The 57,671-nt window shown below is 47.9% G+C and carries 56 protein-coding genes, 1 pseudogene and 2 riboswitches (2 of these 59 running past the window's edge); of the genes and pseudogenes, 35 read left to right on the top strand and 22 right to left on the bottom strand.

Annotated elements, in window-relative coordinates:
• Positions 1 to 655, top strand: partial view of a GTP 3',8-cyclase MoaA gene (gene moaA, locus MUG84_RS19860; RefSeq protein WP_244728060.1) — the 3' portion only. The gene continues 359 nt to the left of window position 1, outside the view; only the last 655 of its 1,014 coding nucleotides appear in the window; the start codon falls outside the window, past its left edge; the stop codon is at positions 653 to 655.
• 301 nt (positions 656 to 956) lie between these two features.
• Entirely contained in the window at positions 957 to 1,772 is an 816-nt protein-coding gene (locus MUG84_RS19855) for a formate/nitrite transporter family protein (RefSeq protein WP_244728058.1), read from the top strand.
• A gap of 2 nt (positions 1,773 to 1,774) precedes the next feature.
• On the opposite strand, the gene MUG84_RS19850 is transcribed toward MUG84_RS19855, so the two are convergent.
• Both MUG84_RS19850 and MUG84_RS19845 read right to left on the bottom strand, forming a co-directional pair.
• Positions 1,775 to 2,659: a LysR family transcriptional regulator gene (locus MUG84_RS19850; RefSeq protein ID WP_244728056.1), complete on the bottom strand. Its 885-nt coding sequence runs from the start codon at positions 2,657 to 2,659 to the stop codon at positions 1,775 to 1,777.
• A gap of 38 nt (positions 2,660 to 2,697) precedes the next feature.
• Positions 2,698 to 2,889, bottom strand: a complete 192-nt coding sequence (locus MUG84_RS19845) for a helix-turn-helix transcriptional regulator (RefSeq protein WP_244728054.1) — start codon at positions 2,887 to 2,889, stop codon at positions 2,698 to 2,700.
• Between the two features lie 226 nt (positions 2,890 to 3,115).
• On the opposite strand from MUG84_RS19845, the gene MUG84_RS19840 reads away from it, so the two are divergent.
• On the top strand, positions 3,116 to 4,147 hold the full coding sequence (locus MUG84_RS19840) for a YeiH family protein (RefSeq protein ID WP_244728051.1): 1,032 nt from the start codon (positions 3,116 to 3,118) through the stop codon (positions 4,145 to 4,147).
• Between the two features lie 90 nt (positions 4,148 to 4,237).
• On the opposite strand, the gene MUG84_RS19835 is transcribed toward MUG84_RS19840, so the two are convergent.
• From MUG84_RS19835 to MUG84_RS19815, 5 genes are all read right to left on the bottom strand, one after another.
• Entirely contained in the window at positions 4,238 to 6,109 is a 1,872-nt protein-coding gene (locus MUG84_RS19835; protein ID WP_244728049.1) for an ABC transporter ATP-binding protein, read from the bottom strand.
• Positions 6,106 to 8,328, bottom strand: coding sequence for an ABC transporter ATP-binding protein (locus MUG84_RS19830; protein ID WP_244728047.1), 2,223 nt, complete (start codon positions 8,326 to 8,328; stop codon positions 6,106 to 6,108). The genes MUG84_RS19835 and MUG84_RS19830 overlap by 4 nt, the downstream gene beginning before the upstream one ends.
• A 53-nt stretch (positions 8,329 to 8,381) precedes the next feature.
• Complete coding sequence (locus MUG84_RS19825) at positions 8,382 to 8,873, bottom strand: MarR family winged helix-turn-helix transcriptional regulator (protein WP_244728045.1); 492 nt, start codon at positions 8,871 to 8,873, stop codon at positions 8,382 to 8,384.
• Between the two features lie 275 nt (positions 8,874 to 9,148).
• Positions 9,149 to 9,451, bottom strand: a complete 303-nt coding sequence (locus tag MUG84_RS19820) for a hypothetical protein (RefSeq protein ID WP_244728043.1) — start codon at positions 9,449 to 9,451, stop codon at positions 9,149 to 9,151.
• 634 nt (positions 9,452 to 10,085) lie between these two features.
• On the bottom strand, positions 10,086 to 11,228 hold the full coding sequence (locus MUG84_RS19815) for a GNAT family N-acetyltransferase (RefSeq protein WP_244728041.1): 1,143 nt from the start codon (positions 11,226 to 11,228) through the stop codon (positions 10,086 to 10,088).
• Between the two features lie 186 nt (positions 11,229 to 11,414).
• Here MUG84_RS19815 and MUG84_RS19810 point away from each other — a divergent pair, with 186 nt between their 5' ends.
• A complete protein-coding gene (locus tag MUG84_RS19810; RefSeq protein WP_244728039.1) occupies positions 11,415 to 12,926 on the top strand; it encodes a potassium/proton antiporter in 1,512 nt (503 codons plus the stop codon).
• On the opposite strand, the gene MUG84_RS19805 is transcribed toward MUG84_RS19810, so the two are convergent.
• Both MUG84_RS19805 and MUG84_RS19800 read right to left on the bottom strand, forming a co-directional pair.
• Positions 12,927 to 13,286: a DUF1634 domain-containing protein gene (locus MUG84_RS19805; RefSeq protein ID WP_244728037.1), complete on the bottom strand. Its 360-nt coding sequence runs from the start codon at positions 13,284 to 13,286 to the stop codon at positions 12,927 to 12,929.
• Complete coding sequence (locus MUG84_RS19800) at positions 13,283 to 14,116, bottom strand: sulfite exporter TauE/SafE family protein (RefSeq protein WP_425313245.1); 834 nt, start codon at positions 14,114 to 14,116, stop codon at positions 13,283 to 13,285. The genes MUG84_RS19805 and MUG84_RS19800 overlap by 4 nt, the downstream gene beginning before the upstream one ends.
• A gap of 202 nt (positions 14,117 to 14,318) precedes the next feature.
• Between MUG84_RS19800 and MUG84_RS19795 the strand changes: the two genes are divergently transcribed.
• Positions 14,319 to 14,774 carry an Lrp/AsnC family transcriptional regulator gene (locus MUG84_RS19795; protein WP_244728032.1) on the top strand — a complete coding sequence of 152 codons (456 nt, stop codon included), beginning with the start codon at positions 14,319 to 14,321 and terminating at the stop codon, positions 14,772 to 14,774.
• A gap of 64 nt (positions 14,775 to 14,838) precedes the next feature.
• A pseudogene (locus tag MUG84_RS19790) lies at positions 14,839 to 15,009 on the top strand (hypothetical protein); the annotation flags it as partial.
• 204 nt (positions 15,010 to 15,213) lie between these two features.
• Here the strand turns inward: MUG84_RS19790 and MUG84_RS19785 are convergent.
• The 3 genes from MUG84_RS19785 to MUG84_RS19775 form a co-directional block, all read right to left on the bottom strand.
• Complete coding sequence (locus tag MUG84_RS19785) at positions 15,214 to 16,479, bottom strand: MFS transporter (RefSeq protein ID WP_244728030.1); 1,266 nt, start codon at positions 16,477 to 16,479, stop codon at positions 15,214 to 15,216.
• 71 nt (positions 16,480 to 16,550) lie between these two features.
• The gene (locus tag MUG84_RS19780) at positions 16,551 to 17,252 is read right to left on the bottom strand and encodes an AIM24 family protein (protein WP_244728028.1); all 702 of its coding nucleotides are present in this window, start codon (positions 17,250 to 17,252) and stop codon (positions 16,551 to 16,553) included.
• A 32-nt stretch (positions 17,253 to 17,284) separates the two neighbouring features.
• The gene (locus MUG84_RS19775; protein ID WP_244728026.1) at positions 17,285 to 17,731 is read right to left on the bottom strand and encodes a hypothetical protein; all 447 of its coding nucleotides are present in this window, start codon (positions 17,729 to 17,731) and stop codon (positions 17,285 to 17,287) included.
• A 421-nt stretch (positions 17,732 to 18,152) separates the two neighbouring features.
• Between MUG84_RS19775 and MUG84_RS19770 the strand changes: the two genes are divergently transcribed.
• From MUG84_RS19770 to MUG84_RS19740, 7 genes are all read left to right on the top strand, one after another.
• Positions 18,153 to 18,851, top strand: a complete 699-nt coding sequence (locus tag MUG84_RS19770; RefSeq protein WP_244728024.1) for a hypothetical protein — start codon at positions 18,153 to 18,155, stop codon at positions 18,849 to 18,851.
• Between the two features lie 169 nt (positions 18,852 to 19,020).
• Complete coding sequence (locus MUG84_RS19765) at positions 19,021 to 19,986, top strand: helix-turn-helix transcriptional regulator (protein ID WP_244728022.1); 966 nt, start codon at positions 19,021 to 19,023, stop codon at positions 19,984 to 19,986.
• A 132-nt stretch (positions 19,987 to 20,118) separates the two neighbouring features.
• On the top strand, positions 20,119 to 22,200 hold the full coding sequence (locus MUG84_RS19760) for a peptidoglycan D,D-transpeptidase FtsI family protein (protein WP_244728020.1): 2,082 nt from the start codon (positions 20,119 to 20,121) through the stop codon (positions 22,198 to 22,200).
• 155 nt (positions 22,201 to 22,355) lie between these two features.
• Complete coding sequence (locus MUG84_RS19755) at positions 22,356 to 24,449, top strand: peptidoglycan D,D-transpeptidase FtsI family protein (protein WP_425313240.1); 2,094 nt, start codon at positions 22,356 to 22,358, stop codon at positions 24,447 to 24,449.
• Positions 24,450 to 24,610: 161 nt separating this feature from the next.
• Entirely contained in the window at positions 24,611 to 25,351 is a 741-nt protein-coding gene (locus tag MUG84_RS19750) for a Cof-type HAD-IIB family hydrolase (RefSeq protein ID WP_244728017.1), read from the top strand.
• Between the two features lie 60 nt (positions 25,352 to 25,411).
• Positions 25,412 to 25,897, top strand: coding sequence for a DUF456 domain-containing protein (locus MUG84_RS19745; protein WP_244728015.1), 486 nt, complete (start codon positions 25,412 to 25,414; stop codon positions 25,895 to 25,897).
• 75 nt (positions 25,898 to 25,972) lie between these two features.
• Complete coding sequence (locus MUG84_RS19740; RefSeq protein WP_244728013.1) at positions 25,973 to 27,613, top strand: putative polysaccharide biosynthesis protein; 1,641 nt, start codon at positions 25,973 to 25,975, stop codon at positions 27,611 to 27,613.
• 11 nt (positions 27,614 to 27,624) lie between these two features.
• Here MUG84_RS19740 and MUG84_RS19735 read toward each other — a convergent pair whose 3' ends face one another.
• Entirely contained in the window at positions 27,625 to 29,013 is a 1,389-nt protein-coding gene (locus MUG84_RS19735) for a DUF2515 family protein (RefSeq protein WP_244728010.1), read from the bottom strand.
• 129 nt (positions 29,014 to 29,142) lie between these two features.
• Between MUG84_RS19735 and MUG84_RS19730 the strand changes: the two genes are divergently transcribed.
• The 7 genes from MUG84_RS19730 to MUG84_RS19700 all read left to right on the top strand — a co-directional run bounded on the left by MUG84_RS19730 (position 29,143) and on the right by MUG84_RS19700 (position 35,473).
• A complete protein-coding gene (locus MUG84_RS19730; RefSeq protein WP_244728008.1) occupies positions 29,143 to 29,487 on the top strand; it encodes a thioredoxin family protein in 345 nt (114 codons plus the stop codon).
• 200 nt (positions 29,488 to 29,687) lie between these two features.
• Entirely contained in the window at positions 29,688 to 30,650 is a 963-nt protein-coding gene (locus MUG84_RS19725; RefSeq protein ID WP_244728006.1) for a COX15/CtaA family protein, read from the top strand.
• Positions 30,651 to 30,743: 93 nt separating this feature from the next.
• Positions 30,744 to 31,454 (top strand): Cthe_2314 family HEPN domain-containing protein, encoded by a 711-nt coding sequence (locus tag MUG84_RS19720; RefSeq protein WP_244728003.1) that lies wholly within the window; start codon positions 30,744 to 30,746, stop codon positions 31,452 to 31,454.
• A gap of 97 nt (positions 31,455 to 31,551) precedes the next feature.
• Positions 31,552 to 31,687: riboswitch (SAM riboswitch) on the top strand.
• A gap of 144 nt (positions 31,688 to 31,831) precedes the next feature.
• Positions 31,832 to 32,842, top strand: coding sequence for a methionine ABC transporter ATP-binding protein (locus tag MUG84_RS19715; RefSeq protein ID WP_244728001.1), 1,011 nt, complete (start codon positions 31,832 to 31,834; stop codon positions 32,840 to 32,842).
• Positions 32,842 to 33,510, top strand: a complete 669-nt coding sequence (locus MUG84_RS19710) for a methionine ABC transporter permease (protein WP_244727999.1) — start codon at positions 32,842 to 32,844, stop codon at positions 33,508 to 33,510. The genes MUG84_RS19715 and MUG84_RS19710 overlap by 1 nt, the downstream gene beginning before the upstream one ends.
• 144 nt (positions 33,511 to 33,654) lie before the next feature.
• A complete protein-coding gene (locus MUG84_RS19705) occupies positions 33,655 to 34,479 on the top strand; it encodes a MetQ/NlpA family ABC transporter substrate-binding protein (RefSeq protein WP_244727997.1) in 825 nt (274 codons plus the stop codon).
• 208 nt (positions 34,480 to 34,687) lie between these two features.
• Positions 34,688 to 35,473: an SDR family oxidoreductase gene (locus MUG84_RS19700; protein ID WP_244727994.1), complete on the top strand. Its 786-nt coding sequence runs from the start codon at positions 34,688 to 34,690 to the stop codon at positions 35,471 to 35,473.
• A 79-nt stretch (positions 35,474 to 35,552) separates the two neighbouring features.
• Here the strand turns inward: MUG84_RS19700 and MUG84_RS19695 are convergent, their stop codons facing one another.
• On the bottom strand, positions 35,553 to 35,798 hold the full coding sequence (locus MUG84_RS19695) for a NifU family protein (protein ID WP_244727992.1): 246 nt from the start codon (positions 35,796 to 35,798) through the stop codon (positions 35,553 to 35,555).
• A 171-nt stretch (positions 35,799 to 35,969) separates the two neighbouring features.
• On the opposite strand from MUG84_RS19695, the gene MUG84_RS19690 reads away from it, so the two are divergent.
• On the top strand, positions 35,970 to 36,224 hold the full coding sequence (locus MUG84_RS19690) for a YuzB family protein (RefSeq protein ID WP_328275916.1): 255 nt from the start codon (positions 35,970 to 35,972) through the stop codon (positions 36,222 to 36,224).
• Here MUG84_RS19690 and MUG84_RS19685 read toward each other — a convergent pair.
• The gene (locus tag MUG84_RS19685) at positions 36,221 to 37,285 is read right to left on the bottom strand and encodes an NAD(P)/FAD-dependent oxidoreductase (protein ID WP_244727990.1); all 1,065 of its coding nucleotides are present in this window, start codon (positions 37,283 to 37,285) and stop codon (positions 36,221 to 36,223) included. The genes MUG84_RS19690 and MUG84_RS19685 overlap by 4 nt on opposite strands.
• 120 nt (positions 37,286 to 37,405) lie before the next feature.
• Positions 37,406 to 38,512, bottom strand: coding sequence for an aminofutalosine synthase MqnE (mqnE, locus tag MUG84_RS19680; RefSeq protein ID WP_244727988.1), 1,107 nt, complete (start codon positions 38,510 to 38,512; stop codon positions 37,406 to 37,408).
• A 373-nt stretch (positions 38,513 to 38,885) separates the two neighbouring features.
• Here mqnE and MUG84_RS19675 point away from each other — a divergent pair, with 373 nt between their 5' ends.
• A complete protein-coding gene (locus MUG84_RS19675; RefSeq protein ID WP_244727985.1) occupies positions 38,886 to 39,245 on the top strand; it encodes a HesB/IscA family protein in 360 nt (119 codons plus the stop codon).
• Between the two features lie 94 nt (positions 39,246 to 39,339).
• Here MUG84_RS19675 and MUG84_RS19670 read toward each other — a convergent pair whose 3' ends face one another.
• Positions 39,340 to 39,555: a hypothetical protein gene (locus tag MUG84_RS19670; RefSeq protein ID WP_244727983.1), complete on the bottom strand. Its 216-nt coding sequence runs from the start codon at positions 39,553 to 39,555 to the stop codon at positions 39,340 to 39,342.
• A 214-nt stretch (positions 39,556 to 39,769) separates the two neighbouring features.
• On the opposite strand from MUG84_RS19670, the gene MUG84_RS19665 reads away from it, so the two are divergent.
• Together MUG84_RS19665 and sda are read left to right on the top strand one after the other, a co-directional pair.
• Positions 39,770 to 40,432: a YheC/YheD family protein gene (locus MUG84_RS19665; protein WP_244727981.1), complete on the top strand. Its 663-nt coding sequence runs from the start codon at positions 39,770 to 39,772 to the stop codon at positions 40,430 to 40,432.
• A gap of 236 nt (positions 40,433 to 40,668) precedes the next feature.
• Positions 40,669 to 40,812: a sporulation histidine kinase inhibitor Sda gene (gene sda / locus MUG84_RS19660; protein ID WP_136608445.1), complete on the top strand. Its 144-nt coding sequence runs from the start codon at positions 40,669 to 40,671 to the stop codon at positions 40,810 to 40,812.
• A 215-nt stretch (positions 40,813 to 41,027) separates the two neighbouring features.
• On the opposite strand, the gene MUG84_RS19655 is transcribed toward sda, so the two are convergent.
• Together MUG84_RS19655 and MUG84_RS19650 are read right to left on the bottom strand one after the other, a co-directional pair.
• A complete protein-coding gene (locus MUG84_RS19655) occupies positions 41,028 to 42,029 on the bottom strand; it encodes an NAD(P)/FAD-dependent oxidoreductase (protein WP_244727979.1) in 1,002 nt (333 codons plus the stop codon).
• 79 nt (positions 42,030 to 42,108) lie between these two features.
• A complete protein-coding gene (locus MUG84_RS19650) occupies positions 42,109 to 42,303 on the bottom strand; it encodes a hypothetical protein (RefSeq protein WP_244727976.1) in 195 nt (64 codons plus the stop codon).
• A 109-nt stretch (positions 42,304 to 42,412) separates the two neighbouring features.
• Here MUG84_RS19650 and MUG84_RS19645 point away from each other — a divergent pair, with 109 nt between their 5' ends.
• Positions 42,413 to 43,606, top strand: a complete 1,194-nt coding sequence (locus tag MUG84_RS19645; RefSeq protein ID WP_244728244.1) for an NAD(P)/FAD-dependent oxidoreductase — start codon at positions 42,413 to 42,415, stop codon at positions 43,604 to 43,606.
• Between the two features lies 1 nt (position 43,607).
• Positions 43,608 to 43,859, top strand: coding sequence for a hypothetical protein (locus tag MUG84_RS19640; RefSeq protein ID WP_244727973.1), 252 nt, complete (start codon positions 43,608 to 43,610; stop codon positions 43,857 to 43,859).
• Between the two features lie 77 nt (positions 43,860 to 43,936).
• Here the strand turns inward: MUG84_RS19640 and hemQ are convergent, their stop codons facing one another.
• On the bottom strand, positions 43,937 to 44,686 hold the full coding sequence (gene hemQ, locus MUG84_RS19635) for a hydrogen peroxide-dependent heme synthase (protein ID WP_244727971.1): 750 nt from the start codon (positions 44,684 to 44,686) through the stop codon (positions 43,937 to 43,939).
• A 255-nt stretch (positions 44,687 to 44,941) separates the two neighbouring features.
• Between hemQ and MUG84_RS19630 the strand changes: the two genes are divergently transcribed.
• The 4 genes from MUG84_RS19630 (at position 44,942) to dnaI (ending at position 49,593) form a co-directional block, all read left to right on the top strand.
• Entirely contained in the window at positions 44,942 to 45,238 is a 297-nt protein-coding gene (locus MUG84_RS19630; RefSeq protein ID WP_244727969.1) for a YuiB family protein, read from the top strand.
• Positions 45,239 to 45,329: 91 nt separating this feature from the next.
• Entirely contained in the window at positions 45,330 to 46,973 is a 1,644-nt protein-coding gene (locus MUG84_RS19625) for an alpha/beta hydrolase family protein (protein ID WP_244727966.1), read from the top strand.
• A gap of 79 nt (positions 46,974 to 47,052) precedes the next feature.
• Positions 47,053 to 48,576: a replication initiation and membrane attachment family protein gene (locus tag MUG84_RS19620; protein ID WP_244727964.1), complete on the top strand. Its 1,524-nt coding sequence runs from the start codon at positions 47,053 to 47,055 to the stop codon at positions 48,574 to 48,576.
• Positions 48,577 to 48,621: 45 nt separating this feature from the next.
• The gene (dnaI, locus tag MUG84_RS19615; protein WP_244727962.1) at positions 48,622 to 49,593 is read left to right on the top strand and encodes a primosomal protein DnaI; all 972 of its coding nucleotides are present in this window, start codon (positions 48,622 to 48,624) and stop codon (positions 49,591 to 49,593) included.
• An 85-nt stretch (positions 49,594 to 49,678) separates the two neighbouring features.
• On the opposite strand, the gene MUG84_RS19610 is transcribed toward dnaI, so the two are convergent.
• Positions 49,679 to 49,837 carry a YqzM family protein gene (locus MUG84_RS19610; protein ID WP_244727960.1) on the bottom strand — a complete coding sequence of 53 codons (159 nt, stop codon included), beginning with the start codon at positions 49,835 to 49,837 and terminating at the stop codon, positions 49,679 to 49,681.
• 352 nt (positions 49,838 to 50,189) lie between these two features.
• Here MUG84_RS19610 and trxA point away from each other — a divergent pair, with 352 nt between their 5' ends.
• Together trxA and uvrC are read left to right on the top strand one after the other, a co-directional pair.
• Complete coding sequence (trxA, locus tag MUG84_RS19605; protein WP_244727958.1) at positions 50,190 to 50,504, top strand: thioredoxin; 315 nt, start codon at positions 50,190 to 50,192, stop codon at positions 50,502 to 50,504.
• 294 nt (positions 50,505 to 50,798) lie between these two features.
• Positions 50,799 to 52,685: an excinuclease ABC subunit UvrC gene (uvrC, locus tag MUG84_RS19600; RefSeq protein WP_244727956.1), complete on the top strand. Its 1,887-nt coding sequence runs from the start codon at positions 50,799 to 50,801 to the stop codon at positions 52,683 to 52,685.
• Positions 52,686 to 52,739: 54 nt separating this feature from the next.
• Here the strand turns inward: uvrC and MUG84_RS19595 are convergent, their stop codons facing one another.
• Complete coding sequence (locus MUG84_RS19595; protein WP_244727953.1) at positions 52,740 to 54,428, bottom strand: CPBP family intramembrane glutamic endopeptidase; 1,689 nt, start codon at positions 54,426 to 54,428, stop codon at positions 52,740 to 52,742.
• Positions 54,429 to 54,694: 266 nt separating this feature from the next.
• Positions 54,695 to 54,834: riboswitch (cyclic di-AMP (ydaO/yuaA leader) on the top strand.
• Positions 54,835 to 54,899: 65 nt separating this feature from the next.
• On the opposite strand from MUG84_RS19595, the gene MUG84_RS19590 reads away from it, so the two are divergent.
• The 3 genes in view from MUG84_RS19590 to MUG84_RS19580 are tightly spaced (at most 48 nt apart) and all read left to right on the top strand, a layout consistent with a single transcriptional unit that may run on beyond the window.
• Positions 54,900 to 56,243 carry a TrkH family potassium uptake protein gene (locus MUG84_RS19590; protein ID WP_244727951.1) on the top strand — a complete coding sequence of 448 codons (1,344 nt, stop codon included), beginning with the start codon at positions 54,900 to 54,902 and terminating at the stop codon, positions 56,241 to 56,243.
• A 48-nt stretch (positions 56,244 to 56,291) separates the two neighbouring features.
• A complete protein-coding gene (locus MUG84_RS19585; protein WP_244727948.1) occupies positions 56,292 to 56,960 on the top strand; it encodes a potassium channel family protein in 669 nt (222 codons plus the stop codon).
• 18 nt (positions 56,961 to 56,978) lie between these two features.
• Positions 56,979 to 57,671, top strand: partial view of a cation:proton antiporter gene (locus MUG84_RS19580; RefSeq protein WP_244727946.1) — the 5' portion only. Its footprint extends 564 nt past the window's final position; only the first 693 of its 1,257 coding nucleotides appear in the window; it begins with the start codon at positions 56,979 to 56,981; the stop codon falls past the right edge of the window.

The following is a 57,671-nucleotide window of genomic DNA, read 5'->3' as shown; positions in this document are numbered from 1 at the left end:
CGTCGCGGTCAGCTTGGATGCGCTGGACGACGAGACGTTCATGAGAATGAACGGCGGCAAGGCCCGTGTGCAGCAGGTTCTGGACGGTATTGATGCCGCTGCGGAAGCGGGTCTGCTGGTGAAAGTGAACATGGTGGTGCAAAAAGGCGTGAATGAACATGCGCTGCTGCCTATGGTCCGTTATTTTCGTGAAAAAGGCCATATCCTGCGCATGATTGAATACATGGACGTTGGCAATAGCAATGGCTGGGACTGGAAGCATGTGGTCAGCAAAAAGGAAATCGTGGAGAGGATTAGTGCCGAGTTTCCGCTTGAGCCTGCGGATCCCAATTATACGGGTGAAGTGGCTTCACGCTTCCGTTTCCTGGACGGTAAAGGCGAAATCGGCGTGATTTCTTCTGTCAGCGATGCTTTCTGTTCCACCTGTACGAGGGGAAGACTGTCAGCTGATGGCATGTTCTATACCTGTCTGTTTGCGACCAAAGGACATGATTTGCGCGAACTACTGCGCTCGGATGCTTCCGATGACGAGATTGCGGAGCGGATTACATCCATATGGCGTGGACGCCATGACCAATATTCTCTGGAGCGTGAATCGGCAAGAGAAGGGCAGGGCGGAGGAGCCAAAGTAGAGATGTCGCGGATCGGCGGATAAAATTTAGACAGTTGAAATTTTGGTTATACAAAATCTTTACGTTCACATTCTTGACAAAAACCGATCGTATGTTTATCATGTGTATGAAATGTCATAGCAATGGAAGGGCTGTAGGTGTTGCAGCTTCTCTATTGATTGAAATGAACGTGTGATTGATGCTCCTATAGGAAACGGGTAGGAGAATTAACCGGCACTAATCTTTCTGTATCGTATTTCTTTTGATCAGAAGGATTCGTGGCGGTTTTTTTGTTGTGTTTTCGAAAAGAGCAGCATTTGAAAAAAGTTTATGGAGGTATAAGTTATGTCATCGTTTTACTCACCACAGCAGATTAAAGACATTGCTGCAGAAACAGGGGAGAAGAAGGCCAGAGCATCCCTGTCCTCACTGCTGGTTCTGGGCTTTTTGGGCGGAGCTTTTATTGCTCTGGGATTCCTGCTGGATATCCGTGTCATCGGAACGGCGCCTAAGGAATGGGGTTCGTTTGCGGGCTTTCTGGGAGCCTGCGTGTTTCCTGTAGGTCTGATTCTGACGTTGCTTGCAGGCGGAGAACTCTTGACAGGCAATATGATGACGCTGCCAATGGCATGGTTTTCACGTAAAATCGGTTTCGGAGCCGTACTGAGAAACTGGATTGTGGTGACCATTGCAAACTTCCTAGGCGCAGTGTTCGTCGCGTATTTCTTTGGGCATGTGGTTGGCCTTACCGAAGGCGCTTTCTTGCCGAAGACGACAGCCATTGCAGGTGCCAAGGTCAATGATACTTTTATACAGGCATTTGTGTCTGGCATCGGCTGCAACTGGCTCGTATGTCTTGCTGTCTGGCTCGCTTTCGGCGCGAAAGATTTTGCCGGGAAAATCGCCGGCATGTGGTTCCCGGTTATGGCCTTTGTCGCTATCGGCTTCCAGCACGTTGTTGCGAATATGTTCGTGATTCCAGCCGCCATTTTCGCCGGACAAATGACTTGGGCACAATATTTCCCAAACTTTGTTGCGGTATTCCTAGGCAACGTGGTTGGAGGCGCAATTTTCGTTGCAGGGGCATACTTCGTCGCATACCGCCAGCCTGCTGGCTCCGCCGCTGTTCTGAAGCAGCAGGAAAGTCAGAAATCCGCATAAAGCTATTGAACGTTTTGATTCAAGGTTTGAATAAACTTCAGCACCGCCATGACAGCCGGCTCATCCTTGCTCTGCAGCAGGGACAGATCCCGGCTGATCTTCATTCCGCGGATGGGAATTTCACAGAGCTCGCCGCTCTCAAGTTCCTTGCAGACGACCCAGCGCGACAGAAGGGCGATACCGAGCCCCCAGGTTACGGCTTCCTTTACACTCTGGCTGCTGTTAAACACAAAGCTGCGCTTAACGGACAAGCCGCTATCCTGAATTAATCTGTCACTATATGCACGTGTACCTGAGCCCGTCTCCCGCATCACCCAGACATGGCCTTGAAGCTGGCTTACGTCAACGCTTTTTCCAGAAGCGAGCAGATGATCAGGGGAGGCAACCAGGACCATTTCATCTTTCATAAAGGGAGTGACCTGCAGGTCCTTTGCGTCAACTTTACCTTCGACTAAACCGATATGGAAACGTCCTGCCCGGACGTCCTGCAAAATATTGTCCGAGTTGCTGATATGAACCTGCACATCCACGAGAGGGTACTGCTGGGCATACTCCGCAAGCACCCGCGGCAAAATATACTCTCCGATCGTAAAGCTTGCCCCCATAGACAAAGAGCCTGTTACCTCGTCTCTCAGCATGTAAATATCCTGCTTCGCTTCATCATACATCGCCAGGATCTGCTGTGCCTTGCCAAACAATATTTCTCCGGCTTCGGTTAATTTAACCAGCTTGGGTGAGCGGTGCATCAATTTGGTACCGAACTCGTTCTCAAGATTTCGGATATGAAGACTCACGCCTGGCTGGGACAGATTAAGCAATTTGGCGGCCTGGGAAAAGTTCCGCTGCTCGGCTACCGTAACAAACACTTTCAATGTATCGGTGATCATGATGCAATTCCTCCAGTTTCGGTATTTATGCTAAAGTCTCAGCCCACCCAAAACAGTTCATCCAAAGTACGGTTCAGGGCATGGCAAATGTCCAGGCATAATTTTAATGACGGATTATAGCTCCCTTTTTCAATCAAACTGATCGTCTGGCGGGTAACGCCGGTTTGGTCTGCCAGCTGCTGCTGGGTTAAGCCTGCTTGAATGCGCGCTATTTTCACGGGATTCACCAAAAAGCATCGAACCTCCTCATGACCGCATTATAACATATGTATCACTTTTATGTAATATATATATTACATTTTGTTAAATATAATATGCATTTTATAACTACTCTCCCAACCATAAGTATTCCTCATGATAGGGATAGCAAATCGGTATTTCCCTTCCTGAGCGTGGAGGCATTATAGTGAGACGTATGAGAACGACAGAGTTAGAACAAAGGGGATGGTAATACCAATGATATCACCACAAGAGTCTGCGGTTCCTCGCAGAAAAAGAAAGACGAACGCGTTTATTTTAGGAGTCGGGCTGACGCTGATTTTGTCCCTGCTCGCTAAAGGATTATCGCTGCTTCCATTTCTCAGCATTATGGGACAGCTTGTTCTGGCGATTATCCTCGGGATGATTTACAGAGCATCGGTCGGGGTGCCACAGTATATTATGCCTGGGGTTGCATTTTCCAATAAAAAGCTGCTCCGCTTCGGGATCATCCTGCTTGGGATGAGGCTGAATTTGACGGATATCGCCAATGCCGGGCCGAAAGTTATTGTGCTCGCCATGGTAAATATTACAGTAACCATCTTTATCGTGTATGGACTTGCAAGGATGCTGAAGGTAGACCGGACGATGTCGCTTATGACGGCATGCGGTACAGGGATTTGCGGCGCTGCAGCCGTCATTGCCATTGCTCCGCTGATCAAAGCGAAGGAACAGGAAACGGCCGTCAGTGCGGCGACAGTAGCCATCCTTGGTACGCTGTTTACGCTGATTTATGTAACTATTTATCCTTTTCTTGGGTTAACGCCAGCAGCTTACGGTGCATTTGCAGGGGGGACGCTGCATGAGGTAGCCCACGCTATCGCGGCGGCGGCGCCAGGCGGCAAAGAAGCGGTGGATATGTCTGTCATCGTCAAATTGACAAGGGTAGCCCTTCTAGTTCCGGTCTCGCTGATCGTCGGATACTGGGCCAGCCGCAAACAAGAAGATAAGACGGTTCAAAAAAACAAAGTTCAAATTCCGTGGTTTGTGTTTGGCTTCTTGCTCATGAGCGGTGTCAATTCACTGGGTATCATCCCGCATGAAGTGGCTACGCAGATCGTTAATCTCTCTTATATCCTGATGGCCATGGCGATGGCCGGACTTGGCCTCAACGTTGACTTTGCCTTCTTCCGCCGCAACGGAGGAAAGCCGTTTGTAGCCGGACTGCTAGGCTCAATCGTGTTGTCGGTTATGGGCTTCGCATTGGTACATGTACTTGGTTTTATGTAACAAAAAGAGGCGATTAAGGAATCATCGGATTCCTAATCGCCTCTTTTTCTATTGTTTCACTGCCTTTTGTTATGAAAGTAGGTGTTCAGCCTAGCTTGCTTCAACTTCTTCAAACTGACTGTTGTACAGGGTTTCGTAGAAGCCTCCCTTAGCAAGCAGCTCCTCATGATTACCTTGTTCGATAATGTCGCCGTCCTTCATCACGAGAATCATATCCGCATCGCGAATCGTGGATAAGCGGTGTGCAATCACGAAGCTCGTACGACCTTTCATCAGATTCGTCATCGCCTTCTGAATCAACGTTTCCGTACGGGTGTCGACTGAGCTTGTTGCTTCATCGAGGATCAGGATTTGTGGATCAGCAAGAATCGCGCGGGCGATGGTGAGCAATTGCTTCTGCCCTTGAGATACGTTGCTTGCTTCTTCATTCAGAACCATGTCATAGCCATCTGGAAGCGTACGGATGAAGTGGTCAACCTGTGCCGCTTTAGCTGCCTTCAGTACTTCTTCATCGGTTGCATTCAGCTTGCCGTATCTGATGTTCTCTTTGATGCTTGTGTTGTACAACCAAGTATCCTGTAATACCATGCCGAATAAGGAACGCAGGTCATTGCGTGTAAAGTCTTTGATATTCACGCCATCGATTAGGATTGCACCTTCTTGAATGTCGTAGAATCGCATCAATAGCTTGATAATCGTTGATTTACCTGCCCCTGTAGGTCCGACAATCGCGACCTTCTGACCATTTTTAACCGTTGCAGAGAAGTCGTTAATGATCGTCTTATCTTCAGTGTAGCCAAAATGAACATGCTCAAAGGTTACATCGCCTTTAATGTTGCTGACAGAAGCTGGCGTTTTTGTATCCTCAGGCTCTTCTTCTTCATCAAGGAATTCAAACACGCGTTCTGCCGCTGCAACAGTTTGCTGAAGCACGTTGGAAATATTCGCAACCTGTGCAATAGGCTGGGTGAATTGACGCATATACTGAATGAATGCTTGAATGTCACCGACAGAGATCTTACCGTTGACAGCCAAGTATCCGCCAAGAATACTGATCGCTACATATCCTAAGTTCCCGATAAACATCATGATTGGCATCATCATGCCGGATAGGAACTGGGACTTCCATGCGGAGGAATACAGCTTGTCATTATGCTTATCGAACTCTTTGACAGATTCCTCTTCGCCGTTAAATGCCTTCATCACAATATGGCTTCCATACATTTCTTCAATATGGCCGTTGACTCCGCCCAAGAATTTTTGCTGATTGCTAAAATGCTTCTGCGACTTCTTCACCACAGTCATAATGAAGATCATCGATATAGGAAGCACGGCTAAAGCCACAAGAGCCATCTGCCAGCTGATTGAGAACATCATAAACAGAATCCCGATAATCGTGGTTACCGAAGTAATGATTTGCGTCAGACTTTGATTCAAGCTTTGGCTGATGGCATCCACATCATTGGTAATGTGGGACAAGACTTCACCATGATTTCGTTTGTCAAAATATTTCAGTGGAAGCCGGTTAATCTTCAAGGAAATATCCCGACGCAGATTATACGTAACCTTCATCGATACACTGGACATCACATAACCCTGTAAATAACCAAACAATGCACTGATCAGATACAGAATGACAAGAATGATCATGATTTGACCGATATAGTCAAAATCTATCGTTCCTTTGCCCGCGATCATATTCATAACGCCTTCGAACACCGTGGTTATGGCATTACCGAGAATTTTCGGACCTAAGATATTAAAGACGGTAGAGGCAATCGCGAATAACATGACGACGCCTATTGCCATTTTGTACTGACCTAAATAGGAAATCAGTTTCTTGAATGTTCCCTTGAAATCCTTGGCTTTCTCGGCAACCATCATACCGCCAGGTCCGCCAGGTCCACCACCCATAGGGCCCCTGCGAGGTTGTTTTTTAAATTTGGAGGTTTTGTCGCTCATTGTAATTCCTCCTTAGAAAGCTGTGATGATGCAATTTCATAATAAGTCGGACAATCTCTTAGCAGCTCTTCATGAGTACCGATTCCGACGACTTCACCATCGTTAATAACGATAATTTGCTCTGCAGTCATAATGGTGCTGACACGCTGTGCAACGATGAGAACGGTGCTATCGCCTGTTTGCTCTTTTAAAGCACGACGCAGAGCGACATCCGTTTTATAATCCAGGGCTGAGAAGCTGTCATCAAAAATATAAATTGGCGGCTTCTTCACCAGTGCACGGGCTATAGATAAACGCTGCTTCTGTCCCCCAGAGACGTTGGTTCCTCCTTCGGAGATGGCTTTATCATAGCCTTCTTCCTGCTTCGATATAAACTCTTGTGCTTGAGCAATTTCAGCTGCCTTCTGTACATCCTCATCCGTTGCATCTCTTTTGCCGTAACGCAGATTGGACGCAATCGTACCGGATAGCAATACGCCTTTTTGCGGAACATAACCAATTTGATCATGCAGGTCATGCTGCGTAACCTCTTTGACGTTGACACCATTTACGAATATTTCGCCAGCGGTTGCATCATAAAACCGCGGGATGAGATTGATTAATGTAGACTTACCTGCACCTGTTGAGCCAATAATGGCGGTCGTTTCTCCAGGTTTGGCTGTAAAAGATATATTGTGTAAAACATCTTCTTCAGCATTTTCATAACGGAAGCTTACATTTCGGAATTCAACAAGTCCCCGATTACTGTTATTGAACGGTTTCGGATCTTTAGGATCCAAGATTGACGGCTCTGTATTGAGGACTTCTGCAATACGTCCTGCCGATACAGAAGCACGTGGAACCATAATGAACATCATCGAAATCATCAAGAAGGACATAATGATTTGCATTGCATATTGGATGAATGCCATCATGTCGCCGACCTGCATTGCGGAATCAGCAATTTGCTTGGAGCCGACCCAGACAATGAGCAGGGTAATAAAGTTCATAATAAGCATCATTGCAGGCATCATGAAGACCATCACACGGTTGATGAAGAGGTTGGTTTGTGTTAAATCCGTATTGGCAGCATCAAAGCGATTCTCTTCGAACTTCTGCGTACCAAAGGCTCTTACAACCATAAGTCCGCTTAGATTTTCTCTGGATACCAGATTGAGCCTATCGATCAGTTTTTGAATCAGTTTAAATTTCGGCATCGCAATGGAGAAGATCACTCCGATTAATAAAAGGAGCAGGAAAACGGCAACGCCAATAATCCAAGTCATGGAGGAGTTTTCTTTGAGTACCATAATGATACCGCCGATACCTAGAATTGGTGCATAGCACATGATCCGGATCCCCATAATGAGGAGCGTTTGAACTTGTGTAACATCGTTGGTTGTGCGTGTAATCAGGGATGAAGTTGAGAATTTATCAAACTCATTATTGGAGAAGCTCTCTACTTTCTCGAAAATATCCCTGCGTATTTTTTTAGCTACACCTGCGGCAATTCGAGCTGATAAATAGCCGACTCCAACCGTTGCAGCTGCACCGCCTAAGGCGATGAGGAGCATGATTAACCCTGTTTTGAGTATATACGCATTCTGGAGACTGCCGATGTCAACGCCAAGCTCGTTGTAGAGCAGCTTAACGAATCCGACACCTGTCTGCTTCTGCATGGCCGGGTCCATTTGTTCTGCTTTGGCTCTTGCGGAATCAATGATTTCGGGCGGCAATTTCTGGAACGTCGGAATCATGCTATAGAGCTCATCGAAATTAACATCCGACATATCGGTTGCTTTGGCAGGGGCTGCTTTTCCCCCTGATTTGGCAGCTAATTCTTTGGAGACATTAATGAATGTTCCTGCTGCTTCGCCGAAGATCGCGTTCAACTCGTCAGTCGAATTTGGGCCTTCTGCATTACGAACATATATATTTTCCGTTTTAACCAGAGGATATTCTTTTACGTATTTCTGATCTCCGGCTGAAACAAGTGTGTAATTCTTCGCTACGACAGACTTTTCTTGATCAGTCATAAACGTAGTCATTAACGTATAACCATTTTCACTAATTGCCTCTGGTACGGCATTCTCAATCCCGCTTTGCTGAATACCGGTATTCACGATATCAGACATGTAGCTCGGTAAGTTGAGGTCCGCCATGGCTTGCCCGAATAGCAGTACAATAGATAAGATCAATGTTGCCATAAAGGGCTTTAAGTATTTGGCAAGTTTTATCATAACGAGTTTGCTTCCTTTCAAAAAGATTGTTGGAACAGTTTACATTTACATTTTCATTTACTGGATTTTTCGTCCTTAATGTCACCGATGATGGTATACAGACGATTGAATAGATGGATCAATTGATCGGTTTCTTCTTTACCTAGTCTGTCAATAATTTCATCAGTAAATGCCATAAATTGTTGCGTTACCTTTTCCAAAATCAGCTTACCCTGCTCGGTTAGACAAATGTAAACGACACGTCTGTCATTCTTCGTCATCACCCGTTCTACATACCCTTTCTCCTCTAAAGCATTAACCATTTGCGATACAGAAGGGGAGGATATTTTAAGATATTCGCTGAGCTCAGATACCTTCATACCAGGGGGGATTTCCTCACTGCTATTATTTTGGGTATGCTTCTTAGACATGAATTCCCAAATAACATGCATCATAAGGTATTCTCCTCGTGGAATCTTGGCGTCATGGCCAGCTCTTGAGTGGATACGTCTAATTTTGGTCATGGCCTCCAACAACTGACGAGCCTGACTCTTCTCAGTTTGCATGATAAACCTCCAAAATTATCCTGTTTATTGTCAAACAATGAACTACTGAGGTAATTAGTATAGCTAACTATTTAACCATTTACAAGTTATCAAACCTATATAAATTAGACCCTTTGTCCCAAAACACGAACAACGCCCTTCCAACTTCCTACATGGGAAGCGAAAGGGCTGAATAGTCTGGTTTCTCGTTACTTGGAGCATTGTAACTTTTGGAACCGCCGTATGCGGACCCGTATGTATGGTGGCGGAATGTCGGGCGCAACCGCCCTAACCGATTACTCGGAATCATCCCCGTCATATCCGTTAATCAGATCTGTTCCGTGCATATCCTCCACCGTTGCGACAGGATCGACCGGACTGTTCTCTTGAATATCGTCGGCGTCCGGAACGTTCTCTAGTTCAGTATACTCATCAGTTACATCATCTGAAGCTTCCGGTTCACACGTAATGTTTTGGATTGTTTGCGTATTCACTTCGCGAAAGTCATTCTCAGGAGGGCCCACCTCTTGCGGGTGGTTTACGGCATTTTCGTAACGTTCACAGGTTAAATCAGTTTCTGTTTTATATTCTTCAGACAAGGGGTCATCTCCTTTAATCGAAGTTCCACCTTTACCCTTGCCCGAAACCGGTGAAAATAAACCATGCCCTGAAAAACATCTGGGAATGCCGGAAAGCATTTCAGTCATAAATATGTACGCAAAATGGCGCCGATGGTCACAGCGGCGTCATTTTGCATACTTTTAACCCGGAACTTCGGAGGAACTTCCGGTTATCAGATCCCGCCAAGCTACCCATAAACCGAGTATAATGGCAATAAGAAACAGTACTTGAGAAATAAGCGCAATTAGGTTTCTTTGGTATATGGCATCGGAACTGCTACTTGAATTGGAACGGATACTTGAATTGGAACGGCTACTTGAATTGGAACGGCTGACACTTTTGGTTTTTACAGGCTTCACATGTAGACACTCCTTTGAATGCAGCGTTATGTGCATTGGGAAGCTGATTCACTCAGGTGCGTTGTGAACTCAATATAGAATATGTCTGCTATCAGATTCTCGTTCCGAAATAGGACAAAAATAGACAAAAGAGAGCGTGCTATTTGTGCTGAAGGGCCGATGCAGCTCCATATCCGGTTTCAAAGAATGAGAGTTTTAAGAAACAAAACTCATATAGTAATCCAACGGAATGTGATAAGACGTCTTTTATGGATTAAACGAAATGAAGACCAGACAAATACGGTAATGGAATCGTTCTAAAGCCTTTGGGCGCTATGGACCGTGATGGGGATTCGGGATCAAATAGCAGGGATAGCAGCCCGTTGTCATCCAGCGTAAGCTCTTCTCTTCCTGTGGTAATCACATAACTTCTGTCTTGATTGTCAGAGCCGCTATTCACCTTGAAAGTCTGATCCCAGGCAGCGGGAAGCAGCGGAGCGCACTGGGCCAGAAGTTTAGCGGCGTCGGTCATCCAGACGGTTCCGCTGTTCTGCCCATCACTAACCTTGGCCCCGGATGCTTTCAGCAGCTCCAGCAAACGTTCCTCCTGCCAGGGGACAGGGATAATCATTTGCTGCGCTGGGAACCGGCTCAACATTTCGGCAAAAAGTAGTGCGCAGCCCTGAACATCACCAGCCCATTCCACTGCTTGAGAAGGATCATGGGAAGACGCTGTGCTGCGTCCATCCGTGGAATGCACAGCTGCGACCGCGAAAGCCTGGATTTTTCCGTTCCTAATGGCTACGAGCGCCTGCGAGTCGAGACGGTAAATTTCAGGAATCGCGCTTGCACCGAGCAGGGTAAGCAGCTGAGTGGGCCCTTGCTCATATCCCGCTTGGGCAGCTGACAGAAGCCCGGTGACAGCAAAGATATCTTCCGGCACCATGCTTCGGATTGTCCAGCCCTCTGCTGCATCGGCCTGAAGTGCGGAAGCTGCTGTATGATTCAGGGCAGCGAACGATACCCGGCCAAAATATTGGCATCCGGAACGCATATACAGGGAACGATCCCCGGATACAAAGACAAGAGAAGCACCGGAGCGTTTGGCATGATCCATGCATTCCTCCAGCAGCCGGCTTGCGATATTTTGACCGCGGTAATCTGGATGTGTACAGACAGAACCAAGACCAAATACATGAAGACGGGCGCTTCCTAACCGAATAATTTCAGGCACCATGCCCATAAAGGCGACCATATTTCCTTCCTCCGTAAAAGCACCGTAAGAGTGGCTGATTCCCGGATTAAACAAGTACGGAAACAATTTGCACATAGACTTCTGCTCAGGCTGGCGGAAGACAAAATTGGACAAGGCAGCTGCCTCGCTCAGCTCATGCGGTAAAACTTTGCGGATAATCATTAGTTTTCGCCTCCATTATACGAGTCACATTCTTTTTTTTCAGTATAAAGGGAAGCGGAAAGGAAAAGCCATCCTACTTTTTGTAAGGAACAGGAAAATGCATTAATATCTTGAGACCCGAAAGGGTTATATATATTGGATTGCTCAAATAATAAGGTATGTATTCTAGTCAAGGAGGTGAGGCTTTTGGAATCTACTGCACTGGTTAACTCACTTGTTCTGCTTATGGCGGGTCTGCTGCTCGTCGGGGTCTTGACCACTAAATTCTCATCAAAGTTCGGAATGCCCGCACTGGTTCTGTTTATCGTTGTCGGGATGGTGCTTAATCACTTTATTTATTTCGATAATGCCTTCATCACCCAAATCGTCGGCATACTCGCTCTTATTGTTATTTTGTTCGAAGGCGGAATGCAGACCAAATTTGAGGATATTAAGCCTGTCATCGGCCCGGCTCTTTCGCTTGCGACGGTTGGGGTTCTTCTGACTACCTTTGTCGTCGGGGTCGTGGCCAAGTATGTGCTTGATGTATCCTGGACGGAAGGTTTTCTGTTCGGAGCAATTGTCGGCTCCACGGATGCTGCGGCCGTATTTTCGGTACTTGGGGGCAAAAACATCAAGAAACGCCTGACCTCCACATTAGAAGCAGAGTCAGGAAGTAATGATCCGATGGCTATGTTCCTCACGATATCCTTGATCGAGCTTTTTGAACATCCGGACACTTCTGTAGTCAAGCTGATTCTCTCTTTTGTATGGGAGATGGGAATCGGACTGATTCTAGGCCTGCTGATTGGCAGACTGGCGGTCTATGTAATCAACAAAATTAACTTCGATTCTTCAGGCCTGTATCCGGTTATGGCTTTGGGATTTGCAGTTCTATCCTATAGCGGCACATCCATCATTGGCGCAAGTGGGCTACTTGCCGTATACGTGACAGCGATTGTCATGGGCAATTCGGAGCTGTCTTACGGCCGCTCTATCAAGCACTTTAACCAGGGCTTCGGCTGGATGATGCAAATCGTCATGTTTGTACTGCTGGGTCTGCTTGTGTTTCCGAGCGAACTGCTGGCGATCGTTGGTCCCGGGCTCCTGCTGTCGCTGATTCTTATGCTGCTAGCACGTCCGATCGGCGTATTTATCAGTACGCTGGGCATGAAGTTTTCCTTCCGGGAAAAGATTTTACTCTCCTGGGCGGGACTGCGCGGCGCCGTTCCTATCGTCCTTGCTACATATCCTTTAATCGCCCATATGGAACATGGGCGCCTGTTCTTTAATGTTGTATTTTTCGTTGTCCTGACTTCGGCGATCATCCAGGGAGCGACCATATCCCCGCTTGCAGAAAAAATGGGACTTGCCGGCGACATCAAGCCTTCCAACCCATCACTGCTTGAACTGACGGCGCTAAACAAGACCAAGTCAGAAATCAATCATATTGAGGTCAATACCTCTATGGCGATTGCCGGCAGGGAAATTGCGGAGCTGAATCTGCCGGAGGGAATTCTCTTCACCGCTATCATCCGCAATGAACAGATTATCGCCCCGCACGGCAACACGAAGATTGAGGCAGGAGATACGCTGTATATGCTGAGTCCCAAAGCAAAGCGACAGCAGCTGAAAGCTATTCTGACCTCGCCGGTACGGCCGGTGGTTCATCTGACTGGGGAGAAGCAGTCGGCTGATGGAAGAGACGATAACAGGTGATCAGGCTTTACCAAGTACGAAGCTGATGATCAGAATGATCAGTACAATTGAGGTAATCATCACATACAGCTTGTCACCTTCACGCATAAACACCCAGATCGAGATAGCGACACGCAGCACTGGAGTAAGAATAAGCAATATTAATCCGATAGTAATGACGGCATACGGCCTCAGTTGAACGGCACCGTGGAGAATATCGGACAAGGTGTGAGGGTAAAAGCTGCCGGGATATCCGCTGTCACCTGTGATAAAAAGCAGGATTAGGCCGATGACGATAACGGCAGCGCTAATTATTACACCAATCCGGAGCCAGCGGCTGACGGCAAGTTCAACGTCCTGAATTTCAGTGTTCTCATTCATTTGCCAAACCCAATCCCTTCATAAATCATTTGAAGCGCCACATACAGCAGTACGGGGATGAAAAGCATCCGGATCGTTTTGCTTTTCATTCGCTGCATGATCCGGGCGCCGATCGTGGCTCCAGCTAAGACGCCAAGCGCCACCGGGCCGGCGATATGCGGATCAATGTCCCCGCGGAACAGGTAAACGCCGGCGCTTGCTGCAGCGGTTACGCCCATCATAAAGTTGCTGGTCGCCGTAGATACCTTAAGCGGAAGCTTCATGAACACATCCATAGCCATAACCTTGAAGCTCCCGCTGCCGATGCCAAGCAGGCCGGAAATGATGCCCGCCCCATACATCACGGCAAAGCCTCCATAGACATTACCCACATTATAAGGAATTTCCTGCTGGATCGCCTTATCGTAGTAGCTGCCTGCTAGCTTCAATTTGGCTGCGGCAGGATGCATAGGAACGAGTTCCTGTTGATCGTCTTTCTTTTTCTTCATCATATTAACAGCGGAGTAGACAAGAAGTAATCCAAAAATGATATATAGCAGATTCGGAGCAATCAGGCCGCCGATAAAAGCCCCTGTAATGGCCCCGATGGTCGTGGCGATTTCCAGAAACATGCCCACACGCAAATTGGTAATCCGGTCACGGATATATGCGATCGCAGAGCCGCTTGATGTAGCAATAACCGAAATAATACTGGCTCCGATCGCATGCTCAATACTCACGCCGAACAGCAGAGTTAGAGCCGGGGTAACAATGATGCCCCCTCCAAGGCCCAGAACTGATCCTACGATACCGGCCAGAATGGCGATCAGAAGGATTTGCAGCGAAAACATAATCAAGTCGAAACACCTTCCTCTTCACAAGCGTTACCCGATTGCATTACACTCAAGTGTACCTGTAAACTATGAGTGTTGTATTCTGACAAACAGGTGAAATACCGATTTATTATACATCGATTGTATAACAATTAATATACAATTGTACATTTATTATTGATTTTGGGTTTACATTGTAACCAGAAGGAGGGGGAGACGAATGCGTTTTAATCAATTGGATGAAATAGACGAGAAGATCTTGAAGCATCTGCTGGACAATGGAAGACTTAGCCACGCCGAGCTTGGCAGACTTGTCAATTTGACGAGAGCCGCCGTCAGGGAGCGGGTTAACAATCTGCTTGCTCAGGGTATCATCGACAAATTTACGGTAAGCGTAAATCCGCTGAAGGCAGGGAAGAACTTCTCTGTTTACTTTAACATCGATGTGGAATGGAGCATGCTTGAAGCGGTAGCTGAGCAGCTTCTCTCCGACGAGGAGATTACAAGTGTGTATCAGATGAGCGGCGGACCGCATCTGCATGTCCATGCCTTGATGGAAGATCAGGGGCATGTGGAGCGGTATCTTGCCAGACTTCAGACGCTCCAGGGCATTACGAACGTGCACAGCGAATTTCTAATCAAGCGGTTTAAAGAAAGAGAAGGCCTGCTGATCTAACGCCTGATGGTGTACTCTCGAAAAGTATTTCCTAACCTGCCATCCATTACACATGAGCAGATAGATGCGCCATACAAGCAAGGATAGCGATAAAAGGAGTGATCTGGTGGCCACGGAAGACACCGCATATTTGGTGGAGGAACTGAAGGAAATTGAGACCTGGGAGAGAGATCAGAAAAAGGTATGGTTTTGGGAAAAGCTCAGCCACCTGCCGTTCACTCTGCTGGAGACTATGGACAAGGCGCGGAAGAGCTGATCGACCGCCGCGTGAAAAAAAAAGCCCTCTTGCCGCTTCGGTGAAACAGTCGAAGCAGCAGAAGGGCTTTGCTGTATTTTAAGTTTAAGTTTTCAGCGAAGCTGAACCATTCTATAATCGCAAGAAAAACTACATCTAACCGCGGCCCTCGCTTCTGTGAAACTACATCGATAGACGTTTTTCTTAAGTTCCGCTTTCGCTGGACCATTGGTTCAGAAGCTTATCGGAAGGCAGCAGGAAGGTCAGAACGCCGAGAAGCGGCAGGAAGCTGCAAATGCTCATGACGGTGTTGACGCCGACCATATCGATCCATTTGCCGAGTACAAGCGCTCCGAGGCCGCCAAGCCCGAAAGCGAGGCCGGTGATCAGCCCGGATACCGTACCGATTTTACCCGGGAAGAGCATTTGTGCGTAGACGACGGTAACGGAAAAGCTGGAGAACACAATTAGTCCGATCAGGGCCAGCAGAATACCCGCTCCCCACAAACCGACATGGGGAAGCAGCAGGGCGAGCGGCGCAGCGAGCGCCATGGAACCGAAAATAATATTCCGCTTGCCGAAGCGGTCTGCCAGCGGTCCTCCGAAGAAGGTGCCGACGGCTCCTGCACCGAGGAACAGGAAGATAAAGATTTGAGCGTCATTGACGCTTAGACCAAAATGATCCATTAGATAAAACGGGAAAAAGGTGCTGATCGAGGAGCTGTACCAGGACCGAACGAAAACAAGCAGAATTAGCATGACGATCGCAAAGCGGACTTTGGTGCGCACCTCGGGCTTCAGCTGGCGAGCGGCGGCCTTTTTCTTCGATTGTGCGCCGCTTTGCAGCTTCCGTCTGTACCATCTGGCAACATAGATTTGGACGGCGATGCCTGCTCCGGCAACGAGTGTGAACCAGATCGCTCCGAAAAGGCCTAGCGGAATGAAGATCCACATGGTCAGCATCGGCGCCAGGGATTGGCCCGCGTTTCCTCCGACCTGAAAGATGGACTGGGCCAGACCTCTACGTGTGCCTGAAGCCATATGGGATACTCTGGAACCTTCCGGATGGAATGCAGCTGAGCCAAGGCCAACGAATACGACAGCCAGCAGCACTGCCGGGTATGTATCTGCAAAAGCCAGCAGCAGCATGCCCGTAAAGGTAAATCCCATGCCGATCGGCAGAAGGACCGGTGTCGGTTTGCGGTCTGCAAACCAGCCGACGACAGGCTGCATGATGGATGATGTAAAGTTTATAGCGAACGATATCCACCCGATTTGTGTATAACTTAGGTGCATGGATGACCTTAGAATAGGAAAGATCGCCGGAATGACCGATTGAATCGAATCGTTGAACAGATGAACGAGACTGATTGCGATCAGTATGCGGAAGACGGTTGCGTTTGCATCCGAACCAGCAAGCGGCTTCCGTTCTTTTTGAGGAGCCGCGCTGTTAAGGGTAGGAACTGACATATGAACCTCCTGCTTCTTTAAGCAAAATGGATAAGGAGATTATATGACAGACAAAGGGGATGCGTATACCTTTACTTGATAATTACCCCGCCGAAAGGAATCACTTCGCGCAAAATTCTTTTCAGCAAACCGTCCTGCTCCATTTCCTTCTGCAAGCGGCCAGCTTGCATACCGGCATGATAAAGAACCGTTCCCGTGCCAGTCATTTTCCAGTGGTAGTTCATATGCTGGCTGGCTAGTGTGTTGCCGTAGACGGTCAGCTCGAGCTTGGCATTCTCAGGGTAGGCTACCAGGTTGGCGGCATCGACATACACAGGTTCAGTTGGATGAAGCTCCGTCTCGTAAACAGCTCCCTCCGTCAATAACCCGATGGTTCCCGTACCGGTAAATTTCATTTTTACTGCGTCTTGGGTGATCAACATGTTTTTGATTTTCAATATCCGGGTGTGCATCTCGATCCCTGAGCTGTAAAAGAAGAGATTGCGAAAGTCATACAGCAGGTCGCTATATTCGAGCAGTTCAACGGTTTTTATGGCAAATCCGGGAGGCACGGCCGCTGTAAACTGGCTTGGACCACTCATATCCGCCTGGATCAATCTCTTTTTACGGTATATCCCCTTCACGTTCATTAAGCGGTCGCTGCGGCCGTCGGACGGCCCGCGGTAGGCCAATATCTGCTCTGGATGAAGAATATGCATGGTCTCTCCCTCGCCAAGCGAGAAATCAACGGCCTGTCCGTTTTCTCCCCCGGATTCACGGATTCTGATGTTCAACTCGTGTACCCTCCTTTGGGGAATGATGGATGCTACAGCGGTTTTCTCCGGTTGGAGTACCGCATGGCAAAACGTAAAACACGGATTCCGATAAAATATCCTGCCACGAGCAGAAGAACGGTGATCAGCATATTTTTGAATTTGCGCGCATTGGCATCCTTCAGTTCGTTAACTTCCTTCAAGTGATTGACCGTTTCCGCCAGCTGTCGGTTCTGCTCAACAAGCTGCGCGTTTTGCTCCTCGAATGCCTTTGCACTTTGCTTTGTCCGGTCCAGCTCATCCAGCGTCTCAAGGTAGCTTTTTTTCAGCTGGTTAACCTGTCCCGGAAGTTCGGAGAATTTCTCCACTCCATTGTAAAAATCCTCAAAATAATTCGCGTGGATGGAGGAGTCTGTGAACAGCAGCGCCCAAACGATGAAAATGAGCATGGTGAATGGACGAATGAAGGTTCTATAGTAATGTTTCTGTTTTTTTTTCATATTTTCATCACCTGCCGCATAATATGGAGCATGCCTGATTTTGTATCATAATATCATAACCAGGCGATAAAAACCCATAATCCGGCAGGATGACGGGTTTTTTGTGTACTTGCAGAATTGTTTTCAGCAAGGTGAAATCTTTGGCTAAATAAATTATAACGTTTTTTTCATGTGTTTGTTACATGTTTCGACATAAATTTTTGTGTAGTTCTTATATACTATAAGTGATTATATGTAGGTCTTTTTACGCAATTTGATGAAGGATGGGGGGAAATAAGTCGATTAAAAGAAACATATTCTGTAGTCTCGCAGTAAATATGATAAGATTAAGAAATATATTTTTCGAACATACGTTCCATGACAGTGAGCTGTCAGCCTGTATTGGTACGATAGAAAGACGACAAGAAAAGGGGTGAAATCCATGCAGTCAGGTATTCAGGAAAATTTTACATGGAACCGCAGTCATGTTATTGCAAGCGGCTCCAATAAAGTCACTTTGTTGGTTGAATGGTACGGGGGATCCCTTCGTCAGCCAAGAAAGAGAAGTACACCCAAACTGATCGCCCAAGATGTGCAGCTGCATTTATGGTTTGAACCGCAAGTCTCTTTGATCCGTGTTCACGGAGCGAAGGTTATGAAAAACCTGGGGCAGTCAATCATGATTCCTCTCGGACATCTGTATGATGGTGTAAAGCAGTTTATTGCCATCGAACTTGTTCTTCAAGCCCAAAATGCCGGCATGCATGGTGTTTTATCTGCGCAATGGAAATTCAAAGAAAAAAACAAGGAACGCATTAAGGAACTTCCCGTAAAGGAATTATATATGAACTTTACATACCATACAGGGCTTCTAAAGCAGCAGGAAAATTTTCATGTGAGAAAACATGTAATGCTTTTGGAATCGCAGAGCATCCTGAAAGAGGCTATTCAGCAATTCGAATGCGGAGATGTTGAACGAGGAGAATGGCTGCTGCGAAGAAAAGGGGATGAGATGTTAATTGAAGCCGCACGTTTTACAGACGAGCGGTTACTTGAAGAAGCAGATATGCTGTATCAGCTCAGCGAACACTATGTGAGTACCTATCCAAATCGCAAGGTCCTCAAAATTAAAAACGGATAATATGTTCACTTATTTTCGTATCTTCGAAGAAATCAGCCTGAGACATAAGTCTCGAGATGTAAATAGAACTGGGTTATTTAGGCAGGATTCACTTTGCTACAAGTCGAATGGACTATATCATGAATTTATAATATGAGTCTAATTTACTATACAAGCTGGGAGAATCCACATGACTGACAGACTAATTCGTTTAATGCGTATTATTACACTCGTTCAAGCTAAGCCAGGGATACTGGCCAGAGAGCTGGCGGAAAGATGCAGTACCAGTGAACGCACGATTTACCGTGATATGGAAGCCTTGAGCGCCATGCATATACCTATAACTCATCTCGGATACGGAAAAGGATACCAGTTTATAGGCAGGTTTGCTTTATACCCATTCGATTGGACGGAGGAAGAACTGCAAGCCTTCACGGCTCTTGACCAGGTGATGAGTCAGATCAAGCCTTTGCTGCCGGGGGGATTTGAAGCAGCTTATGAGAAGGTCATAGCAGCACATCATAAACAGAGAATGGATCGAATGGAAACAGAGCTTCAGGAAAGAGATCATCCATATCTGGTGAGAGACGCCGGCGGGTTATCCGGAGAGGAACAATCTCCGTATCTTATGCCGATTTTATTAGCAACATTGTCTCAGAAGATTATTCAAGCCGAATATTATGTTTCGGAGCGAAATGAGCTTCTTTACGTTAAAATAGACCCCTATATTCTTATACCTTGGAAGAGTCGATTCTATTTAATCGGACGCAACCATAATACGGGAGAGATTAGTACCTACCGTCTGAATCATTTTGAGCGGGTCGTCGTGCTGGACGATGTTTTTATCAAAATACATAGCCCTATACAACAAGAATGGCGTGAGCATTTTCGTGGGAAAGCAGAAGAATCGGTAGCTTTTAAGATCAGACTGTCCTCCGAGGTTATTCCAAAATACTTGGAAAAGGCCTTTATTAAGCCGCTGGCGGAAACAGTCGGAACGGACGGAAGTCTTGTCATGGATCTTAGGGTTTCGAATGTTCGTGAATTTATAAGTTGGTTGTCCCAATTTGGATCCGAAGCGGAGATTATTGAACCCGTTATGTATCGTGAAGTGATGATACGCCAATTGAAAAAATGGCTTACAGTGTATGGGTGATCAAAAGCAAATGATATTAAAGTTATAGCCCGGGAAATGAATTCCCTAATTATGGTTACATATGTTAAAATTTATACGTGAAGTGTTAAATAATGGAATCGGGGAAACGGGGAATGGACTTTGGGCTTGTTCATGTCTGGAAAATCGCCGGAGGAAATGGAAGCTGAAAACAAAAACAGCCAGAATGTCCGCATTAATATGTTTTTCTTCAGCACTTTTATTATTTTTTGTGTGATCATTGTCCGTTTGGCAGTCATCCAGTTTGTTGAATCCCCCAGTTTGACGGAGAAAGAGACCAATCAGAACACCAAGAATATCCCTCTACCGCCGGACCGCGGGAATATTCGGGATGCCACCGGAGTTAAGCTTGCCTATTCAAAGCCTGTCGAATCACTGTATATAACGCTGATGAAGGATTACAGCAAAACAACGGAGAAAGGCATGAAAAACCGTCCTGAAATCGAGAAGATCGCCGAACAGATGGCGGCTGCCTTCAAGCGGCTCGGGGACAAGGACATACAGCCCCTAACCAAGGATGAAGTCATCGAAGCGATGGATCTGGAATCCAAGCAGGATAAAGGGTATGCACCGCGCCGCATCAAGATGGGGCTGAACCAGAAAGAAATTCAATACTTCATGGAACATAAATCTGATTTTCCGGGAATTGAGATCATTGAGGAATCAATTCGGCAGTATAACCCGGATACGGTAGCTGTTCAGACAGTAGGCTATGTCAAATCCTTTAAGCGTACGGAAGTTTTGAAAGCTTATGATAAGGCGAGAACTGAAAGTGCTGATGGGACGGCGGAGCCAGGTGATACATATACGAAGGACGAGCTCGTCGGCTTTGATGGTGTGGAGTTATCCTTTCAGAATGAACTTAGAGGTGAAAACGGTTTTAAGGTGATGTCGATCAATTCGGCTAACATTCCGGAGGAAGTGGTGGACATTGTTCCGCCGGTCAAGGGAAATGATGTGTGGCTGACGATTAATAAAGAAGTCCAGATGAAAACTGAACAGGCCATTATAGATCAGCTGGCTTGGCTGCACTCCCATCCGGTTTCCGGCAAAACACATCCGGAAGCGGTCACCGGCTACGCGGTAGCGATGGAAGTCGATACGGGCAATATCGTGGCGATGGCCAGCATTCCCGATTACGATACGAATATATGGAAAACGGGTGCGGCATCTACGGCGGACTTCGATAAATTAAACGGAAATTACCAAAATGGTGCCGTAACTCCTTTTAGCTCGGGCAAATCGAAGCATAAGTTTGATTCAGCTGTTTTGCTCGGATCGACGATTAAACCGCTGAGCGTGCTCGTCGGGTTAAATGAAAAGCTTTTTACGACGACTACGACTTACAATGACACAGGGGTCACCTATTTCGGGAAGGAGCAAAAACCCGTCCGTAATTCTCAAGGGCACGCCTACGGCTATTTCCGCACGCCTGCCGACGCTATAGAGCATTCCTCCAACGTGTTTATGGTTGATATGGTAGGTAACAGTTTGTATAAAAAGTACGGAAATAAAGGCGTTGAAGAATGGGATAAGTATATGAAAGAATTTGGGCTTGGCGTATCGACAGGTATTGATCTTCCAAAAGAGTATCTGGGAACGATCGATTATAGACCTGTCGAAGGCAAGAAGAATACGATCGGCAGCCCTCAGGCTGCGCTTGTCTACGCATCTTTCGGCCAAGGCGGCAAATATACACCTCTGCAGCTGGCACAGTATACCGCTACGCTTGCAAATGAGGGAGAGCGCATCAAGCCGCAAATCGTAAGCAAAATTACAGACGCCAGTGGCAAGGTCGTGAAACAGAGCAAGCGAGAAGTGCTGAGTACGGTCAAATTCGATTCTTCCTATTGGAAACTGATCCGCAAAGGAATGAATACGAGCGTCAGCGAAGCTTTCGCAGGATTCCCGTATGATTTTGCTCGGAAAACGGGTACCTCTCAGCAGGATTCAGGGCGAGACGGGCTAATAGACAACGGAGTGTTCATCGCCTATGCTCCGCGCAACAACCCCAAGCTTGCCGTTGCCGTGGTTATTCCGGAAGGGGGATTCGGCGCATACAGTGCCGCCCCAGTAGCCCGCAAAATATTCGATGCTTACGATCAGGTATATGGGCTTACCGGAGTGCCAAATAAGCAGTTGCAAAATGCGGCTGGCCCATCGGACCAGGATACAGCGGCGAACAAGCAGCATTAATAGGAGCTTTATAGCGGCAGAATCAGGTGCGTTTATCTGTTCTGCTGCTTTTATTTTCCAGAAAAAGGTCGGAATTTAGCGAAAGATGCCGAGTACCCTTCATCTATGCTAAAATAAGATTTGTTATTTTGTATAGTTAGAGAGGGGGGACGCCGGTGAGCGACTACACACCGGACCATCCGGAGCAGGAAGAAACGAAAAGAAAGGGGAACCTGAATTTAAGGATCAACCTGTTCTTTTTCAGCACTTTTGTGATTTTCTGCGTCATTATTATCAGACTTGCCATTCTTCAATTCGTGGAAGGGCCAACCCTAACCGAAAAGGAATCCAGTAATATCGTTAAGGACGTGCCGCTTCCTCCGGTCCGTGGAACCATTTACGATGCTTCCGGTACGAAGCTGGCCTACTCGGAACCGACACAATCCCTTTATATCACATTGATGAAGGACTATAGTTCAAAGAACGGCGCCAAAAATCGCCCCGAGGCTGAGGAGCTTGCACAGCGGCTTCTTGAGGTGTTCGATAAATACGGAGATCCAAACGGCGAAAAAATGACCAAGCAAGATATCATTGATGCCATGGATCTGGATTACAAAAAGTATCCGGGCTATATGCCGCGCAGGATCAAAATGAATCTGACGGAACAGGAAATCGCTTATTTCAGCGAGCATAAATCCGAATTTCCAGGAGTCTCCATTGAAGAAGAGAGCGTCCGCCATTACGATCCAGACAGCGTTGCGGCTCAAACGATCGGGTACATCCGTACGTTCAGCGGATCGAAGAGCCTCGACAAATACAAGGGGATCGATGAACAGCAGCGCAGCGGCGATGTGACTACTGACCCGGGGCTCGTATACACGGAACCGGAGTTTGTCGGATACGACGGGCTGGAGCTGATGTATCAGGACGAGCTTCGCGGCAAAAACGGCTACAAGAAGGTTCCAATCAATCCGCGCAATATGCCGGAAGGTGTAGACGAAATTGTACCGCCGGTAAAAGGCGATAATGTTTATTCGACCATTAATAAGGATGTTCAGCTTGCTACGGAGCAGGCGATTACGGATCAGCTGAACTGGCTTCACACCCACCCCGTTTCCGGCAGGACTCATCCAGATGCGACAACCGGTTATGCTGTGGCGATGGAAGTAAAGACAGGCAATGTGGTAGCCATGGCCAGCATGCCGGATTACGATCCGAATGTCTGGCAGACAGGCAGTGTAACGCCGGATAACTGGAATAAAATCCAGAATGTCTATCAAAATGGCACCATTCGTTCCTTTAACCCGGGCAAGAAGGGGGATCATCCGGAGTCTGTCGTACTGCTCGGCTCGACCATAAAGCCACTTAGCGTACTGGTTGGTCTTAACGAAGGTCTGATTAAGACCAATACGTATTACCAGGATAAAGGCGCCGCCTACTTCGGTAAGGAAGGTCATCAGACGCGCGTACAGAACTCCGGGGGCCATGTGTACGGCGGAATGGATCCGGCGCGGGCGATTGAAAAATCCTCGAACGCCTTTATGGTTGATGAGATCGGCACCAAGCTCTACGACAAATATAAGGATCAAAGTATTAATGTTTGGGATAAGTATATGACCGAATTCGGTCTTGGCGTCCCGACGGGAAGCGGGCTTCCTGGCGAATGGAAGGGACGCAAGGAGTACATGAACGTCAAGCAAGCGGGCAGTACCCAGGCTGCGATGGCGTACGCGTCTTTTGGACAGCAAGGTAAATACACGACGCTGCAGCTTGCGCAGTACACAGCGATGCTGGCTAACCAAGGGAAGCGGATGAAGCCGCAGCTGGTCAGCAAAATTACCGATGAAAATGGCAATATCGTGAAGACCTTCAAGCCGGAGGTCCTGAATACAGTGGATTTCCCTCAAGCATATTGGGATGAAATCCGTACGGGCATGAAGAGTGACGTATCCGCATTTGGAGACTTCCCTTATCCGTTTGCCCGTAAAACGGGTACCTCAACGCAGCAGGTCGGTCATCAGCTCGTCGATAACGGCGTATTCATCGCCTATGCGCCACGTGATAATCCAACGCTGGCTGTCGCCGTCATGATTCCTGAGGGCGGCTTCGGTTCGCAAAGTGCCGCTCCGATCGCGCGGAAAATGTTCGATGCGTACGATCAGGTATATGGGCTCGACGGAGTTCCGAAGGGTAAAAAGACCACGGACACGAGCACCAATGGCACGAGCACCAACGGTACGAGCAATAATTCTACCGGCAACCATCAATAAATCAGAAATCAGGGGCAGGCTTTGGGGAAACCCGGACCTGCCCCTGAACTGTTCATATATCGCGTGCTAGTGAAAAACCCTTTTGTTGCTCTCCCCAGCTTTATGGTAAAATGTCCGTGTATGTACGTGAATCGTGAAAAAGAGATCATAGGGGGAACGGCATGAATAATAAATATAAGCTTCTGGCTCTGGATATGGATGGAACCCTGCTAACGAGTGAGCACTTTATTTCTCCGCTTACGTCCGAATGGATACAAAAAGCCAAGGAGAAGGGTATTCATGTATGTCTCTCGACTGGAAGAAGCTTTGAAAGTGCACTGCCTTACGGTGAGGAGCTTGGCTTGACTACGCCTATGATTACGGTGAACGGAAGTGAAATCTGGCGTGCACCACATGATTTGCATCAGCGCTCCCTGATGGATCCCATGCTGATTTCAGTCATGCATGATCTCGCAGTGGAGGAAGACTGCTGGTACTGGGCCTACTCCGTTGAACGTGTTTATAATAGGGATAAGTGGGTAGACGGAATCGAAGGCAAGGAATGGCTTAAATTCGGTTTTCATACGGAAGATGATGACGCGCGTCACCGCATTCTGATGAAACTTCAGGAACTGGGTGGACTTGAAATTACGAACTCTTCCCCTCATAATCTCGAAGTGAATCCGCAGGGCATCAACAAGGCAGCCGGGATTCAAGAGGTATGCGGTTTGCTCGGACTTACTATGAGTGAGGTGATTGCAGTCGGCGACAGTATGAATGATCTGGCTGCCATCCAGGCGGCAGGCCTTGGCATCGCTATGGGCAATGCGCAGCAGGTGGTAAAGGATAGCGCGGATTTCGTTACTGCAAGCAATGATGAAGACGGCATTGCCAAAGTGATTGAACAATTTATTTTTGTATAGAATAAGCCGAGAAAAAGACTGCTTAGCTTAAACTATATTAATTAGAGGAGATTAAAGACTATGGCTGTACTCGGATGGATTCTGATCATAGCCTTGTTCGCCGTCGGTATAGCTGGGGCGGTTGTCCCCGTGCTGCCGGGCTCGGTGGCGATTTTTGTTGCCTTTTTCGTCTATGGCTGGTTCTTTACGTTTGGGCATTTTAATGTGTGGTTCTGGATTATTGAGATCCTGATCATGGTCGTCCTGTTTGTGGCGGATTATTTGGTCAGTGCATGGGGGACGAAGAAGTACGGCGGCTCCCGATTGTCCGTCATCCTAAGTACCATCGGCGTCATCATCGGGCCATTCGTCATTCCGGCATTTGGGCTTGTCATTGGTCCGTTTTTGGGGGCCTTTGTTGGCGAATTGCTGGGCGGATCTTCGGTGTCGAAATCCACAAAGGTCGGCTTTGGTACACTGGTGGGTCTGTTCAGCAGTATGGTCATGAAAATTATTTTGCAAATTGTGATGATTGTCGTGTTCTTTATCTGGATTGCTGTTTTTTAAAATGGTGTAAAATAACAAGTTTTCAGACATATGCTCCATGGGGTGTGCTTGCTGGGGGAAAGAAGGGAAAAGAGTTTGGCTAAAAAAGAATCGTTTATTAAAGGTACACTGATCCTGGCCGCTGCGGCACTCGTGGCGAGAGTGCTCGGGCTGGTACAGAGGGTGCCCCTCGATCATTTGTTTGATGATGTCGGCAAGGCGTCATTCTCCATTGCCAACAACGTGTATCTGATGCTGCTCACGGTAGCCACTGCCGGCATTCCGAGCACGCTTAGTAAAATGGTATCCGAAAGGTACGCATTAAAGCGGCCGGGTGAGGCGCGCCAGGTGTATCGTGCCGCGCTGCTGTTTGCGGCATTTGCCGGAGTCATTATAACCGTACTTCTGTATGTACTGGCGCCGTTTTATGCAACATATATCTCCAAAGTGCCGGAGGCTGCGCTGTCCATCCGTGCCTTGGCGCCTGCGCTGCTCCTGTTTCCGACGATCGCTATGATGCGGGGATATTTTCAAGGAAGAAATAACATGACGGCCGGCGGCATTTCGCAAATTGTCGAGCAGTTCGCGCGTGTAGGCACGGCTATTCTTTTGGCGTATTTCATGCTGAAAGCCGGCTACAGTGGAAGCTGGGTGGCTGCGGGCGCTTCCTTCGGCGGGGTGCTCGGTAGCATCGGGGCATTTGCGGTTATGCTGTACTATACGGTGAAGATCCGTAAACAGGATAAGGCGGAGATTCTTCAGGAGCGTTCCGAGACGAAGCTGCCGCTGATGAAAATTTACAAGGACATTTTTACGCTGTCCATTCCGATTGTGCTGTCATCCTTAACCGTTCCGGCGGTTAACTTTATCGACTCCTCCATCGTCAATCCGCTCCTGATCGGTCAGGTCGGGGCAGCAAAAGCAACGGAGCTGCTCGGGATTCTCGGACAGCGCGCTCAAAGCATCGCCGGCATTCCGCCGATTCTGGCCATCGCGCTCAGCACTTCGCTGATTCCGGTTATCTCGGCAGCTTTTGCCAGGAAGGATCAGGAGCATTTGCAGCAGCAGATGACGCTGGCGCTGCGTATCTCCGTACTCACCGGGATGCCGATCGTCATTGCGCTGTGTACAGCGGCATATTCGATTAACGGACTCTTGTTCAGCACCCTTGACGGAAGCGGGATCATTGCGCTGCTTACGTTCGGCACGATCTTCCAGATCACGATGATGACGACCAACTCCATTCTTTTGGGCGTCAACAAGGCGAAGGTATCGATGGTCAATGTAATGATTGGCATTCTGGTGAAGCTGGCGGGAAGCTTTCTGCTTGCCCAATGGTTTGGTATTTATGGCATCGTCGCAGCCACCGGGCTTTGCTTCCTGGTGATCACGCTACTGAACCTCAAAATGCTGAAGGTCATCGTTCCTTTTTCGATCCTTGGCAAACGTTGGACAGGCTTTGTGCTGACCGTGATCCTGACCTCCGCAGTAGGCTATGGACTGAATGAGGCAGGTATCCAGCTCACGCGCATCATGCCTGACCGCCTGGCATTCTTGATCACCTGCATCATTGTCGGCTGCGCTGTCGTCATTCTCTACCTGGTGCTGATGATTATGTTTGGCGTACTGCGCCAGTATGAGCTTGTGAACTACCCTCGCAAGGTGCAGAAGCTGCTTCGGCCGCTCATGCGCCTGCAGCCAGCACGCTTCAAGTCCAGCGATTCGCAGGGACAATAGATAACATATCGTCAGTCCCTGTCTTCCGATGTTTCGGTTACCGCTCTATCCGCATCATGGGTTAGAGCGGTTTTATGAATGGCATAACGGTGGGCATGCGTCATCTCGATGAAAATCGGCCTTTTCGGACGCGTCACCTGATCGATCGCTTTTTTGCTTTTAAACCAGTCGTACTGGGTAATGGGCTCGTAAGGCATATCATGCCAAACCTCGCTTAGCGCCGGGCTGTATAACCGTTTGCCTTCCGGCAGCCATTCCGATTTAAGCAGCTCTGTGCTCTCCAGTGGAGAGTTCAGGGCTGCTTTTTTATCGCGGGTAAACAGCTTGGGCCAATACTCCTCCCGTGAGCCGAGATGCACGGTTTCTGCGGCGAAAGCTTCGACTCCGGCCAATACGTCCTTATATCCGAACAGGATGGCGTAGAGCGCTTTTCCGAATTCGATCCGTTCCTCAAGATTCGAGAAATGCTCCAGGATCAGTCCGACCATGCCCCGGCAGCCTTCAGGACAGGCTTGGTCATTCTCGCCACTATCTGCCTCATTTTCGCCTGGATCTTCATCGGCTTTTGAGGCATCAGGCTGTACGAGCATCGGAAAAATAACTTGATTCATCTGAAATCTACTGTGAAGTGCGAATACGGGACTTTGCAAAATGTTTTTCTGAAAGTAGCTGTTCTGGATGACCCTGCCCTCAATATAGTTCTGTTCGTTGATAATGAGACCGACCGCCAGCAGCGCGCTGTCACGCTCGATCCAGAATCTTTCCCAGAATGGGCGCATAAAAGCCGAGACGCGAAACTCGGGCAGGAGGTGAAACAGACTTCTCCCGAGCTTCCGGCTGTGTATGTAGAGAAGCAGCTGCGGATAGGCATCCAGAAAGATTAGGGCGTTGCTCCGCTCCAGCATCTGATACATATCCTCTTGAAGCTGGCCCGAGACTACATCGGACAACAGGCCGCCCTTTAAGTCCGTCATATTCCAGCCTGCGTTGCGGGAGACCATATGGGCCAGAAAAGACCAGTGCAGCTCCGGAAATTCGCGATAGCAATCATAATAAGCTTCTGTGCGCGTGATATTGCTCCGGTTGGCTTGGAGCACAGACTCACGGATTTGCTGCACGATATCCCGATCCTCCGGCGATAGCGGTGCTGCAGCCTCCTCTTTTCCGAAGGCGATGTCACGTATACGGTTACGGTCGCTCAGCAGCTTATCGAGCTGGTCTCGAATGCTGTAGGCAGCCGTTTCCCTCCAGCCGAACGATCTCTGTTCTTTGATCAGAAGCTGGGATGCCTTCCAGCAGGCATATTTCCCTTTCACCGCTTCTGCGGCGGTCTGTGGGAGCGTCTTAGCGAGACGGATAAAACCTTGAAATGCAGAGCGTTCTTCCTCCTTCTTCGCCATGGACGGATCTTCCTTTCCGTGTGAAATGAGCTTAGTCACAGTATGGCTCAAAAATTTGACTTCCACTCTATATTTTGATTCACTAAGGAAAGAATTGGACAAAAAATATTCAGAAAGGATTGATTATAGATGCAAAAGATCACTTCAGAAGCTGAATTCCAGGTTGCGATTCAATCCTCGCGACTAACCGTAGCTGTTTTCAAAGCCGATTGGTGTGTAGACTGCAAATTCATGGATCCGTTCATGCCGGATGTCGAGGAGAAATTCGCTGATGACATGACGCTTGTGGAAGTAGACGTTGACAAAGTAGAGGATGTCAGCCAGGAACTGAACATTCTCGGCATTCCGAGTTTTGTGGCCTTCGCCGATGGACGGGAGCTTGTCCGCCTTGTCAACAAGCTGCGTAAATCGCGGGAGGAAATCGAAGGCTTCCTTCAGCAGGCGCTGGATGTGTACAGAACGATCCATAAATAAGAAAAGGAGGCATCGCTCTAGCCGGGTTAGAGTGGTGTCTTTGTCTTTTTTTGCAAAAAGAATGCGTTTTCTTTGCATTTTGTCACAAAAGTGGGTATATTCCCTGGTGCGTTATCAGGTATAATATATGGGATTGGTAAATATACGAAACGCTTCAGAAAGGTGGAGCGTTTTTAATTTTGAGCTGCAGGTGAGAAAATTTGAATACTAAACAATTGAAATGGCTCAGCTACCTTACCTTTGTCGTTATGTTTTTCGCGACTTTCGGCGGGACGATCGTAACCAAGACCGATTCGGGTTTGGGCTGCGGCCATGAGTGGCCTTTGTGCCAAGGGCGGTTCGTTCCCGCTCATACCATTGCTTCGTTAATTGAATATTCCCACCGCTTAGTCAGCGGTATGGCAGGGCTTACATCGGTTGCTGTTGTCGTGGCCTTTTGGCTGTTCGCCAAAAACCGTAAGGACTTGCGCATGTATTCGTGGCTGACGCTGATTTTTGTCATCGTACAAGCCTTGATGGGGGCGCTTGCGGTTATATACGACCAGTCCTCGGCAGTGCTTGCGCTTCACTTTGGATTCTCCTTGATTGCATTTGCGAGCTCCCTGATGCTGGCTCTAGGCGCCCGAAAAATGGACATGGAGCAAAGCTCCGCTCCGAGAGTGAATCATCCTCAGGTCAGCCTTGCTTTCCGAAATTTCGTCTGGATCGTCACCATTTATTCGTACATTGTGGTGTATATCGGGGCTTACGTGAGCCATACTAGCTCGGCGGGGGGCTGTTCGGGCTGGCCACTGTGCAACGGTAAACTGATTCCGGAACTTACAGGCAGCGTAGCCATCGCTTTCTTCCACCGTCTAGCCGCTCTGCTTCTGTTTATCGCAGTGGTTGTGATGGCGTACTATTCGTACAAGCTGCATAAAGGCTACCGCGAGATCTGGGGCCTTGGCATCGCTGCAGTGATTCTGTGCCTGATGCAGGTATTCAGTGGTGCGGGCATTGTATATACACTGAACAAACCGGAAGTATACATTTTTGCCGCTCTGTTTCATAACCTGCTGATTTCTTCGCTTTTCGGAGTGCTCTGTTATTTGAGCGTCAGAGTATGGCAGCTCGCAAAAAAGCCTGTAGAGCAATCAAGAACCGCATCGAACATTGGAAACTAAAATCTCATCACAGGGCAAAGTCCGCGAAGTCATTTCGGGGGCTTTGTTTGTAAATGTCGTACTTCAGGAATACGATACAAGGAGAGAATACCGATGCTGCGAACACTGCTAGGAGAAATGCCTCGTCAAAATAGCGGGCTGCTTCAGGAAGCGATGGAAACGATGTTTCAAACGATCCATCTGCTGCATAGGAAAATCGAGAAGGACAATGATCCCAGCCATGATTTTCGCAAGCTGGAGATTTGGACCCGCGGCTTGGTCTCTTCACTCGATGAACTTGAACAAAGCTGGTATGCGGCTTGCTTTTTCCGAAAGTCGGTCAAAGCGGGATATGTTGATGATATGAACATTCAGGAACAAAGCGAATATGCCCGTTACATCTATTTTTATAAAAACGGCTTTATTCGCGTCTTTTCGATACTGGATAAACTCGGCACCGTACTGGATAACCTGTTTGATTTGCAAACGTCAAAAGTAAAAGTCCATTATTCCTACTTCACGGCGCTGCGGGAGCTTCATAATCTGAAGCAATATGACAAGCTTGCTAGAGAGTTGACCGGAATCAAAAATGATTACCAAGGGCCCTTGAACGTGCTGCGCAAGCGGCGGAACACGGAGATCCATTATATGAATGCAGAAATGCAGGATGATCTGTGGCAGCGGCATCAAGGTCTGAATGGCAAGATCGAGCTGGAGGATCTGGACAAATCCCTCGATGATTTGAAGCAGGGTCTCGATATGGTGTGCAAATCTTTGATTGCCGTGTTCCTATACGCAAATGAGATGTGGGCCAAAATGGGATGAAGGTTTAAAGTTGTTCAACAATTTTCCTTTTGACAAAGAATAAAAAACTTATTATACTGAAAAGCGTGAAAATCAACTATTAATTGCATACATTTTTTTCTTATCGAGAGAGGCGGAGGGACAGGCCCGATGAAGCCCGGCAACCGATTTGAGATGCGGCGAAAGCCAATTCTGAAATGTCATGGTGCTAATTCCTACAACCGCAGGTGTTCCTGCGGCTTGGCAGATGAGAAAGGAAGCGACTTCGATAAGAAGAGCCCTTTTTGATTCCGTCAAGAAGGGCTTTTATTTTGTCTATTTTCGTCTAAAGATGTTTGGAAATGATAGATGCGGGTGCGAGACACATTTCATAGACTTCAGGGAAGGAGAGCTTCGGATTGATAGAATTGAAACAAGTTACTAAGAAATACGGCAAGGGCTTACAAACAACTGAAGCTTTATCCCGCCTTGATCTGACCGTTCAAAAGGGAGAGATTTTTGGTGTCATCGGTCATTCCGGTGCCGGGAAGAGTACCTTGATCCGATGCATGAATTTGCTTGAACGGCCGACTTCCGGTGAGGTTTGGGTGGATGGAGTGGATTTGACGAAGCTGAACAAGCAGCAGCTACAGAACCAGCGCAGAAAGATTGGCATGATCTTTCAGCATTTCAATCTGCTGAGCTCGGCGTCCGTTTACGATAATATTGCTTTTCCGCTGCGGCTCGCTCATGTAGACAAGACGCAGATTGCGGCTAAGGTGAATGAATTGCTGCAGCTGGTCGGACTGGAAGCGCATCGCGACAAATATCCGGCCCAGCTGTCCGGCGGTCAGAAGCAGAGAGTAGGCATTGCCCGCGCGCTGGCGAGTGATCCACAGGTGCTGCTCTGCGACGAAGCTACCTCGGCGCTGGATCCGCAAACCACGGATTCAATTCTTAAGCTGCTGCTGGATATTAACCGGAAGTTCCATCTGACGATCGTTCTGATTACGCATGAAATGCAGGTCATCCAGAGTATTTGCGACCGGGTGGCAGTCATTCATCAGGGAGGAATCGTGGAAGAAGGAGCGGTTACGGAGGTATTCCTGAAGCCGCAGCATCCGGTTACACGTGAGTTTATTCTCGGTCAAGCCGGAGAATCCGCACAGCTGGCACTGCAGGCGCCGCATGACGGCTCATCCCGTCTGTGCAAGCTGACCTTTCTGGGTGAGAAGACATATGATTCAATCCTGTCCAGAACAGCTAGAGAAACCGGTGTGGATTTCGCGATTTTGCAAGGAACGATCTCCAAAATCAAAGATATTCCTTACGGCCAGCTGATTATCCGTCTGGAAGGGGACGCCGGCCAAATGGAGAAAACGATCCAGAAAGTGAAGGCGGAAGGCTTAGATGTGGAGGTGCTTGACTGATGTGGGGACTGGATTTTTCACAGCTGGATTGGAATGAAATTAGCGTAGCCAGTCTGGACACACTCAAAATGCTCGCCGCTTCGTCAGTCTTCACGTTTATCCTGGGCCTGCCGCTCGGTGTACTGCTGTACCAGACTTCTCGCTCTTCAAATGCTTGGGTACGCACGGTGTATAGCGTATTGTCGGTGATCGTGAACATTTTGCGTTCGGTGCCGTTTATCATTCTGATCGTGGCGCTGATTCCGTTTACGATAGCGATCGTCGGGGTATCTTACGGGGTGCTTGGAACGATTCCGCCGCTGGTGATTGGAGCCGCACCGTTTTTTGCAAGGCTGGTAGAAACCTCGCTGCGCGAGGTGGACCGTGGCGTGCTGGAGGCGGCGCAGTCGATGGGAGCTTCCACGTGGCAGATCATCTTGAAGGTGCTGCTTCCAGAAGCAAGACCAGGCCTGCTCGCAGGCGCTACGATTACCGTGGTCACACTGGTATCCTACACAGCGATGTCCGGTATGGTTGGCGGAGGCGGTCTCGGTGACCTGGCGATCCGTTACGGATACTATCGTTACCAGAAGGAAGTTATGATTATCTCCGTATTGTTTATGATCATTCTGGTTCAGCTGCTGCAAATGGCCGGAGACCGGCTAGTGAAGCATTTTACACGCAAATAACTTATCAGGGTAATGCTATCCGAACTTCGGATATGTTATAGGAAGGTCTCTGCATGGATGGTTTTCAGCCAAGAAAAACGTACATGCATGAAACCTTCCAAGAATAAATCTTATTAAATCGATAAACTTAAGGGGGATTTAACGATGAAAAAAGGATTGTTTGCTTTGCTCAGTCTGCTGCTGGTAGTGGCACTCGCTGGTTGCGGCAGTAAAAATGCGGAGGATAAGTCGGCTGCAGGTGGAAAAGACATGGAAACCATTACAGTGGGAGCAACGGCTGTACCACATGCGGAGATTCTGAAGCATATCCAGCCTACACTTGAAAAAGAAGGCGTTAAGCTTGAGATCAAGGAGTTCTCTGACTATGTGCAGCCTAATGTACAGACCTTCCAAAAACAGCTGGATGCAAACTTTTTCCAGCACAAGCCTTACCTTGACGATGAAAACAGCACTCGCAAAATGGACCTGGTACCGGTAGTAGCCGTACATGTTGAACCGCTTGGCGCTTATTCCAAAAAGCATAAATCCATTGATGAGCTTCCGGATGGCGCGGTTGTAGGTATTCCTAACGATAAAACTAATGGTGGACGCGCTTTGGCTCTGCTGGAGAAAAACGGTCTGATCAAGCTGAAAGACGACAATATGATCCAAGCCACAGTAAAAGACATCGTAGAAAACCCTAAAAACATCCAAATCAAAGAATTAGATGCCGCTATGCTCCCACGCCAATTGTCTGAATTCGATTTGGCTGTCATCAATACGAACTATGCACTCGACGCTGGCATTGATCCGGTGAAGGATGCGCTGTTCATGGAAGACAAGGATAACCCTTATGCTAACATCCTGGTAGCCCGACCGGATAACAAGGATTCCGACGCTATGAAAAAGCTGGCCGCGGCTCTGACTTCCGACGACGTGAAAAAATTCATCGAGGATAATTACAAAGGGGCTATCATTCCGGCGTTCTAATAGTCCTGTTTATAAAAAACTCTGCTGAGGTCATTTGGCCTCGCGGAGTTTTTTGTTTTGCAGCTCATGGCAATGTTCCTAAGGTAAATGCTTATGCAAGTTGTGAGGCCCCGCCAAATCTTTTATACTAGATGAAATGGGATTACATAATAATGAATTAAACACGGTATATATAATGGTTTGGAGTTCCGAAAAAGGAGGATATGCATTGAAGGACAAAATTGCCCTCATTACGGGAAGTGCTAAGGGCCTTGGGAAAATGACGGCGCTTACCTTGGCGGAGCAGGGCTGTGACATTGCGCTCAATTATGTGCACAGCAAGGCGGAAGCAGAGGAGCTGAGGCAAAGAATTGAAGAGCTTGGGGTCCGCTGTATTGCGGTTCAGGCGGATATCTCCGACGCATCCCAGATTGAGGAGCTTGTGCGCCAGGTGGAGTCCAGGCTTGGAAGTGCGGACATCGTTGTGAATAACGCAGGCCCTTTTATCCGGGAACGGAGGCTGTTCTCCGAGTATACCAAGGAAGAAATTCTGTCGCTGATTCAGGGAAATCTGGTGGGGACGATGCTGCTGGATCATCTGGTGCTGCCGGCCATGCGCCTTAAAAAATGGGGACGGATCATCCATTTCGGATATGGTCATGCTGCGGAAGCTAGAGCCTGGCCGCACCGTGCCGTGTATGCGGCTGCCAAAACAGGGCTCGTGTCCTTTACGAAAACGCTGGCAGTAGAAGAGGCCCCTTTCGGAATCACCGTAAACATGGTCTGCCCAGGAGATATCCGCGGGGACAACAAAGAGAAGTACATTGCGGAGGTTTCGGGTCTGACGGACGGCGAGACGCCCCGGGGCAGACCGGGAAGCGGAGAGGATATCGCGCGCGTAATCCGTTACTTATGCCATTATGAATCGGATTTTATTACGGGGAACATCATGGATATATCCGGCGGGCTGGATCCTATCCGTCCGTGGATTGAACCATCGGGCTCCTCATCATAACAAGCACAAAAAGAGTCCTGCCTTCCTAAGGAAGTGCAGGACTCTTGACTCTTGTGTACTTGCGGGTTATTGAATGGGATTAGAATACTTGGACAACTTCGTTGATGCCTTCAACTTCCTCAACGAGGGCGCGTTCAATCCCGGCTTTCAGTGTAATAGTGGAGCTTGGGCAGCTGCCGCAGGCACCCATCAATCTCAATTTCACGATGCCGTCTTCCACGTCAACCAGTTCCACGTCACCGCCATCGCGCTGAAGGAACGGACGAAGCTTATCCAGCACTTCTGCTACCTCATCATACATGGTGCTTTGTGCGTTTTCGCTCATTAGTTTCAACTCCTTTCCTGTAATGATTATTATATTACAATCAGAGATAAAATAAAATGGCTATATCTACTCAGAAAGAAACGCTGTAAACATTGATATTATATGCAACCACCGCTAAACTAAGGTTAGTCCTTCATTTCATGAATTCATATATGAAGCAGGTGATTACAAGTGAGACCCATCATCGAATTTTGCACGAACAACATGCATTTCGGAACCGATGAAGTCATGGACAATCTGGAAGAGAATCCGGATTATGATGTTATAGAATACGGCTGTTTAAGCAACTGCGGCCAATGCGCGATGATGCCGTTCGCCATGGTGAACGGCGAGATTATCGATGCCGACAGCGCGGACGAGCTGTATGAAGCCATTATGGCTAAAATAAAAGAACTCGAGGCTTGGGACAGCCTCGAGCTGGATTAGCCGAAATGGCGTCTGGACAACCAGAGTACTCCGCTCTTCAAGAGACGGGGTACTCTTCCTTTTACGGAGGTTTTCCCCATCAGCCCGAAGCCGGCTTTGCTGCCGAGTGAGCCGAGTGTACCTTTCAGGCGGATTTTATGAAGCTTCGGAGTATCACCGCGCCAGAGCGCATGTAATACTTCCGCAACCTGCTCAGCCTGGGCTCCTGCCGCTTGCGCGCTTGGAGCGAATGGAATGCTGGCGCAGTCACCCACAACATAGACCTCAGGATAATCTGGAATTTGCGAATACGAATTCAGCAGAATTCTTCCGCCGGGGTCTTTTGGCACGTTCAGGTCCTGAACAACTTTGACAGGCTGAATGCCGCCTGTCCATACCGTTACATCCGTTTGAATCGGCTCGTCCCCATTGTAGACAATGCCTTCCTCGACACGGGAAACAGAGATATGCGATCTTGTCATGACGTCATGATCCCGGAACCACTGCTCGACATAGGCGGAAACTGGCGAAGGGAAGGCCGACAGCACGCGGCTGCCGCGATCCAAGATGGTGATATTCAGGTCTGGTCGGCTTTCGCGAAGCTCTGCTGCCGTTTCCACGCCGCTCAGGCCTCCGCCGATAATATGAACCTGGCCATATGGCTTAATATCGTTCAAGCGCTGGTATGTCTTTCTTGTACCGGAAAATGTCTGAATGCTGTTCGTGAATTGCTCGGCGCCTGGAATGCCGTGGTAGCGGTCCGTACATCCGAGGGCAATGACAAGATAATCATATTTGATCGGTTCGTCCTGCTCCATATGGACCAGCTTGTTCTCCAGATCAATGGAAGTCACTTCACCATACCGTTTGGTCAGCTGGTTATGGTTCGGAAACTGGATCCGCAGATCAAAATCCGTAGCCGTTCCTGCCGCAAGCGCATAGTACTCCGTTTTAATACCCTGGAATGGCATCCGGTCTACCAGCACCAGTTCAATATCATGCGGCAGGTGGTTGCTGCTGATCAGACCTTGAATCATGGCAAGACCGCCATAGCCCCCACCTAGAATGACAAATTTTCTCATAGAATCCTTCTGTCCTTTCTGTACATCGGCTTTTAATGGTTCGCTATAGCAAAAAAAATCCTCAGTTAGAAACGAATACCTCTGCAGAATTCTGGGGTGTAGTGAGCTGCTTATAGGGTCTTACTCATATACTTTGATTTCATTGTAGAACGTATCCCGTTCAACCGGAATTCGTCCTGCGCCTTTGACGAGCCAGATCAGCTCATCGCGGGTCAAGCCTTCAGGCGTGAGGGCTCCTGCCGCATGGCTAATCCGTTCTTTAAGGATCGTTCCATGTACGTCGGAAGCGCCGAAGGAGAGGGAGACCTGGGTCAACTGCGGACCGATGTTGATGAAGTAAGCTTTAATGTGATTGAAATTATCAAGCATCAGACGGCTGATCGCGATGGTTTTCAAATCTTCGTAAGCAGAGTTACGGCGCATGATGCCTGCGTTTTTGTTTCTAGGCTGCATGGAGAGCGGGATGAATACCAGGAAGCCGTTCGTTTCATCCTGCAGATCGCGGATCTGCATCATATGACGGATACGGTCCTCATGCGACTCAATCGAGCCATAAAGCATGGTTGTGTGGGTTTTCATGCCCAGCTTGTGCGCAGTTCTGTGGACGTCGAGGTATTGCTCTACATTCGCTTTTTCCACTTTCATCTTTTTACGGTACTGATCGGACAGAATTTCGGCGCCGCCACCAGTAAGCGATTTCAGTCCGGCCTTTTGCAGCTCCTTAAGAACTTCTTCGATGCTGAGTCCGCTGATGCGGGTAAAGAATTCGATTTCCGCTGCCGTATAAGCTTTTAGTGTCACATCAGGGAAGCGGTCGGTTAGTGCTTGCAGCGAATCTACATAATATTGAAAAGGCATATGGTTGTTATGGCCGCCCACAATATGGAACTCACGAACACCCGGGTGGATATGCTGCTCAACGTATTCAATCATCTCTTGGCCGGTCAGCGTATACGAGCCTTCATCGCCAAGATCTTTTCTGAAATTGCAGAATGCGCATCTGGCTTCACAGACATTGGTGAAATACAAACTCATATTTTCAATAAAATAGACCTTGTTGCCGTTTTTGCGCAGATTGACTTCGTTAGCAAGCTGACCCAAAGTCAACAAATCATCTGTTTCATAAAGGAATACACCGTCTTCGATGTTTAGACGTTCCCCGTGGCGAACTTTTTCGGCGATTTCTTCCATTCTCTTATTGGAATTAGGTGTTAAGATCATGGACATTTCCATTCCTCCTGCTCATTTAATTAGGGCTTCATTCATTCAAGTCTTGTATAACGGCTTGTTCATGCGCTCTTAAAGAGCGGGCCGGTTAATTATAGGCAGCAGGTTTGCGTGCCTTTGACTCAAAAGGATTTAACAATTTTGTGAAAAAAATTACAAAAAATTATGGCAGAGCATTGTCATCGCGGTGACAAAATTTTGACATTTCCAGATCTCTTGTCACCCACACTATTATAAACCTCACATTCAGGCTCCGCAATACGGTGGGCAGGAAAAAAAGGTCATCGTTCCCGCCTGATGAAAGGCGGACATTACTTGAGAGGAAAAGATTTGTGGAGTATACTGAGCTTAAGTACCATAAGGAGGGTGACCTATGATTAACATTAGCGATTCCGCTTCCGATAAACTGAAAGAAATGCTGTCCGAACAGGAGATTCCGAACATGTTTCTTCGTCTGGGCGTACAGGAGGGCGGCTGCAGCGGTTTTTCATACGCCATGGGTTTTGATGATGAAGAATCCGAGAATGACGTATTTATGAATGTAAACGATCTGAAGGTCGTAGTGGATAAGCAAAGCCTGCCGCTAATTAACGGACTTGAAATTGACTATGAGGATGCAGGCATGAGCGGCGGCTTTACGATGCATAACCCGAACGCTACGGCAACCTGCGGCTGTGGAGCTTCCTTCCGTACGGCTACGAATGAAGGCAAGCCGGCTCCTGAAGAGTGCTGATTCAGAAGCGTAAATCTTAAGAAAAAAAGTAAAAAGGCTCGCACCGCTTCGTTGAAGCAGGGTGTGAGCCTTTTGCTTTGTATGTGTGTATGTCTTAGGAGCTTGCAGGAACAATAAAGGTATGATTGACCATGAAGACAATCATGGCTGCTGCAATAAGGGAAAACACGATACAGCCCGCACCCACCGCTCTGCGTTTATCTTTCATAAATTTGATCCCAATGGCGAAAATTCCCACGGTGACGGCAGCAAGTGAGATCGACGCGCCGACAATCGCGATCCAGTACAATATTCTAAAAAATTCAGCCACGACCCAAGTTTCCTCCCTTTGTAACATTCAAATTCCATTATAGCCCATAAAGTCATAGACGCCAACAGATCTATTATGGCAACATTCTGCTTTAAGTACTTCTAAAGTCCGCAGTTTTTTTCGGCAGATTATTCGATTACGTACAAACATACAAGAGAGAAGTCCGACTTAAGAGTATGTTAAAAGATACGAGCGAGGAAAGGAGGCGGTACAAATGGGGGGAAGACAGCTGGCAAGCAAGTGGCTGAAAACCCAAGCACTGCTGACAGATCCCAAAGTTGCCCCATATATACCGCAAACAAGAGAACTGAGTATGGAAAATCTTCGAAAAATGATTAGAGCCCATGGATTTGTTGTCGTCAAACCAGTCGTTGGAGGCGGAGGATACGGTGTCATCAAGGTGGCTAGATCTGGAGCGCGCTACAGTATGACCCATTCATCTAAAACGAGTCACTATGGATCCTTCCATGATATGTATCATGCGCTTCTGCGGGTGAAAGTAAAGCGAAAATATCTCATTCAGAAGGGGATTCATCTGGCACGGATCCGAGGCCGTCCAATTGATTATCGTGTGAAGTATGTCAAGAACGGAGAACACTGGGAATTCAGAGCGATGGTGGGCAGATTAGCCAGAAGCGGGCTATTCGTGACCAACCTGTGTAAAGGCGGAAATTTGCTCAGCTGCAAAGAAGGACTCCGCCGTTCCTTGCCCCATGTCTCTTCAACGGCCAAACGGCATGAAATGCGCCAGCTTACCCGCCAATGTACGGCGATTCTAGAGCGTCATTTTCCGGGCATCGGGAAGCTTGGTTTTGACTACGGACTGGATCAGGAAGGAAGAATATGGATTTTCGAAGTTAATACCAGACCGCAGTAAAGTTTTCATAAATCATATATTGGTAGAAAAATATTTTAGCTCGTTCGAAGTGTTAACTATCCTGTGTATAACTTTTATCCCCATAATCCACTGCATTTTCATTGGTTTTACGACACTTGCTAACAAATTATACACAGGATTTCCACAACAGCCTGTGGATACTGCGAACGCTTGTTCCGTCTATAAATGTTTGATATGATAGTTTTGAGGAAAAAATAGGAAAGGATGTGAAAAGAATGGCTATCTTGACGGATGAAATGCTACTGGATTCTTATCACGCCGCTGTTGAATTGATGCTGGACCGGGATTTCATAACCCTGCTCCTGGCTGAGATCCACAAACGGAATCTGGAGGCTGTCCAGCCGAGTGTCGTTCACTAAGAATAGAATCCGCTACACATCCATCGTTATTAATTCCTTAATGAAGGCTCGCGATCGGTTTCCCATCTGAAGGCGTTTGGAGGTGTAGAATCTATTTTCGATATACATAGAACAAATATCAAAAAATGAGGGTACCCTTTATTGGCTGCGATGCAAATAAGCAGTCAAACTAAGGATACCCTTTTTTGTAGTTCAATTTATAGATAGATGATCATTTAGAGCTTCATGTTGCTGCTGTGTCCCGGAGACAGCTTCGCATCCGGATCAATGTATACCTTTGCGTTATTCACAGCCGTTGGTGCTTCGCCAAATCCGACAGCGATCAGTTTAAGCTTGCCTGGATAGGTCGTAATATCGCCGGCAGCAAAAATACCCGGAATGTTGGTTTCCATTCTCGAATCGACGATGATGGAATTGGATTCGATCTCAATGCCCCAATCGGCGATTGGGCCTAAGGAAGACACAAAACCAAAGTTGACGATCACATCATCGACTTCGATCTCCTGCGTTTCCTTGCTCTTCACATGAGAGAGCGTTACTTTCGTAATCGATTCTTCACCATGCAGCCCGGTAATTTCCGTAGGCGTCACCACATTCACCTTGGAGTTCATCAGATTTTCGACGCTGTGCTCATGGGCACGGAATTTATCGCGGCGGTGAACAAGCGTAACCTGCTCGGCGATCGGTTCCAGCATCAGGGCCCAGTCTACGGCAGAGTCGCCGCCGCCCGTAATCAGAACCTTTTTGCCTTTAAACTGGTTCAAATCATTGACGAAGTAGTGCAGGTTCGACTTCTCGAATTTCTCCGCTCCTTCCACTTCAAGACGGCGGGGCTGAAACGCGCCGACTCCAGCCGTAATGATCACGGCTCTGGAATGATATTCTCCTTTATCTGTAGTCACGACAAAATGACGCTCGTCCTGCTTAACGAGTGAAGTTACCTTTTCCTCCAGGCGTACATTCGTCTGGAACAGCTCCATTTGCTTGGACAGGTTGTCCACAAGCTCCTGGGCGGTCACTTTTGGAAAGCCCGCTACATCATAGATGTATTTTTCCGGATATAAAGCGGTAAGCTGCCCTCCGAGCTGAGGCATGCTCTCGATCAGCGTAACAGATGCCTGGCGCATGCCGCAGTAAAAGGAAGCAAACATGCCGGTAGGACCTCCTCCGATGATGGTAAGGTCAGATATTTCAACACCCTCTGAGTGTGAAGCCATTGTATATAAGCACCTCCAGCTTGAAAATCAGAATAACAATCTCTTTCATTATAATATATCCCGGCTCAGGCTGAAAAGTTTACTGGAAAGTGGATGGAAGGGAAGCCTCTGAAAATAAAGGCGCCAAACCAGTTGAAATGACCAATAAATCCGGCGCGGGGCGCGGAAAACCAAGGGGAAATAAGACTTGATCTTTTGTCTGAAAGTAGCTATCATTCAATTGTGCATTACCATCTTTTTGTCGAATTTCAGACATTTTCGCCTTAAATTTCAAGCATTCCGCTGCATCCTAATTATAAAAGTGTATTATTTCACAATAAGTTTTGTAATGTCTCACAAAATATATAAATATACAAAAAGAAGGACTTGGAAGGAGCAAGATGATGAGCAACATTCCCAAGATCGTAATCCTTGGCGCGGGATATGCAGGTATCCTGACAGCACAGCGACTTCAAAAGGAATTAAATTATAATGAGGCAGATGTTACCTTAGTAAACCGTCATGATTACCATTATATTACGACTCATTTGCATATGCCTGCCGCAGGTACGGATAGCGTTGAAAACACACGTGTTCCTATTTCGAAGCTGATTGATGAATTCAAAATTGACCTGGTGAAATCCTCCGTTCAGGAAATCCGGACCCATGAGAAAAAGGTCATTCTGGAGGATGGAACCCTATCTTATGATTACCTTGTCATTGCTCTAGGCGGAGAGTCTGAGACCTTCGGCATTCCAGGATTGTCTGACTATGCGATGACGATCCGCAGCATCAACTCGGTTCGTTTGATCCGCAAGCATATTGAATACCAGTTTGCTTTATATAAAAATGAAAGACATCCGCAGGAACGCCTGAATTTTGTTGTTGGCGGAGCAGGCTTCAGCGGTATTGAATTTGTGGCGGAGCTCGCGGACCGGCTTCCGGAGCTTTGCAAAGAGTATGATGTAGACCCGAATCTGGTCAACATTTATAACGTTGAGGCGGCGCAGACCGCGCTGCCGGGCTTCGCACCGGAGCTGGTGGAATACGCCATGGATGTGCTCAAAAGAAAAGGAGTCACCTTCAAAATTGGCGTAGCAATCCAGGAGTGCACACCGGATGGCGTGCTTCTTGCTACGGGTGAAGAAATTAAGGCGGCTACAGTCGTGTGGACCGGCGGAATTCGCGGTAATCACATGATTGAAGCGGCAGGCTTTGAAACGGCTCGCGGCCGCGTGAGGGTGGATGAGTATCTGCATGCGCCGGGTCAAGATCATATTTATATCCTTGGCGACAATGCCCTCGTCTTCAATCCGGAAGGTCGTCCATACCCGCCGACGGCCCAAATCGCCATGCAGCAGGGTGTATGCTGTGCCTATAACATCGTGGCTGCGATCCGAAACCAGCAGCCAAGAAAGTTCGTGTACAACAACAAAGGCACTGTTGCTTCCCTGGGCAAAGGGGAGGGTATTGCCGCGGTCGGCGACAAGCTGATCAAGGGCTGGAAGGCCGCGCAGCTGAAAAAGCTCGTGGATATGCGCTATCTCTTCATTATCGGCGGCATACCGCTGGTACTGAGAAAAGGGAAATTCCTGTAGGATGCGCCACTGTAGTGTTCAGGTACGCTCACTTTTGACGAGGGATGAGCTGGACCGTTACAACGCGTTGATGGAAGTCGGAGGCTATCTGGAGGACCAGAACCGCTATGATCTGGTCTATACGGTGCAGAAGGAAATTGATATTCTGATTCTGCCTGCCATTGAGCGATTAAAGGAAAAAAGCCGCGACCGTGACCGGGCAACGGCGGAATTTCTCGAGTCTCTGAAGAACCAGGAGCAGGAAGAGGAATAAGCATTATAAAAGAAGTATTTCAGAGAAAAAAGGAGCCGTCCCTATTAAAAAGGAGCGGCTCTTTTTGTTTAATTCTATTAAACCTTCAGCATTTCTTCAAAGGATTCTGTGGTCAGCAGCGTTCCCACATAGAAACTTCCGAATTCGGCATAACGTGCGCTGACTTCGTCAAAACGCATTTCATATATGAGCTTCTTGAACTGCAGCGCGTCGTCGGCGAACAGTGTAACGCCCCATTCCCAATCGTCGAAACCAACGGAGCCGGTAATGATCTGTTTCACTTTGCCTGCATAAGAACGGCCGATCAGTCCGTGGCTGCGCATCATGTTGCGACGATCTTCCATATCAAGCATGTACCAGTTGTCGTTCTGGTCACGTTTTTTGTTCATCGGATAGAAGCAGATATATTTCGTTTTTGGTAGAATCGGTTTGAGACGTGCGATGACTTGCGGATTTTCCATCGGATCTCCGCCGCCTGATCCTGCGAGATAGTTGCTCAGCTCCACGACACTTACATAAGAATATGATTTGGTTGTGAAGCGGGCAAACAAAGTTTTATTGAAGGCGGTTTCCACCGCATTAAGTTCTTCGAGCGTTTCACGCAGATGCATGATGATAAAGTCGGCTTTTTGTCCCACAATCGTGTAGACAGCTGTGCTGCCCTGATTGGCCGATTCGATCTTGGACCATTCTTTCGTAAACTCCCGCAGCTCATCAAGCGCCATTGCGCGTTCTTCGTCGTCTGCGGATTTCCAGGCTGTCCAGTTGATGGAACGAAAATCATGAAGAGCGTACCAGCCTTCTAAAGTGGATGCTGCTTCGTTCATTTTATCGATCACTCCCAAGTTTAGTTGCGTACTATGTTCGCTCTAGCGCATTGTCTTCGAATATCTTCTATATATTGTATCCAACCGTAAGAGAAAGAGCAAATGAAGTCACAATCTATTCAATTATTGTTCGTTGCTTAGTGACAAATTTTCTAGTAAACTTACTACATATAATGAAAAAAAGATAATGAGAACGGTTACGGCTGCTTACGAACGAAAAGCGGGTCAGAGAGAAGAAGAGGTGGGCAGGTTAAAATGCAGTTTATTCCTGTATTTGTACTGATGGTTTTATTTTTTGTGATGATGTTCGGTATCGGTTTCATTTTAAATATGCTTATGAAAACGACATGGTTTCCTTCTTATTTGTTTGTCGTTGTTATTTTGCCGATTGTCGTATATTCGCTGTGGGACCGTGGTGAGGTATCATTCCTGAGCCACTTGGCATCGTTCCGGGTTGTAGATTATTTGACGGGCCTTGCAGGTCTCGCGGGTGCTGTCATCAGTGGATGGGCCATCCAAAAGCTGCGTAAAAGCGGATTTAAAATGTTTTAAAAAAAGGAAAATGGGCAGCTCTCCGGAAGGAGGGCTGTTTTGCTTCATATAATAAGTAGATCGTATATTTTACATGGAATGGGGAGGAGCTTTGAAGAGGAGACCATTTGTCCTGATATTTATGATGGTTGTCATGATGGGATGCGTTCTGCCTGTGAAAAGTACGGAAGCATCAAAGGAACCGGAAGTCATTCCGGTACGCGCGGCAGTTGAAGCGCTGGGGGGAAGCGTGCTATGGATCAACGAGGAGAAAGTGCTGAAAGTGACTCTTGGCAGCCAGAAATGGAAAATGACTCTTGGCAGCAGTCTTTCCGTCTTAAACGAAAAGGGCTTTGTGCTCGCCCGGCCAGCAGCCATGAATGCGGAACATACGGTCTGCGTGCCGCTCCAATCCTTCAACCAAGCCTTGGGAGTCAACATGCAGCTGAGCGGAGGACAGTGGATGCCGGAAAAAGAAGATACGGCCGGACGCGGCATGTACTGGATGAGCCTTCTGCAGCGGGAGGCCTTCAAACAGGCCCGGGGCATGATGAATGCCTCCTTGGCGAAGCATTTTCCGGTTGAGGCCCTTGAGTATTACAGGGACAGTCTTGAGGAAGCGTACGGTTCCTGGATACTGCTGAAGGCTGATGCCCGAGAGGACAACGTGCATAAAAATGCGATATTGATTTACCAGACGCCGCGCGGCAAAAGCTTTCGGATGGAGCTGCGTTTTGATCAGGACGGTGAACTCGATGATCTGGCTTTGCTTCGTAACACTCCCGATACATATCTTCCTCCTTCATACGATCGTCCAAGGCAATACAAGGAGCAGAGAGTAACCGTTGGCACAGAGAGCCTGCCGCTGCCGGGAATACTGACGATTCCCATTCAACCTGAAGGGAAGGTTCCAGCCGTCGTGCTCGTTCACGGATCCGGACCGAATGATCTCAATGAATCGTCCGGAGGAGGTAAAATGTTCCGCGACATCGCCGTCGGGCTCGCCAATGAGGGGATTGCGGTTCTGCGCTACTCCAAACGGACATATGAATATCCGAACCGTGCGTTAACGCCGCAGTTTACGGTTCAGGAAGAATCGATTGACGACAGCTTGTCCGCGGTCAAGCTATTGCAGCAGAATGAGCGGATCGATACCAGCCGGATCTACGTGCTCGGGCACAGTCAGGGCGGCATGCTAGTTCCGAAAATTCTCGAAGAGACCCAAGACCAAGCTATTGCCGGAGGGCTTCTTCTATCCGCACCGTCGGGCTCGCTTGAGGATCTGATGCTTCAGCAGTATCAGGGAATCCTGAAGCGGGCTGTCGATAACCATGAAACGGAAGCCGAACTCGAGCGGAAGCAGGCGAAGGTGCAGACATGGCAGACGGCCGTAGATCTGCTTCATGACGATGAATATTCCAAGGAACATCTGCCTGCTATTTTTCCGCTGCCGAGCGCTTACTGGTGGTATGATATCCGAGGCTACAGCGGTCCTCTGATAGCACGCAGCCAGCATGTGCCGCTCCTGATCCTTCAAGGGGAAAACGACGTGCAGGTTCCTTCATCCAGCTTAAAGGTATGGAAGCAGGCGCTTGACAACAGAACGGATGTAACGTATAAATCATATCCTGGGCTGAATCATATGTACGCACTGTACGATGCGCCTTCAACAGGCGATGAATACCGCTATGCCGCAAATGTTCCCGGGACCTTGATCAAGGATATGGCGAACTGGATTCATTTGGTGTCAAAATAATCGTCGAAATATATCGGAGCAGAGGATCCATTTATGATAGAATAGAGAAAGTCTACGTTACGATGGGAGGAGCCAAAATATGCACATGAAGAGCCTGCTGCATTTTACGGAAAATCACAGGTACTGCGTATATCGCGATTTTTGCTTAAGCAGCCTGGACAGCAGAATGCTCAGCTCGATTTACCAGCCCATGGTCGGAGCCTTTGCAATCAGTTTATATCATCTGCTGTTTCAGCAGATTCCTATAGAGAAATTGGGATATTCGCTGCTTGAGCAGCAGCGTCGCCTTTTTCTGACATTGGGCCTGGAGCCTAGTGAAAGAGGCCGTAAATTCCTGATTGAACAAGCCTCGCTTCTGGAAGCGGTGGGCCTGCTGCAAACCTGCCGCATGTATATGCCGGAGCATGAAGACTATGTTTACGAATACGAGCTTCAGCAGCCTTTGTCACCTGCAGAGTTTTTTAACACCCAGCATCTGACGCTGCTGCTGCGGGACAAGATCGGCAAGTTTGCCGTACTAGCGCTGCGGGAAGAGCTGTGGGCGAGGGAGCCTGAGGAGTTTTCGGGACCCACAGCCACAGCAGGCCACAAAGAGAATATTTCGCTTGCCTTTTACGATATTTTCGAATTGAACACGCATGTCATCGATTATGAGTTGGAGCAGGCGCTTTCCGAGGTATCTACCGCAAGACAGCCTGGAGTTAGATTGTCTGATGACGAGGATGCGCTGAATTATGCGGACATTATTCTCCGTTTTCCTAAGGATTCGGTGAACCGGGAGCATGTCGAGAAGCTCCGCTTCAACCATGAGCAGATGGGGATTATCAACTATGTGGTGAATAAATATGACCTCACTACACAGGATTTGTGCCGGCTGCTGGATGAAGACGGGGTATTTGCCGTGGACGGCTCCATTGCCCTAGAGGAGCTTCAGCGTAAGGCTAATATGCATTTTCGGCAGGACAAACGACGCCAGGAGCAGCGTGAGGTATACGCGGGCAAAGTGGTTTCGTTCCGCCAGAATGAAGAGTCCCAGGACCCGGCTCCGCTGGAGCATGCCGTTGAGATGGAATATTATGTCGATGTTCCGGTTCAGTTTCAATCTAAATGTGATATTCACCAGTATAATATGATGCTGCGAAATGAACCGTATACGAAGCTGCTGAAAACTTTTTTTCCGGGCTCCGTGCCGGATAACTTTTTGGATATATTCGATAAAATCGATCACAGCTACAAACTGCCGGGAGAAGTCATCAATGTACTCATCCATTATTTAATGTCGCTTCTGACTTCAAGCGGCAATGATCAACGTATCAACCGCAATTTTGTTGAGGCCATTGCCTCGAACATGCTGCTGAAGCAGGTGAATTCGTACGAGAAGGCCGTTCAATATATACGCGACCAGTCCAAGGTCAAAGGCAAGCAGGCTGCAGCTTCCGGGGGCGGAAGAACCCGTACATACGGCAGCAAAGCCGTGAGAGTCAAGCCTGAAATCCCGATTGCTCAGGAGAGCCAGACGATGGACGCAGTCAGTGAGGAAGAATTTGAAGCCATGCTGCGGATGGCGGCAGAAATGCAGGCTAGCAAGAAAAAGGGTGTTTAATTCAAGGCAAGTCTGCATGCCTGAGGAAGAAAGGAGGAGATGAGTTTGGAATCGTTAGGTCAGGTATTAAAGCAAATGAAGGGACCATCCTTCCTGAAAAGATCGCAGGCCATATTTGATGAGCTGCTAAGCAATCCAATCGTCATAGAGCTGCGCGAGGAGCATCCGGAGCTTGGTGAGGAGAAGCTGCGCACCAATCTGCCGCGTCTATACCAGTATGTGAACGATCGCCGCAACTGCGTCAATTGTCCGGGACTTGATAAATGTCCGAATGATTTTCAGGGGCACTATAGCAAGCTCGAGACGGAAGTGCTGCACGGGCAGCTGGAGCTTGTCGAGCGTAAGGCGCCGTGCCAGCTTGAGATCGCAAAGCAGAACGAAGACCAGATCAAGAAGCGTATTCGGAGCTTTTATGTGGATGAACGAGCGCTTCAAGAAGGATATAACGAAGTGGAGATTATGCGGAAGGACCGTTTGCGGGCGCCTGCGGTAAACCATGTTTTTAGCTATATCCGTGAAGTTAAGGAGCATGGGCTTTCATGTCAGGGATTGTATCTGTTCGGCTCGTTTGGAACGGGAAAAACGTTTCTGATGAGCTATCTGCTTCATGAGCTGGCCATCAGCGGCTACACCGGCGTGATTGTCTATATGCCCGAATTTGTGGAAGATTTGAAATCGATGCTGCAGGACAACCAAAAGCTGAAAGATACGGTCGAAGTTATGAAAACCTGTGATCTGCTGATATTTGATGATATTGGGGCGGAGAATTTGAGCCCTTGGGTCCGGGATCATGTACTCGGAGCCATTCTCAATTTCCGGATGAACCGTAAACCAACCTTTTACACCTCCAATTATGATTTGGCCGGTTTGGAGAAGCATCTCAGCTTTACAAGCAAGGACGGCGAGGAAATGTATAAAGGACAGCGGCTGATGGACCGGATTTCTCCGTTTGTGGATGTTGTGCATCTGCATGGCGAGAACCAGCGGCGGAATCGTTCCGGACAGCTTACGCTCTGAAAAGCGCATAGAAAAAAGCCTGACCTTCTGCTAAAAATAGCGGAAAAGTCAGGCTTTTTGTGTTCCAGCTCATCTCTAGAGCTCGTTAGCCGGAGATCACAAACTTGATGATGACCATGATTGCGAAAATGAGGAACATGAACAAAGACATGCCCCCAAAGCCATTCATCAGATCCATCAAGTCATTGCGCGGCTCTTCGTTCACGTGTTTCCGTGGGTCGTTAGCGTGCACGTTTGCATCCATGATTACAAAATGCCTCCTCAGGATGGTTTCACTTTATGTAAATGAGCAAGGTCATTGACAGAGAAACCCGAGTTAACATTAGTATACCCAATTTCCAAAGAATTTGTAAAGAATATATGGTGAATACTTTATAGGAGGTTAAACGAACTTTTGCGGCTTTGCCGGATGCGAAACGGCTGATGTTCCGGCCTTGGTTTAGGCTGTTCAAAATTTGTTTGATTTTCTATACCGGAATGGATCCATCTGTAATTAAGGATTTCACATTTTCCAAAAAAATGTGTTATACTTAAACTGTCCGCAAAGACATATCAGTTTGATTGAAACCCAGCTTTTTTATAAGGAGGAAAATATTATGGCTATTGTGAATGTAACTGACCAATCCTTTAATGCTGAAATTGAAGGCGGAACAGTATTGGTTGACTTCTGGGCGCCTTGGTGCGGTCCTTGCAAAATGATTGCTCCTATTCTGGATGAGCTTGCAAACGAGATGGGCGACTCCGTAAAAATTGCCAAATTGAACGTGGATGAAAATCCTGAAACAGCTTCCCGTTTCGGTGTAATGAGTATTCCAACACTGATCTTCTTCAAAGATGGCCAGCCAGTAGATAAAGTGGTAGGTCTGAATTCTAAGGAAAACCTGAAGAACATCATTTCCAAGCATCAATAATCAAGTACATTTCACGATCAACCATATCATGCGCCTCCGGATTTCCGGGGGCGCTTTGTTTTCTGCAATTGAAATTGTTGCTATCTGCTGTCCTAATGGTAATAAAAACGCTCTTTGGATTTTGGGGATTTATTATATAATAGTAATGTATTTCGAAGAAAACTCTAAGTAGCCAGACCGCGTTTAGCGGAAATTACTATTGCGATATCAGGGAGAGGATTCAAAGGAGATTATGCATTCTGATATCTAAATAATAGTAAGATCGATGTAACTTCATAGAAGGGAGGGGAACCCATGGACGAAACACGGGAATCACAGCAGGATTATGATAAAGCGATGGAAAATATCCGCAACAAGCTTGCGCTGCTCCCCGATCTGCCCGGATGTTATTTGATGAAGAACGTGGATGGCAAAATTATTTATGTCGGCAAGGCCAAAGTGCTGAAAAACCGCGTCCGTTCTTATTTTACCGGTAGTCATGATGGGAAAACGCAGCGGCTCGTGGCGGATATCCGCGATTTTGAATACATCGTTACCGGCAGCAATATTGAAGCGCTTATTCTGGAATGTAATCTGATCAAAACGCATCAGCCGAGATACAATGTACTTCTTAAAGACGACAAGACGTTTCCATATATTAAAATTACCAATGAACCGCATCCGCGGCTTGAAGTAACGAGACGGGTTCTGAGGGACAAGGCCAAATATTTTGGCCCCTATCCGAATGCATACGCAGCCCAGCAGACCAAAAAGCTACTCGACCGGATGTATCCTCTGCGCAAATGTAGTGTGATGCCGAAGGAGGTTTGTCTTTATTACCACATGGGACAATGTTTGGCTCCCTGCGAGAAGGAAGTGGAGCAGTCGGAATATGACCGGATTACCCAGGAGATCATCTCTTTTCTGGGCGGAGGTCATGAAGAGATTAAAAAAGAGCTTCAGCGTAAAATGGAGGAGGCTGCTAAGGAGCTGTATTTCGAGCGGGCAAAGGAGCTCCGCGACCAGATTATGAATATCGATGCCATCATGGAGAAGCAGAAGATTACGACTGCCGACTCCAGGGACCGGGATGTACTAGGATTTGCCGTGGACAAAGGCTGGATGTGCGTGCAAATTCTGTATATGCGTCAGGGGAAAATGGTGCAGCGCCACGCTTCGGCATTTCCGTTCTACGGCGAGGCGTATAGCGATTTCATGACATTCGTTACGCAGTATTATAGTGATAATCCGGCGCTGCCGCAGGAGATCCTGCTTCCTGAAAGTCCGAAGGAGGCCGAAGAGCCTGCAGAGGGGGTCGAAAGCGCGGAAGGTACGGATACGCTGGATGCAGCCGGGGCCGCAGCTTCGCTGCAGGAATGGCTTGGCGTCAAGGTGCTGGTACCGCAGCGCGGTATGAAGCGCCAGATGGTCGGCATGGCGATTGAAAATGCCAAGGTGTCTCTTGATGAGAAATTCCGCCTGATTGAACGGGACGAAGAAAGAACCTTCAAGGCGGCTTCTAATCTGGGGCAATCCATTGGCATCGAGCGTCTGCACCGGATTGAAGCCTTCGATAACTCGAACATCCAGGGTACGAACCCTGTTTCTGCGATGGTGGTTTTTATAGATGGGAAACCGGACAAGAAAGAATACCGAAAATATAAAGTCCGTTCCGTGCAAGGACCGGATGATTACGAAACGATGCGCGAGGTCATCCGAAGACGCTACGAACGCGTGCTGAAGGAAAATCTGGAGATGCCAGATCTGATCGTTGTAGACGGGGGCAAAGGCCAAATTTCCGCTGCAGTTGACGTGCTTGAGAATGAGCTTGGTTTGTTTATTCCGGTATGTGGACTAGTGAAGGATGTGAAGCACAGAACCGCGCAGTTGATGGTGGGGGATCCGCCTGAGCCGGTTAATTTGCCGCGGGACAGCCAGGAGTTCTATCTTCTGCAGCGGATTCAGGACGAGGTTCACCGCTTTGCCATCACCTTTCACCGGGAGCAGCGCGGCAAATCGATGGTTGCGTCGAAGTTGGATTCGATTCCGGGAATCGGCGAGAAGCGGCGTAAGCTGCTGCTGAAGCATTTTGGCTCACTCAAAAAAATAAAAGAGGCCAGCATCGACGATTTCCGGCCTCTTTCTATAGGTGATAAGCTGGCAAAGCAAATTATTGCAGCCCTTCAGGATGAGGAGTCATAATATATGGCTCCTTTTTCTTTTTACGATTATACAGATAAATTGAACAAAAGTTTATTACTGCCAGCCATGTTGTGGCATAGTTGATTTACCTTTTCTTTTGTTCGAATTATACAGATAAACGATATAAGCCACAATCGCAGGCATGATGATGGTGACAATTCCTGCAATAATGTCTGGAACATCTCCGAGAGCGAACAGGCTGAAGCTCATGAGTACACTGTCGAAGACGACATGGCTGAACATGACGGCGATATAACCGTGCTTCAGGAAGATAAAGCTGAAAATCAATCCGATGATCGTCAGCTCAATCGGCCGCGTAATGACAGGATAGATTGGGTAAAGCGTATGACCCAGTGCCCATATCACGGTAGGAATCAGACAGGCTACAAAGGTATTGCGAAAGAGTTTTTTCATCATCGGGATGCCGAACAAACGGTATATTGCCTCTTCGGAAATACCGGCCATCCAGGCCATAATCGGCAGAAGCCATGGGTACAGCATATTGTATGGCGACTGTGTCGCATCGGTGGTCGACCAGCTGTGAATGGTTTTATCCAGCACAATGTAGATGACAGATTGAACTCCCATGAGAATAAACGCCCAGAGGTAGCCTGTGAACATGCTGTGAAGCACATACGGCCCGTATCCGGGCTCTTTAGCCCGTGCCCATGCGTTCAGACCCGCTTTGCGCCAGAGCCCGTCACCGCCGACGAGAGAGAAATACAAGAGCGCTGACATCGCGAGATTAAAGATGGCCTGGACAGTCATGGCAATGGAAAGCCCAAAGCCGGTTAGCCCCTCCGCCTCAAAAACGGGCAGCAAGTTATAGGCGCTGAATGTGGATACTGCAAAATAAAACGTGCTTAAGAAGATACCCCGTTTAAAGGAGGTTTGATGCCGGGTCAATGCACTGTACACAATAGCGAGAATTCCAAGTACGATAGTGAGCAGCCCGTATCCCAATGTTGTGAGCCATTTGGCTTTGGAGGTTTCCTTATTCACGTAAGCGGTATGCTCCGCTGGGACTGAGAAGGCTGGCTGGTAGGAGTGGATAACTCCGTCTTCAAACGCAAATTTCAATTGGAGATTCGAGTTTCCAATAGATTTACCAGGATCGGTGTATACAAGTCCCGGCTTGTTCCCTTCGGTGGACACCTTAAGCTTACTGGCATCAAGACCCATTTTCTGAAGCCACGGATCAGCCAGCTTCTCTTTATCCTGCAGGGTCATATTTCCTTCTACAACCCGAAGCTTGTTGTCGCGTCTCTCTTTATTCGGCTCTGCCATCGCGGCAGCATACTTCGAGTACTGTGGCGTCACGGAAAAAGCAACGACCTTACCTGAATTCATATGTACGTCGATATCGGTATGCCCGTTGCCTCCTTTTTCGGTTAAACGAACACGGAAGACATCGTAAGGATAATTTTTCTCATAGGTCTTGTTATATTTGTCCAGCAGCTTCTCCCTGGATAAATATCCGTATAAATCGGATTTGGACTGATAGGTCACTAGCGCTTCTTTATTCATGTCGATCTGAAGATGAAGGGTATTTTGCGCGAATGCCACTGCGGCGTCCTTAGCCTGTTCCTTGCTTATGACCTTCGTATTCTGCTGCTCCAGCGTATCTGAAGCGGTTGAAGGCAGGACTTGGAACAGAATGAATAGAACAAGACCGATGAACGCAAACACTCCCAGTCTCTTATAGTTGACCTTTAGTTGAAGTGGCTGTCCGACGGGATTCATGTAGTGCCCCCTTTAACTTGGTTATATTGTGTGATAAACATATTATAACCGTAAACATAGCATACGATGTCCATCAAAGCCAGGTTTTGAAGCATTCGAGGTATGAAAAAGCAATGAAACCAAGGGAAAAGTTTTGTAAACGCAAGAAAATGGCACACTTTTATGAGATTTGTGATGTAATCAGGCTGTATTCGAACGTTTTTATTCAAATAATGGCTTTGTGATGTAAAACAATAAGGATTATAATTTTGATGCAATTGAAATAAATAATACATACGCCGAATTTCCGTTCGAAAACGGGGGAACCATTATTTTGGGGTGAATTTCGCTAAGAATGCAGCGAATAGGGCAACCTGTGCATGCCCGAATCCGTCAGCTAACCTCGTAGGTGTTTTGCAGCAGGAGCCCAACCCGAAAGGCATTGGATTTCCGATGCTTTTTTTATTTTGACTTTTTTGAGTAGAGGTGGATATGTTGACAGCTAAATTCAAGTGGTTCCGATTGTCGCCCCCGCAGATTCTCGTAATGGGGTTCGCCGCAATCATCCTGATCGGGGCCATACTTCTCACTTTGCCGATATCAAATACAACAGGAAAACCGCTTCGTTTTATTGATGCGTTGTTCACCGCAACCTCGGCAACATGTGTTACAGGTTTAGTTGTCCAAGATACAGGCATTTATTTCAGTACCTTCGGCCAAATCGTGATTATGCTGCTCATTCAGGTGGGTGGTCTCGGCTTCATGACCATGGCAACCTTGTTCTCTCTGGTGCTTAAACGCAAAATATCACTGCGTGACCGCCTGATCCTTCAAGAGGCCATGAACCAGAATACGATGGAAGGCATCGTACGCCTAATCCGCAAGGTTCTGCTCTTTTCACTCATCATTGAAGGCTGTGCCGCCGTAGTGCTTGCCATCCGCTGGTCCTTTGATATGCCAGTTGGACAGGCCATTTATTTCGGTATATTCCACGCTGTTTCAATGTTTAACAATGCGGGCTTTGACCTGTTCGGACATTTTAACAGCCTGACAAGTTATGTGAATGATCCGATTGTAAACATCGTTGTCATGTTCCTGATCGTATCTGGCGGTCTCGGTTTTATCGTCTTGTCTGATTTGGTGGAGTACCGTAAAAACCGGAAGCTGTCGCTGCATTCCAAAGTGGTGCTGTCGATGACAGGTGCGCTGATCCTGTTTGGAACGATTGTCATCTTTATTTTTGAATATTCGAATCCTGCAACACTCGGTTCGCTCGACTGGGGCGGCAAGATTCTCGCTTCTTTCTTTCAGTCGGTGACGACGCGCACGGCGGGGGCGAATACAATAGACCTTGCGAGCATGCGGCAAGCCTCCCAATTTTTCATGGTAATATTGATGTTCATCGGCGCATCTCCGGGCTCCACCGGGGGCGGGATCAAGACGACGACTTTTACCATTTTGGTGGGGGCTGTGGTCGCCATGATCCGTGGACGCGACGATATCGTGCTTTTCCGTTATCGTTTGGCACAGGAGCGTATCTTCAAAGCACTGACGATTACCTTCCTGGCTCTGTTTCTGGTGCTGGGAGTGTCCATGATACTCTCTACGACGGAGGACAGCGACTTCCTGACGATCTTGTACGAAACGACCTCGGCCTTCGGCACGGTCGGGCTGAGCGTGGGTCTCACTTCACACTTGACGGTGGTTGGTAAGATTCTGATCAGCCTAACGATGTTTGCCGGCCGCTTGGGTCCGCTAACTCTGGCATATGCGCTTGGTCCTAAAAAAGGCAAAGAGCTGTACCGTCATCCGGAAGGCAAGATTACGATCGGGTAATGCATAGAAACATAGAAATTTGATTATATAAGGAGTATCAAGAGAGAAATGAAAACACAGCAGTTTGTTGTCATCGGTCTGGGCCGTTTCGGCTCGAGTCTTGCACTGGAGCTGATCGATCTGGGATATGAGGTGCTAGGAATTGACAAGAATGAAGAAGTCGTCAGCGATATGAGCGAATACCTGACTCATGCGGTTGTAGCCGATGCCACGGATGAAGAAGTTCTGAAATCCCTTGGCATACGTAATTTTGACTGCGGCATCGTGGCGATTGGCGACGATATCCAAATGAGCATTCTTGCTGCCATATTGTTGAAAGATCTGGGTGTCCGTACCGTCGTTGCCAAGGCGATATCGATTCTTCATGGACGCGCTTTGGGCAAGCTTGGCGTTGACCGAGTGATTTTCCCGGAAAGAGACATGGGGATCCGCGTAGCCCATCAGCTGGTCACTCCAAACCTGCTTGACTACATTGAATTGTCCAAGGAGTACAGCATTGTGGAAATGACGGTGCCTAAATGCCTGGACGGCAGAACCTTGAGCGAGGTCAACACCCGCGCGAAGTTCGGCTGCAGCATCGTGGCTTTGCATCGCGAAGGAAAGGTTATTGTTGCTCCGACAGCGATGGATCAGCTTCATAAAGGGGATATAATGGTCATCATCGGTTCAAATGAAAATATCGACCGCTTCGAGAGCGAAGCCGTTAACGTAAATTAAAGCGGGAAGTGACCTAAGATGGAATCCTCTACTACTGAAATCATTCATCATATCTTAATTCTGCTGCTCTTTATTATCACGGTCGGAATGCTGGCGGGAAGGATAGCTTCCTGGCTCAGACTGCCTGACGTTGCTGTATTTATTATTGCCGGTATGGTACTCGGACAAGGGATGCACCTGATTAATACCACCAGCAGTTCGCTCATGAATCAGATGATTTTGACGGTTGGTTCGGCACTGATTCTGTTCGATGGGGGCCGGAATCTTACGCTTAGCGGCCTCAAGAAGGTATGGATAACACTCTCAATGCTCGCAGTACCCGGCGTCCTGATTACGGCAGGCATCGTGGGCGTTGCGGTACATTATTTGTTTGGACTGGACTGGATCTTCTCCTTTCTCGCTGCTGCAGTTATTGCTTCGACGGATCCAGCTTCAATTATTCCGGTCTTTAAACAGGTGAAAATTAAAGAGCGGGTAAGAGAGACGGTAGAAAGCGAATCGGCGTTTAATGATGCCACCGGCTCGATTCTGACCTTTGCACTGCTGGCAGCGGTGACCAGTGGCAAGTCGCTGCATATCGGAAACATGGCCTTGGATTTCGTCAAAACGGCCGTCGGCGGCATTCTCGTCGGGGCGGTTGTCTCGATCATACTGACCTATCTGGTGGCGCATTTCCGTGTGGGTGTACTTAAAGATTACACGACGATTGCG

The organism is Paenibacillus mangrovi, assembly GCF_022898935.1.
GTDB lineage: Bacteria > Bacillota > Bacilli > Paenibacillales > Paenibacillaceae > Paenibacillus_AQ > Paenibacillus_AQ mangrovi.
The sequence above is the reverse complement of the archived record's forward strand: the minus strand, read 5'-3'. Positions and strand labels throughout refer to the sequence as shown.

What these genes read in the sequence shown, in the direction of transcription:
- MUG84_RS19855 (WP_244728058.1), top strand. Translation starts at nt 957, where the DNA reads ATGTCATCGTTTTACTCACCACAGCAGATTAAAGACATTGCTGCAGAA.
- MUG84_RS19850 (WP_244728056.1), bottom strand. Translation starts at nt 2,659, where the DNA reads ATGATCACCGATACATTGAAAGTGTTTGTTACGGTAGCCGAGCAGCGG.
- MUG84_RS19840 (WP_244728051.1), top strand. Translation starts at nt 3,116, where the DNA reads ATGATATCACCACAAGAGTCTGCGGTTCCTCGCAGAAAAAGAAAGACG.
- MUG84_RS19835 (WP_244728049.1), bottom strand. Translation starts at nt 6,109, where the DNA reads ATGAGCGACAAAACCTCCAAATTTAAAAAACAACCTCGCAGGGGCCCT.
- MUG84_RS19830 (WP_244728047.1), bottom strand. Translation starts at nt 8,328, where the DNA reads ATGATAAAACTTGCCAAATACTTAAAGCCCTTTATGGCAACATTGATC.
- MUG84_RS19825 (WP_244728045.1), bottom strand. Translation starts at nt 8,873, where the DNA reads ATGCAAACTGAGAAGAGTCAGGCTCGTCAGTTGTTGGAGGCCATGACC.
- MUG84_RS19815 (WP_244728041.1), bottom strand. Translation starts at nt 11,228, where the DNA reads ATGATTATCCGCAAAGTTTTACCGCATGAGCTGAGCGAGGCAGCTGCC.
- MUG84_RS19805 (WP_244728037.1), bottom strand. Translation starts at nt 13,286, where the DNA reads ATGAATGAGAACACTGAAATTCAGGACGTTGAACTTGCCGTCAGCCGC.
- MUG84_RS19800 (WP_425313245.1), bottom strand. Translation starts at nt 14,116, where the DNA reads ATGTTTTCGCTGCAAATCCTTCTGATCGCCATTCTGGCCGGTATCGTA.
- MUG84_RS19795 (WP_244728032.1), top strand. Translation starts at nt 14,319, where the DNA reads ATGCGTTTTAATCAATTGGATGAAATAGACGAGAAGATCTTGAAGCAT.
- MUG84_RS19785 (WP_244728030.1), bottom strand. Translation starts at nt 16,479, where the DNA reads ATGTCAGTTCCTACCCTTAACAGCGCGGCTCCTCAAAAAGAACGGAAG.
- MUG84_RS19775 (WP_244728026.1), bottom strand. Translation starts at nt 17,731, where the DNA reads ATGAAAAAAAAACAGAAACATTACTATAGAACCTTCATTCGTCCATTC.
- MUG84_RS19770 (WP_244728024.1), top strand. Translation starts at nt 18,153, where the DNA reads ATGCAGTCAGGTATTCAGGAAAATTTTACATGGAACCGCAGTCATGTT.
- MUG84_RS19765 (WP_244728022.1), top strand. Translation starts at nt 19,021, where the DNA reads ATGACTGACAGACTAATTCGTTTAATGCGTATTATTACACTCGTTCAA.
- MUG84_RS19760 (WP_244728020.1), top strand. Translation starts at nt 20,119, where the DNA reads ATGTCTGGAAAATCGCCGGAGGAAATGGAAGCTGAAAACAAAAACAGC.
- MUG84_RS19750 (WP_244728017.1), top strand. Translation starts at nt 24,611, where the DNA reads ATGAATAATAAATATAAGCTTCTGGCTCTGGATATGGATGGAACCCTG.
- MUG84_RS19745 (WP_244728015.1), top strand. Translation starts at nt 25,412, where the DNA reads ATGGCTGTACTCGGATGGATTCTGATCATAGCCTTGTTCGCCGTCGGT.
- MUG84_RS19735 (WP_244728010.1), bottom strand. Translation starts at nt 29,013, where the DNA reads ATGGCGAAGAAGGAGGAAGAACGCTCTGCATTTCAAGGTTTTATCCGT.
- MUG84_RS19730 (WP_244728008.1), top strand. Translation starts at nt 29,143, where the DNA reads ATGCAAAAGATCACTTCAGAAGCTGAATTCCAGGTTGCGATTCAATCC.
- MUG84_RS19720 (WP_244728003.1), top strand. Translation starts at nt 30,744, where the DNA reads ATGCTGCGAACACTGCTAGGAGAAATGCCTCGTCAAAATAGCGGGCTG.
- MUG84_RS19710 (WP_244727999.1), top strand. Translation starts at nt 32,842, where the DNA reads ATGTGGGGACTGGATTTTTCACAGCTGGATTGGAATGAAATTAGCGTA.
- MUG84_RS19705 (WP_244727997.1), top strand. Translation starts at nt 33,655, where the DNA reads ATGAAAAAAGGATTGTTTGCTTTGCTCAGTCTGCTGCTGGTAGTGGCA.
- MUG84_RS19695 (WP_244727992.1), bottom strand. Translation starts at nt 35,798, where the DNA reads ATGAGCGAAAACGCACAAAGCACCATGTATGATGAGGTAGCAGAAGTG.
- MUG84_RS19685 (WP_244727990.1), bottom strand. Translation starts at nt 37,285, where the DNA reads ATGAGAAAATTTGTCATTCTAGGTGGGGGCTATGGCGGTCTTGCCATG.
- mqnE (WP_244727988.1), bottom strand. Translation starts at nt 38,512, where the DNA reads ATGTCCATGATCTTAACACCTAATTCCAATAAGAGAATGGAAGAAATC.
- MUG84_RS19675 (WP_244727985.1), top strand. Translation starts at nt 38,886, where the DNA reads ATGATTAACATTAGCGATTCCGCTTCCGATAAACTGAAAGAAATGCTG.
- MUG84_RS19665 (WP_244727981.1), top strand. Translation starts at nt 39,770, where the DNA reads ATGGGGGGAAGACAGCTGGCAAGCAAGTGGCTGAAAACCCAAGCACTG.
- sda (WP_136608445.1), top strand. Translation starts at nt 40,669, where the DNA reads ATGGCTATCTTGACGGATGAAATGCTACTGGATTCTTATCACGCCGCT.
- MUG84_RS19655 (WP_244727979.1), bottom strand. Translation starts at nt 42,029, where the DNA reads ATGGCTTCACACTCAGAGGGTGTTGAAATATCTGACCTTACCATCATC.
- MUG84_RS19645 (WP_244728244.1), top strand. Translation starts at nt 42,413, where the DNA reads ATGAGCAACATTCCCAAGATCGTAATCCTTGGCGCGGGATATGCAGGT.
- MUG84_RS19640 (WP_244727973.1), top strand. Translation starts at nt 43,608, where the DNA reads ATGCGCCACTGTAGTGTTCAGGTACGCTCACTTTTGACGAGGGATGAG.
- hemQ (WP_244727971.1), bottom strand. Translation starts at nt 44,686, where the DNA reads ATGAACGAAGCAGCATCCACTTTAGAAGGCTGGTACGCTCTTCATGAT.
- MUG84_RS19630 (WP_244727969.1), top strand. Translation starts at nt 44,942, where the DNA reads ATGCAGTTTATTCCTGTATTTGTACTGATGGTTTTATTTTTTGTGATG.
- MUG84_RS19620 (WP_244727964.1), top strand. Translation starts at nt 47,053, where the DNA reads ATGCACATGAAGAGCCTGCTGCATTTTACGGAAAATCACAGGTACTGC.
- MUG84_RS19610 (WP_244727960.1), bottom strand. Translation starts at nt 49,837, where the DNA reads ATGGATGCAAACGTGCACGCTAACGACCCACGGAAACACGTGAACGAA.
- trxA (WP_244727958.1), top strand. Translation starts at nt 50,190, where the DNA reads ATGGCTATTGTGAATGTAACTGACCAATCCTTTAATGCTGAAATTGAA.
- uvrC (WP_244727956.1), top strand. Translation starts at nt 50,799, where the DNA reads ATGGACGAAACACGGGAATCACAGCAGGATTATGATAAAGCGATGGAA.
- MUG84_RS19595 (WP_244727953.1), bottom strand. Translation starts at nt 54,428, where the DNA reads ATGAATCCCGTCGGACAGCCACTTCAACTAAAGGTCAACTATAAGAGA.
- MUG84_RS19590 (WP_244727951.1), top strand. Translation starts at nt 54,900, where the DNA reads ATGTTGACAGCTAAATTCAAGTGGTTCCGATTGTCGCCCCCGCAGATT.
- MUG84_RS19585 (WP_244727948.1), top strand. Translation starts at nt 56,292, where the DNA reads ATGAAAACACAGCAGTTTGTTGTCATCGGTCTGGGCCGTTTCGGCTCG.